This is a genomic window from Caballeronia fortuita (assembly GCF_001544835.2).
GTDB lineage: Bacteria > Pseudomonadota > Gammaproteobacteria > Burkholderiales > Burkholderiaceae > Caballeronia > Caballeronia fortuita.
Genome location: NZ_FCNX02000016.1, coordinates 1 through 57,133, shown reverse-complemented (window position 1 = coordinate 57,133; position 57,133 = coordinate 1). Strand labels below are relative to the sequence as shown.

The 57,133-nt window shown below is 64.1% G+C and carries 52 protein-coding genes (1 of these 52 cut by a window edge); 36 read left to right on the top strand and 16 right to left on the bottom strand.

Annotated features, from left to right (window positions below):
• A protein-coding gene (gene purL, locus AWB77_RS26680; RefSeq protein WP_061137473.1) for a phosphoribosylformylglycinamidine synthase crosses the window boundary here: on the top strand, positions 1–1,934 show its end. 2,104 nt of this gene lie to the left of the window's left edge; only the last 1,934 of its 4,038 coding nucleotides appear in the window; its start codon lies off the left edge, out of view; it ends in the stop codon at positions 1,932–1,934.
• Positions 1,935–2,158: 224 nt separating this feature from the next.
• A complete protein-coding gene (locus tag AWB77_RS26675) occupies positions 2,159–4,633 on the top strand; it encodes a family 20 glycosylhydrolase (RefSeq protein ID WP_244158662.1) in 2,475 nt (824 codons plus the stop codon).
• An 86-nt stretch (positions 4,634–4,719) separates the two neighbouring features.
• Here the strand turns inward: AWB77_RS26675 and AWB77_RS26670 are convergent, their stop codons facing one another.
• The 7 genes from AWB77_RS26670 to AWB77_RS26640 form a co-directional block, all read right to left on the bottom strand.
• Positions 4,720–5,457 carry a DUF5131 family protein gene (locus tag AWB77_RS26670; protein WP_061137471.1) on the bottom strand — a complete coding sequence of 246 codons (738 nt, stop codon included), beginning with the start codon at positions 5,455–5,457 and terminating at the stop codon, positions 4,720–4,722.
• A 52-nt stretch (positions 5,458–5,509) separates the two neighbouring features.
• Positions 5,510–6,337 (bottom strand): three-Cys-motif partner protein TcmP, encoded by an 828-nt coding sequence (tcmP, locus tag AWB77_RS26665; protein WP_244158661.1) that lies wholly within the window; start codon positions 6,335–6,337, stop codon positions 5,510–5,512.
• A 185-nt stretch (positions 6,338–6,522) separates the two neighbouring features.
• On the bottom strand, positions 6,523–7,305 hold the full coding sequence (locus tag AWB77_RS26660) for a peptidylprolyl isomerase (protein ID WP_061137470.1): 783 nt from the start codon (positions 7,303–7,305) through the stop codon (positions 6,523–6,525).
• Positions 7,306–7,387: 82 nt separating this feature from the next.
• Entirely contained in the window at positions 7,388–7,702 is a 315-nt protein-coding gene (locus AWB77_RS26655; protein WP_061137469.1) for a BolA family protein, read from the bottom strand.
• Complete coding sequence (locus tag AWB77_RS26650; protein ID WP_061137468.1) at positions 7,699–8,235, bottom strand: septation protein A; 537 nt, start codon at positions 8,233–8,235, stop codon at positions 7,699–7,701. The genes AWB77_RS26655 and AWB77_RS26650 overlap by 4 nt, the downstream gene beginning before the upstream one ends.
• A 103-nt stretch (positions 8,236–8,338) precedes the next feature.
• Positions 8,339–8,755 carry a peptide-methionine (R)-S-oxide reductase MsrB gene (msrB, locus tag AWB77_RS26645; RefSeq protein ID WP_061137467.1) on the bottom strand — a complete coding sequence of 139 codons (417 nt, stop codon included), beginning with the start codon at positions 8,753–8,755 and terminating at the stop codon, positions 8,339–8,341.
• A gap of 49 nt (positions 8,756–8,804) precedes the next feature.
• Positions 8,805–10,397 carry a protein adenylyltransferase SelO gene (locus AWB77_RS26640; protein WP_061137466.1) on the bottom strand — a complete coding sequence of 531 codons (1,593 nt, stop codon included), beginning with the start codon at positions 10,395–10,397 and terminating at the stop codon, positions 8,805–8,807.
• Positions 10,398–10,499: 102 nt separating this feature from the next.
• Here AWB77_RS26640 and AWB77_RS26635 point away from each other — a divergent pair, with 102 nt between their 5' ends.
• From AWB77_RS26635 to AWB77_RS26600, 8 genes are all read left to right on the top strand, one after another.
• Entirely contained in the window at positions 10,500–12,158 is a 1,659-nt protein-coding gene (locus tag AWB77_RS26635; protein ID WP_061137465.1) for a 3-(methylthio)propionyl-CoA ligase, read from the top strand.
• Positions 12,159–12,312: 154 nt separating this feature from the next.
• Positions 12,313–14,397 (top strand): 3-hydroxyacyl-CoA dehydrogenase NAD-binding domain-containing protein, encoded by a 2,085-nt coding sequence (locus tag AWB77_RS26630; RefSeq protein ID WP_061137464.1) that lies wholly within the window; start codon positions 12,313–12,315, stop codon positions 14,395–14,397.
• A gap of 1 nt (position 14,398) precedes the next feature.
• On the top strand, positions 14,399–15,040 hold the full coding sequence (gene pncA, locus AWB77_RS26625; protein WP_061137463.1) for a bifunctional nicotinamidase/pyrazinamidase: 642 nt from the start codon (positions 14,399–14,401) through the stop codon (positions 15,038–15,040).
• Positions 15,041–15,145: 105 nt separating this feature from the next.
• Entirely contained in the window at positions 15,146–15,448 is a 303-nt protein-coding gene (locus AWB77_RS26620) for a Dabb family protein (protein WP_061137462.1), read from the top strand.
• Between the two features lie 5 nt (positions 15,449–15,453).
• Positions 15,454–15,912: a PaaI family thioesterase gene (locus tag AWB77_RS26615; protein ID WP_061137461.1), complete on the top strand. Its 459-nt coding sequence runs from the start codon at positions 15,454–15,456 to the stop codon at positions 15,910–15,912.
• Positions 15,913–15,939: 27 nt separating this feature from the next.
• Complete coding sequence (locus AWB77_RS26610) at positions 15,940–16,944, top strand: NADP-dependent oxidoreductase (RefSeq protein ID WP_061137460.1); 1,005 nt, start codon at positions 15,940–15,942, stop codon at positions 16,942–16,944.
• Complete coding sequence (locus AWB77_RS26605; RefSeq protein ID WP_061137459.1) at positions 16,944–17,804, top strand: SDR family oxidoreductase; 861 nt, start codon at positions 16,944–16,946, stop codon at positions 17,802–17,804. Before AWB77_RS26610 ends, AWB77_RS26605 begins: the two co-directional genes overlap by 1 nt.
• A gap of 50 nt (positions 17,805–17,854) precedes the next feature.
• Complete coding sequence (locus AWB77_RS26600) at positions 17,855–18,808, top strand: alpha/beta hydrolase (RefSeq protein ID WP_061137458.1); 954 nt, start codon at positions 17,855–17,857, stop codon at positions 18,806–18,808.
• A 5-nt stretch (positions 18,809–18,813) separates the two neighbouring features.
• On the opposite strand, the gene AWB77_RS26595 is transcribed toward AWB77_RS26600, so the two are convergent.
• Both AWB77_RS26595 and ygfZ read right to left on the bottom strand, forming a co-directional pair.
• Positions 18,814–19,635: an NRDE family protein gene (locus AWB77_RS26595; RefSeq protein WP_061137457.1), complete on the bottom strand. Its 822-nt coding sequence runs from the start codon at positions 19,633–19,635 to the stop codon at positions 18,814–18,816.
• 12 nt (positions 19,636–19,647) lie between these two features.
• Positions 19,648–20,634 (bottom strand): CAF17-like 4Fe-4S cluster assembly/insertion protein YgfZ, encoded by a 987-nt coding sequence (gene ygfZ, locus AWB77_RS26590; protein ID WP_061137456.1) that lies wholly within the window; start codon positions 20,632–20,634, stop codon positions 19,648–19,650.
• A 104-nt stretch (positions 20,635–20,738) separates the two neighbouring features.
• On the opposite strand from ygfZ, the gene mltG reads away from it, so the two are divergent.
• The 9 genes from mltG to AWB77_RS26545 all read left to right on the top strand — a co-directional run bounded on the left by mltG (position 20,739) and on the right by AWB77_RS26545 (position 29,698).
• Positions 20,739–21,749, top strand: a complete 1,011-nt coding sequence (gene mltG / locus AWB77_RS26585) for an endolytic transglycosylase MltG (RefSeq protein WP_061137455.1) — start codon at positions 20,739–20,741, stop codon at positions 21,747–21,749.
• Positions 21,750–22,370 carry a dTMP kinase gene (gene tmk / locus AWB77_RS26580; protein WP_061137454.1) on the top strand — a complete coding sequence of 207 codons (621 nt, stop codon included), beginning with the start codon at positions 21,750–21,752 and terminating at the stop codon, positions 22,368–22,370.
• An 18-nt stretch (positions 22,371–22,388) separates the two neighbouring features.
• Positions 22,389–23,429: a DNA polymerase III subunit delta' gene (locus tag AWB77_RS26575; RefSeq protein WP_061137453.1), complete on the top strand. Its 1,041-nt coding sequence runs from the start codon at positions 22,389–22,391 to the stop codon at positions 23,427–23,429.
• Between the two features lie 51 nt (positions 23,430–23,480).
• The gene (locus tag AWB77_RS26570) at positions 23,481–24,266 is read left to right on the top strand and encodes a TatD family hydrolase (protein ID WP_061137452.1); all 786 of its coding nucleotides are present in this window, start codon (positions 23,481–23,483) and stop codon (positions 24,264–24,266) included.
• Between the two features lie 54 nt (positions 24,267–24,320).
• A complete protein-coding gene (locus AWB77_RS26565) occupies positions 24,321–25,067 on the top strand; it encodes an ankyrin repeat domain-containing protein (RefSeq protein ID WP_061137451.1) in 747 nt (248 codons plus the stop codon).
• A gap of 104 nt (positions 25,068–25,171) precedes the next feature.
• Complete coding sequence (locus AWB77_RS26560) at positions 25,172–25,528, top strand: Rap1a/Tai family immunity protein (RefSeq protein ID WP_061137450.1); 357 nt, start codon at positions 25,172–25,174, stop codon at positions 25,526–25,528.
• Positions 25,529–25,694: 166 nt separating this feature from the next.
• A complete protein-coding gene (locus AWB77_RS26555) occupies positions 25,695–26,933 on the top strand; it encodes a mechanosensitive ion channel family protein (RefSeq protein ID WP_061137580.1) in 1,239 nt (412 codons plus the stop codon).
• A gap of 82 nt (positions 26,934–27,015) precedes the next feature.
• Entirely contained in the window at positions 27,016–28,401 is a 1,386-nt protein-coding gene (gene otsA / locus AWB77_RS26550) for an alpha,alpha-trehalose-phosphate synthase (UDP-forming) (RefSeq protein WP_061137449.1), read from the top strand.
• Positions 28,402–28,630: 229 nt separating this feature from the next.
• Complete coding sequence (locus tag AWB77_RS26545) at positions 28,631–29,698, top strand: glycosyltransferase family 4 protein (RefSeq protein ID WP_061137448.1); 1,068 nt, start codon at positions 28,631–28,633, stop codon at positions 29,696–29,698.
• 96 nt (positions 29,699–29,794) lie between these two features.
• Here the strand turns inward: AWB77_RS26545 and AWB77_RS26540 are convergent, their stop codons facing one another.
• The 3 genes from AWB77_RS26540 to AWB77_RS26530 all read right to left on the bottom strand — a co-directional run bounded on the left by AWB77_RS26540 (position 29,795) and on the right by AWB77_RS26530 (position 31,815).
• Positions 29,795–30,385, bottom strand: a complete 591-nt coding sequence (locus AWB77_RS26540; RefSeq protein WP_061137579.1) for a BPSL1445 family SYLF domain-containing lipoprotein — start codon at positions 30,383–30,385, stop codon at positions 29,795–29,797.
• Between the two features lie 399 nt (positions 30,386–30,784).
• Positions 30,785–31,261, bottom strand: a complete 477-nt coding sequence (locus AWB77_RS26535) for a hypothetical protein (RefSeq protein ID WP_061137447.1) — start codon at positions 31,259–31,261, stop codon at positions 30,785–30,787.
• A 257-nt stretch (positions 31,262–31,518) separates the two neighbouring features.
• The gene (locus AWB77_RS26530) at positions 31,519–31,815 is read right to left on the bottom strand and encodes a PsiF family protein (protein WP_061137446.1); all 297 of its coding nucleotides are present in this window, start codon (positions 31,813–31,815) and stop codon (positions 31,519–31,521) included.
• Between the two features lie 237 nt (positions 31,816–32,052).
• Here AWB77_RS26530 and AWB77_RS26525 point away from each other — a divergent pair, with 237 nt between their 5' ends.
• The 11 genes from AWB77_RS26525 (at position 32,053) to AWB77_RS26475 (ending at position 46,695) form a co-directional block, all read left to right on the top strand.
• Positions 32,053–32,334, top strand: coding sequence for a hypothetical protein (locus tag AWB77_RS26525; RefSeq protein ID WP_061137445.1), 282 nt, complete (start codon positions 32,053–32,055; stop codon positions 32,332–32,334).
• A 243-nt stretch (positions 32,335–32,577) separates the two neighbouring features.
• Entirely contained in the window at positions 32,578–33,540 is a 963-nt protein-coding gene (locus AWB77_RS26520; protein ID WP_061137444.1) for a sugar ABC transporter substrate-binding protein, read from the top strand.
• 145 nt (positions 33,541–33,685) lie between these two features.
• Positions 33,686–35,293: a sugar ABC transporter ATP-binding protein gene (locus AWB77_RS26515; protein ID WP_061137443.1), complete on the top strand. Its 1,608-nt coding sequence runs from the start codon at positions 33,686–33,688 to the stop codon at positions 35,291–35,293.
• A complete protein-coding gene (locus AWB77_RS26510) occupies positions 35,294–36,283 on the top strand; it encodes an ABC transporter permease (RefSeq protein ID WP_061137442.1) in 990 nt (329 codons plus the stop codon).
• 192 nt (positions 36,284–36,475) lie between these two features.
• Positions 36,476–37,498 (top strand): LacI family DNA-binding transcriptional regulator, encoded by a 1,023-nt coding sequence (locus AWB77_RS26505; protein ID WP_061137441.1) that lies wholly within the window; start codon positions 36,476–36,478, stop codon positions 37,496–37,498.
• A gap of 38 nt (positions 37,499–37,536) precedes the next feature.
• Positions 37,537–38,469: a ribokinase gene (rbsK, locus tag AWB77_RS26500; RefSeq protein ID WP_061137440.1), complete on the top strand. Its 933-nt coding sequence runs from the start codon at positions 37,537–37,539 to the stop codon at positions 38,467–38,469.
• A gap of 179 nt (positions 38,470–38,648) precedes the next feature.
• Positions 38,649–40,379, top strand: coding sequence for a methyl-accepting chemotaxis protein (locus tag AWB77_RS26495; RefSeq protein WP_061137439.1), 1,731 nt, complete (start codon positions 38,649–38,651; stop codon positions 40,377–40,379).
• A gap of 120 nt (positions 40,380–40,499) precedes the next feature.
• Complete coding sequence (locus AWB77_RS26490) at positions 40,500–41,261, top strand: hydratase (RefSeq protein WP_061137438.1); 762 nt, start codon at positions 40,500–40,502, stop codon at positions 41,259–41,261.
• Between the two features lie 384 nt (positions 41,262–41,645).
• Positions 41,646–43,568, top strand: coding sequence for a PrkA family serine protein kinase (locus AWB77_RS26485; protein ID WP_016345324.1), 1,923 nt, complete (start codon positions 41,646–41,648; stop codon positions 43,566–43,568).
• A 200-nt stretch (positions 43,569–43,768) separates the two neighbouring features.
• Positions 43,769–45,034, top strand: a complete 1,266-nt coding sequence (locus AWB77_RS26480; RefSeq protein ID WP_061137437.1) for a YeaH/YhbH family protein — start codon at positions 43,769–43,771, stop codon at positions 45,032–45,034.
• Positions 45,031–46,695: a SpoVR family protein gene (locus AWB77_RS26475; RefSeq protein ID WP_061137436.1), complete on the top strand. Its 1,665-nt coding sequence runs from the start codon at positions 45,031–45,033 to the stop codon at positions 46,693–46,695. The genes AWB77_RS26480 and AWB77_RS26475 overlap by 4 nt, the downstream gene beginning before the upstream one ends.
• A 55-nt stretch (positions 46,696–46,750) precedes the next feature.
• Here the strand turns inward: AWB77_RS26475 and AWB77_RS26470 are convergent, their stop codons facing one another.
• On the bottom strand, positions 46,751–47,803 hold the full coding sequence (locus tag AWB77_RS26470; protein ID WP_061137435.1) for an AI-2E family transporter: 1,053 nt from the start codon (positions 47,801–47,803) through the stop codon (positions 46,751–46,753).
• Positions 47,804–48,059: 256 nt separating this feature from the next.
• Here AWB77_RS26470 and rarD point away from each other — a divergent pair, with 256 nt between their 5' ends.
• The gene (rarD, locus tag AWB77_RS26465; RefSeq protein WP_061137434.1) at positions 48,060–48,941 is read left to right on the top strand and encodes an EamA family transporter RarD; all 882 of its coding nucleotides are present in this window, start codon (positions 48,060–48,062) and stop codon (positions 48,939–48,941) included.
• Here rarD and AWB77_RS26460 read toward each other — a convergent pair.
• Both AWB77_RS26460 and AWB77_RS26455 read right to left on the bottom strand, forming a co-directional pair.
• Complete coding sequence (locus AWB77_RS26460) at positions 48,938–49,933, bottom strand: aldo/keto reductase (RefSeq protein ID WP_061137433.1); 996 nt, start codon at positions 49,931–49,933, stop codon at positions 48,938–48,940. The genes rarD and AWB77_RS26460 overlap by 4 nt on opposite strands.
• Positions 49,934–49,973: 40 nt before the next feature.
• Complete coding sequence (locus AWB77_RS26455) at positions 49,974–51,365, bottom strand: DHA2 family efflux MFS transporter permease subunit (RefSeq protein WP_061137432.1); 1,392 nt, start codon at positions 51,363–51,365, stop codon at positions 49,974–49,976.
• Positions 51,366–51,526: 161 nt separating this feature from the next.
• On the opposite strand from AWB77_RS26455, the gene AWB77_RS26450 reads away from it, so the two are divergent.
• Both AWB77_RS26450 and AWB77_RS26445 read left to right on the top strand, forming a co-directional pair.
• Entirely contained in the window at positions 51,527–52,387 is an 861-nt protein-coding gene (locus AWB77_RS26450; RefSeq protein WP_061137431.1) for a LysR family transcriptional regulator, read from the top strand.
• A gap of 95 nt (positions 52,388–52,482) precedes the next feature.
• Positions 52,483–54,150 (top strand): tannase/feruloyl esterase family alpha/beta hydrolase, encoded by a 1,668-nt coding sequence (locus AWB77_RS26445; RefSeq protein WP_061137430.1) that lies wholly within the window; start codon positions 52,483–52,485, stop codon positions 54,148–54,150.
• Between the two features lie 12 nt (positions 54,151–54,162).
• Here the strand turns inward: AWB77_RS26445 and AWB77_RS26440 are convergent, their stop codons facing one another.
• A complete protein-coding gene (locus tag AWB77_RS26440) occupies positions 54,163–54,570 on the bottom strand; it encodes a DUF2917 domain-containing protein (RefSeq protein ID WP_061137429.1) in 408 nt (135 codons plus the stop codon).
• Between the two features lie 278 nt (positions 54,571–54,848).
• Between AWB77_RS26440 and AWB77_RS26435 the strand changes: the two genes are divergently transcribed.
• From AWB77_RS26435 to AWB77_RS26425, 3 genes are all read left to right on the top strand, one after another.
• A complete protein-coding gene (locus tag AWB77_RS26435) occupies positions 54,849–55,202 on the top strand; it encodes a YciI family protein (RefSeq protein WP_061137578.1) in 354 nt (117 codons plus the stop codon).
• An 84-nt stretch (positions 55,203–55,286) separates the two neighbouring features.
• On the top strand, positions 55,287–55,685 hold the full coding sequence (locus AWB77_RS26430) for a VOC family protein (protein WP_061137428.1): 399 nt from the start codon (positions 55,287–55,289) through the stop codon (positions 55,683–55,685).
• Positions 55,682–56,986, top strand: a complete 1,305-nt coding sequence (locus AWB77_RS26425; protein WP_061137427.1) for an RNA polymerase sigma factor — start codon at positions 55,682–55,684, stop codon at positions 56,984–56,986. Before AWB77_RS26430 ends, AWB77_RS26425 begins: the two co-directional genes overlap by 4 nt.
• Positions 56,987–57,133 lie beyond the last annotated feature (147 nt).

The following is a 57,133-nucleotide window of genomic DNA, read 5'->3' as shown; positions in this document are numbered from 1 at the left end:
TGCCCGTCGCCGATTGCGCCATCACGACGATGGACTACGCGGGCTTTCGCGGCGAAGCGATGACGATGGCCGAGCGCACGCCGCTCGCCGTCATCGACGCCCCTGCTTCCGGCCGCATGGCGGTGGGCGAGGCGGTGACGAACATCGCGTCGGCGCCGATCGAATCGCTGAACAAGCTCAAGCTCTCCGCGAACTGGATGGCCGCGTGCGGCAGCGCGGGCGAAGACGCCGCGCTCTACGACACAGTGAAAGCGATCGGCATGGAACTGTGCCCGGCGCTCGGCATCAGCATTCCGGTCGGCAAGGATTCGCTGTCGATGCGCACCAAATGGCAGGATGCACGCGGCGGCGCGCGCGAAGTCGTGTCGCCGGTATCGCTCATCATCTCGGCGTTCGCGCCTGTCGAGGACGTGCGCCGGCATCTGACGCCGCAACTCGCCGCCGATACGAACACCGTGCTCGTTGCGATCGATCTCGGACGCGGCCGCAGCCGCATGGGCGGCAGCATTCTCGCGCAAGTGACGCAGCAGGTCGGCGACGCGGTGCCCGATGTCGACGATCCCGAAGACCTCAAGCGCTTGTTCACCGCGATCCAGGCCTTGAATGCCGACGGCAAGCTGCTCGCCTATCACGACCGTTCCGACGGCGGCCTCTGGGCAACGGTTTGCGAAATGGCGTTCGCCGGTCACGTGGGCGTGTCGCTGAACGTCGACATGCTGACGCTCGACGCCGAACACGAATCCGATTACGGCGACGCGAAGGACTGGGCGAAGCAGACGAGCGGCCGCCGCGATGACCGCACGATCCGCGCACTCTTCTCGGAAGAGCTCGGCGCGGTGGTGCAGGTGCGTGCGTCGGATCGCGACGCGGTGCTCGCCGCGCTGCGCGAGCACGGTTTGTCGGCGTGCTCGCACGTGATCGGCAAGCCGAACGAGAGCGGCGCGATCGAGATTTATCGCGACGCGAAGAAGATTTTCGATGCGCCGCGCGTCGAGCTGCATCGCGCATGGAGCGAGGTGAGCTGGCGCATCGCGCGTCTGCGCGACAACCCGGCTTGCGCCGACGCCGAATACGACGCGCTGCTCGACGCAGCCGATCCCGGCATCGCGCCGGCGCTGACCTTCGATCCGGCCGAAGACGTCGCCGCGCCGTTCATCGCGACAGGCAAACGTCCGCGTGTAGCGATCCTGCGCGAGCAGGGCGTGAACTCGCATCTGGAAACGGCCTACGCGTTCGATCGCGCCGGCTTCGACGCGCACGACGTCCACATGAGCGATCTGCTCGAAGGCCGCGCGACGCTCGCCGATTTCGCGGGCGCGGTCGCGTGCGGCGGCTTCTCGTATGGCGACGTGCTGGGTGCGGGCGAGGGCTGGGCGAAGACGATCCGCTTCAACGCGAAGCTCGCCGACATGTTCGCCGCGTTCTTCGCGCGGCCCGACACGTTCGCGCTCGGCATCTGCAACGGCTGCCAGATGATGTCGAGCCTCGCGTCGATCATTCCGGGCGCGGAGAACTGGCCGAAGTTCACGCGCAACAAGTCCGAGCAGTTCGAGGCGCGCTTCTCGCTCGTCGAAGTGCAGAGCTCGCCGTCGATCTTCTTTGCCGGTATGGAAGGCTCGCGCATTCCCGTGGCCGTCGCGCACGGCGAAGGTTTTGCTGACTTCTCGCAGCAAGGCGATCCGGCGAATGCGCTCGTCGCGATGCGCTATGTCGATCATCGGGGCAATGCAACGGAGCAGTATCCGTTCAACCCTAACGGCTCGCCGCAGGGCATCACGTCGGTGACGACGCCCGATGGCCGCTTCACCGTGCTGATGCCGCACATGGAGCGCGTGCATCGCAACGTGCAGATGAGCTGGACGCCCGAAGACTGGACCACCGACGCAAGCCCGTGGCTGCGCGTGTTCCAGAACGCGCGCCGCTTCCTCGGCTGATCGCGCGGCGCTGAGGCGCTGATTCGCTGGACTGCTGGACCCGACACCCCGAAGCGAACCTTCGGGGTGTTCTGCTTTTCAGGCACGGCTCAACGCTGCCTTTCGGCAAATATCTCAAAATAATCCGCGTGTAAGTTGCGGGTATAGTGCATCGACGCGCGCCGTCACGAGGCGCGTCTGATAACGGAGGAGAAATGAGGCGGTTGCATTCAAAATACTTAGGCATGCGTAGTTTATTGGCGATGACGGTCGTCGCGGCATCGTGCTTCGTCGCGGCGTGCGGCGGCGGCTCGGACGCGAGCTCCGCCAATCTGTCACCGACAGCGCGCGCGGCGGCGCTCGGCAAGAATCTCATGGTGCGCGTCGAGATCGACACCAACGATGCCGCGAAGTCCGGCACGAATTGCGCCGATCTCGGCGCGGACTGGGCGAGCTGCGCGCGCGGTCAACTGATCCTGGAAAACACCGGCAGCCGCGTGATGGCCGCGGGCGGCTGGACGCTCTACGTCCACAGCATCCGGCGCATCCTGATGATCGAACATCCCGCGTTCGCGTGGAAGCACGTCACGGGCGACCTCTACGCGCTCACGCCGCGCGCGGGCGCGTTCACCCTCGGCGCGGGCGAGCGCATCGCGGTGCCGTTCATCGGCGAGTACTGGTATCAGCGCTACAGCGATCTCTTGCCGCGCGCGTATGTCGTCGCCGACGGCAACGCGACGCCCGAAATCCTCGAACACAACGACACCGACGACGAGACGCGCTACGTCGATCGCATCCCGCCGGGCGCGGACAACGCGGCGGCGTTCGCCGCGACGCCCGCGCAGGTGCAGCGCGCGCGGGCAGAAGCCGCGCTGCCTTCGGCACAGCAGACGGCGGCGCGCGCCTTGCCGGCGGTGCTGCGATCGGCGCCCGGTGACGGCGCGGCGCAGGTCGGCGGGATCGATCTGTCGGTGTCCGGTTTGACGTCGTCGCAAGTGGCGGCGCTTGCGTCGCGCGCGGCGGCGCTCGGCCTGACCGGCGCGGCCGTGCGCGTGAGCGGGCAGATCGCGGGCGGCGCGCTGCCGGGCGATATCGCGCGCTCCGGCGGCTACCGGCTGACGATCGCGCGAGGCGGCGTGAACATCGACGCCTTCGACGCCGCCGGACTCTTCTACGGCGTCGAGACGCTGCTGTCGCTCACGCCCGCGGGCGGCGGCAGCGTGCCGGCGATGACGATCGAGGACGCGCCGCGCTTTACGCATCGCGGAATGCACGTCGATGTCGCGCGCAACTTCAGGCAGCCCGCCACGCTGCGGCGTCTCATCGACCAGATGGGCGCGTACAAGCTCAACCGGCTGCATCTGCATCTGTCGGACGACGAAGGCTGGCGCATCGAGATTCCCGGCCTGCCGGAGCTGACCGAGATCGGCGCGAAGCGTTGCCACGACCTCACCGAAACGCGCTGCCTGCTGCCGCAGCTCGGCTCGGGTCCGGACAATCGCTCGGGCGGCGGCTATCTGAGCCGCGCGGACTACGTCGCGCTCGTGCGTTACGCGGCGGATCGCTTCGTCGAGATCATTCCTGAGATCGATATGCCCGGCCACGCGCGCGCGGCGGTCGTGTCGATGGAAGCGCGTTACCGGCGGCTCGCGTCGCAAGGCGACAAGACTGCCGCGAACGCGTACCGGCTGCTCGATCCGGCCGATACCTCGAACGTGACGACCATCCAGTTCTACGATCGCCGCAGCTTCGTCAATCCGTGCTCGGACGGCTCGCAACGTTTCGCGGCTAAAGTCATCGGCGAAATTGCGTCGATGCACCGCGACGCCGGCGCGCCGCTCTCCGTGTGGCACTTCGGCGGCGACGAAGCGAAGAACATCCTGCTCGGCGCGGGCTTTCAGTCGCTCGACGGCACCGACGCCGGCAAAGGCCACGTGAACCTCGCAGCGCAGGATAAGCCGTGGGGACGCTCGCCGCAGTGCGCTGCGCTGATCGCATCGGGCAAGGCGGCGTCCGTCGACGAGCTTCCATCGATGTTCGCGCGCGAGGTCAGCCAGATCGTGCGCGCGAACGGCATCGGCACGATGGCCGCGTGGCAGGACGGCATCAGGCACGCGAACGGCCCGCAGGATTTCGCGACGTCGAGCACGATGGTGACGATGTGGGACACGATCTTCTGGGGCGCATCCGATACCGTGCGGACGCTGGCGGGCAAGGGCTACAAGACGGTGCTCGCGCTGCCCGACTACCTGTACTTCGACTTTCCCTATGCGTTCGATCAGCACGAGCGCGGCTATTACTGGGGATCGCATGCGACCGACAGCTTCAAGACGTTCTCGCTCGCGCCGGACAATCTGCCGCAGAACGCCGAGATCATGGCCGATCGCGACGGCAACGCATTCGAAGTGACGAGCGCGGGACCGGCGGCGCATATCGAAGGCATTCAGGGGCAGGCCTGGGCCGAAGTAATGCGGACCGATCAGCAGTTCGAGTACATGGTGTATCCGCGTCTTTTCGCGCTCGCGGAACGCGCGTGGCATCGGGCGTCGTGGGAACGGCCGTACGTGGAAGGCGAGCGCTACAGGCTCGGCGACACCGACAAGGTCGACAAGGCCGCGCTCGCGCAGGACTGGGCGGGCTTCATGAGCGTGGTGCAGAACCGCGAATTGCCGAAGCTGATGCGCACGGGCGCGGTGGCGCGGACGAAGCTCGGCGGCTGACGCCGCGTGAAAACGACAAAGCCGCCCGGAGGCGGCTTTGTTTCCCTTTGGCGTCTTGGCGGGCGCGTTATGTGCCTCTCTGTGGGTCAAGTCGCCAGAACGACCGGAATGCCTTTGCGACGCGGCATTGCGTCGTAGGTACGACCGTTGAGAAGCCTGCCGGTCATATCCTTGCGTACGCCACCCCATTGTTTGAAGAAGAATGCGGTGTGATGAACGCGGCATTGGCGACGGATCGATTGCACCCACAATTCGTGCATGGGCCGGGCGCCGCGACCTGATTCGCCGCCAACAATGACCCAGTCAATTCCGCGCAAGGGTAAGTCGTCGAGCGGTCCTATCAGCGGTTCGCACGAGAGAAATTTGACTTGCGCGGCTGTAGCCGCAAGATGCGCGACACGGTGCATCACGCGCGCATCTTCCACACTCACACCCATCCATATGTTCGGAGCCCACGGCAGGTGTGCCGAGAGTTCGAGCAAACGCTCGGATCGCTTAGTCAACACTTGATATGTGTGTTGCGGCGTTGCCACCATTGTCTCAAACACGCGCTGAATAAACGCTAGCGGCACGGCCTCCTGAAAAAGATCGCTCATCGAGTTCACGAACACAGTGCGAGGCTTCTTCCATTTTCGAGGCAGGTCGATCAGATCCTCGTGCAACGTAGGCGCGAACTCATTCTCATAGCGCGCGCTGCCCATTGCCTTCAATCGCTTAGCCATTCGCTCCGCGTAACAGTGCTTGCAGCCTTGGCTGATCTTGACGCATCCGGTTACCGGATTCCAAGTCATCTCGGTCCATTCGATGCCGGTCTTCGTTGCCATCGCAGCGATCTTCTGTAGTTGGATTGGCTCGGAGTGTAGAAGCTTCGAAGACTCAGAACAAGGTCTTCTGCCTTTTATCCTCCCTCCCGACATCGTTCCATATCTTCTCGGCGAGAGTATGACGACTGAGCATGATAAGGCGGTACAACGGACCGCCTTTGCTGTTTTTGATCAACGGCATTATGTCGGCCGCGGTCATTCGGGTCGTTCGTTCGACGAGTTCCTTCCAGTAGTCAAGGAAAGCGTTCACGAAAGCGTTTTTCGGTAGATCCCTGAGCTTGATCGCTTGTTGCCACCCAGGGGCAATGCGATCGAGTCGCGCTCCCGATGTCGCCGCTTCCAGGTCGATATTCCTTTGGATATCCATCACACTAAAGTGGACCAGGATATCCATGAATCGATGGCTAGCGAGAGTCTGGATAATCTCGAAGTCGAGGTGTTCGGCGTTGAACGGATCGAGAAACGCTAGATGGAGTCCTCGAGGCAACGCGGGCGCAATCTCATGAATCATGCGGTTAGCTGGGCCAACAAACGACCGAACGGCGGCGCCTTGACTTACCAGGCGTCGCTGACACGAATCAACGGACGGCCCGTTCAAGTCTCCGATGTACATCGACGTGAACGGTCGGCTGCCGCCCATGCATGACGCCTTCCAAGCCGTCGGTGCTCCACCGTCACGAAATTCGCTCGATTCGCGCTCGACCACACGCCCGGGACCGCAAAAGACATCGATGTAGCAAGCGTGTTCCCACTTTCCGCGCGCGAGGCGAGACGCAACGATATAGTCGGACAGTCGTTCATGCTTTTGCTTTGACCAATCACCAACAATCATCGCGGCCATACCGTCCGCGGGGTCTATCCGAAATTTGCCATCATTCATGTCGCTCGCATCCTCGCTGTTGCCTGAACAAAGCGATTCTGAAGACATTGCAGAACCAACAGTAGTTGATTAGTCCGAATGCGCAATGAGCTATCCGAACGGCAGAGGTCACCAACAAAAAACGCCTCTGGCTTAAGCTCAGAGGCGTTCGTTTTGCGTCCACGATTCTGTGGCGGCGAGCCCGCTTACTTCACCACCGCCTTGTTCCGCAAACCTTCTTCGAAAGCCTGCAGCTTTTCCTGCTGAATCTGTTGCGCGATCTGCGCCTTCACCTGATCGAGCGGCGGCGGGGCGACTTCGCGCGAATCGTCCAGACGGATGACGTGCCAGCCGAACTGCGTCTTCACCGGCTCGGGCGTCACTTCGCCCTTCTTCAGCTTTTCCGCGGCCGCGCCGAATTCCGGCACATACGCCGAGGGCGACGACCAGTCCAGATCGCCGCCATTCTTGCCCGATCCAGGGTCCTTCGAATATTGCTTGGCGAGATCTTCGAAGCTCGCGCCGGCCTTGATCTTCGCGATCAGATCCTTCGCCTGCGCTTCGTCCTCGACGAGGATGTGATGCAGATGCAGTTCCTTGCCGCCGCCGTTCTGCTTCACGAGCTGCTCGTAGCGCGCCTTGATCTCGGCGTCGGTCGGCGTGTTCTTCTTCACGAAGTCTTCGATCAGCGCGCGCAGCACGACGGTCTGCTGCGCCACGGCGATCTGCGCCTTCACGTCGGGGCGCGTCGGGATGCCTTCACGCGCGGCTTCCTGCATCAGGATTTCGCGGTTGATGAGTTCCTCGCGCACCGCCTGCTGAAGCTGCGGCGAATCCTGCTGACCCTGCGCGACGAGTTGCTTCACGAGCGCATTGGCGCGCGACGTGGGAATCGGCGTGCCGTTGACGACAGCGATGTTTTGCGCAAACGCGGGCGCAGCCGCGAATGCAGCCAGCAACACCCAGACGCGGGTTTTTTTCAAAGTCATCGGAGGTTCCTAACTGAGCAAACAGACGCCTTCAAAGGCGAGATTTTAAGAGGCAAGGCTGATGGTTGAACCGCGCGCGTGCTTATTCGAATTGTTCTGCGAACTCCTGCGGCGTGTAAGCCCGGATCGCGAGCGCGTGCACGCCGCGCCGCATCTCCTCGGCCAGCGCATCATACACCAGTCGATGCCGCGCCACGCGTGCGCGCCCGGCAAAGCAGTCCGCGACGATCGTCACCGTGTAGTGACTGCCGGCGGCCGCGCCGGCATGGCCCGCGTGCGCGGCGCTGTCGTCGTCGATATGCACCGACTGCGGCTGCAAGGCCGCGTTCAGACGCGCTTCGAGATGCGCGATCTTGTCGGCGGCGGACGCGCTAGTGAAATCGAACGATGCGCTCATTGTCCGTCCTCCTTCATGTATTTCGCGAGCCAGAAGCTCTGCAGGACGATGAACACGACGAGACAGCCGGTCGCGCCGAAGAGCTTGAAGTTCACCCACTGATCCGTCGTGAAGTTATACGCGACGAAGAGATTCACGATGCCGAGCAGCGCGAAAAACACCGCCCACGCGACGTTCAACTGTCCCCACACGCGATGGGGCAACACGATCTGCTTGCCCATCATCGCTTCGATGAGGTTCTTTCTGAAGCCGATCTGCGCGACGATCAGCGCGAACGCGAAGAGCCAGTAGAGCGCCGTCGGCTTCCATTTGATGAAGGTGTCGTTGTGCAGCACGAGCGTCGCGCCGCCGAATACGACGACGACGCCGAGACTCACCCACAACATCGGATCGACCTTGCGATGCCGGAACGCGACCCACGCGATCTGCACGAGCGTCGCCGCGATCGCGACCGCCGTCGCGGTGTAGATGCCCCAGACCTTGAATGCGACGAAAAAGAGGATGATCGGAAACAGATCGAACAGAAATTTCATTGGCGTGCGGACGTGATGGGCATCGGATGGATGCGAGGCGCGCGAGAAAAAGCGCCCGCGAGAAGCAGCGGGCGCCGGTACGGCGATATGCGAAGGCTCGCGCTTACTTGGGTTCGAATTGTAGCGCAGCCGAGTTGATGCAATACCGCAGGCCGGTCGGCGCGGGGCCGTCCTCGAAAACGTGGCCGAGATGCGCGCCGCAGTTCTTGCACACCACTTCGATGCGCAGCATGCCGTGCGAGCGATCGGTTTTTTCCTGAATCACTTCGCCGTTGATCGGCTTGAAATAGCTCGGCCAGCCGCAGCCGGCGTCGAATTTCGTGTCCGATTCGAAGAGCGGCGTGCCGCAGCACACGCAGTCGTAGACGCCGCGCTCCGTGTGATCCCAGTACTTGCCGGTGAACGGGCGCTCGGTCGCGGCATGGCGCGTGACCTGATACTGCATATCGTCGAGTTCGCGGCGATAGTCAGCGTCGTCTTTCTGCAGCGGATAGCGCGTCGGGGTGTCGTCGTGGCTCATCTGTCGTTCCTTTGATCTGGCCGGGAAGGCCTTCTATATGAGGGCGATGCTACGAAGAACAACTTACTTCGAGATCGCTCGCCCAGTCGGGCGGCAAGCCGGCATAGGCCTCGTTCTCGGGCTGTTCGTCGTACGGATGGCGCAGCACGTCGAGCAGACGCGCCACTTCAGAAAAATCCTTCTCGCTCGCGCGGCGGATGGCGTTTTCCGCCAGATGGTTGCGCAGCACGTACTTCGGATTCACGCGATTCATTGCCGCGGCGCGCGCGGCGTCGTCGCGCGACTCGTGCGCGAGGCGCTCGCGATACTGCGCGGCCCACGCATCGAACGCGGCGCGATCGAGAAAGAGATCGCGCACGGGCGCGTCCTGGCTCGCGTCGGACTTCGAGAGCTTCGACAGGTTCCGGAACGTGAGCGTGAAGTCCGCGCGATTCGCATGCATGATTTCGAAGAGGCCGTTGGCGAGCTTGTCGTCGCCGTCGCGCTCGATTTCCAGCCCGAGCTTCGCGCGCATCTTCGCAACCAGCGCCGGCCCGAAGCGCTCCTTATAGCGCTCCATCACCTTTTGCGCTTCTTCGACCACGCGCTCGGCGCGGCCTTCTTCCGGCAGATTCGCGCCGAAGAGCGGCACGAGCGCCTGCGCGAGACAGAAGAGGTTCCAGTAACCGACTTGCGGCTGCCGGCCATAGGCATAGCGTCCCTGCGTATCCGAATGATTGCAGATGTGATGCGCGTTGAAGGCGTCCATGAAACCGAACGGGCCGTAGTCGATCGTGAGGCCGAGGATCGACATGTTGTCGGTGTTCATCACGCCGTGGCAGAAGCCGACGCCTTGCCATTGCGCCATGAGATCGGCGGTGGTTTGCACCGCTCGATCGAGCAGCGCGAGATAGGGATCGTCCGCATCGCGGCAATGCGGATAGAAACGGTCGATGACGTGATCCGCCAGCGCCTTCAACTCGTCGATGCGATCGTTCGAATAGAAATGTTCGAAGTGACCGAAACGCACGAAGCTCGGCGATACGCGCGTGACGATCGCCGCCGTTTCGACGGTCTCGCGCCGCACCGGCAGATCGGAGCCGATGACGGCAAGCGCGCGCGTCGTCGGGATGCCCAGATGATGCATCGCTTCCGAGCACAGGAATTCGCGGATCGACGAGCGCAGCACCGCGCGGCCATCGCCCATGCGCGAATAGGGCGTGCGGCCCGCGCCCTTCAGTTGCACTTCGAGCCGCGCGCCGTCGTGCTCGACTTCGCCGAGCGTCAGCGCGCGCCCGTCACCGAGCTGGCCCGCCCACACGCCGAACTGATGGCCCGAGTAGACGGCGGCATAGGGCAGGGCATCGGCGGGCCAGTCGCGCGTCGGGTTGCCCGCGAAAAAGGCCGCGAAGGCGTCCTTCTCGGGCCCGGTCGCGGCTTGCGCATCGAATCCGAGCGATTCGGCCACCTCGCCCGATATGCCGACGAGATACGGATCGGGCACCGGCGCGGCGGGCAGCCGCGTGAGAAAAGCGGTGCCGAGCGCGGCGAAAGAACCGGGTTCGCCAACTTTGATCGCGCCGGCGATTTCGCTCACGGAACGCGCCTCGCCGGGCGTCTCGTCGCGCGCCGCGCGCACGGCATTGCTTGGGGAAAACGACATGTTGAGCGCCTCTGAGTTAAACGATATTGTAATTCCGCGTCCGCGGGCCTGCAGGAGCGCGGCACCGCCATCCGGCCAGCAATTACCATTCGAGGACCGCCTATGACGTCGCTGCTCTACGGGCAGATGATGGAGATACCGCTGCTCGCGTCGTCCCTGCTGTCCCATGCCGCACGCCACTTCGGCGACACCGAGATCGTGTCGCGCCGCATCGAAGGCGACATTCACCGCTACACCTACCGCGATTGCGAGAAGCGCGCGAAGCAGTTCGCGCAGGCGCTCGGCGCGCTCGGCGTGCAACAGGGCGAGCGCATCGGCACGCTCGCATGGAACGGCTACCGGCATCTCGAATGCTATTACGGCATCTCGGGCATGGGCGCCGTGTGCCACACGATCAACCCGCGTCTCTTTCCCGATCAGATCGCGTTCATCATCGATCACGCGGACGATGCCTATGTCTGCTTCGACATGACCTTCGGGCCGCTCGTCGAACTGATCGCGCCGCAGTGCCCGAACGTGAAAGGCTGGATCGCGCTCGGCGATGCCGCGTGCATCGCCGGGAATCTGTCGAACATGAGCGTGCCGGTGATGAGCTACGAGAGCCTCATCGGCGAACACGACGGCAACTACGACTGGCCGATGCTCGATGAGCGTCAGGCTTCCTTTCTCTGCTACACGTCGGGCACGACAGGCAATCCGAAGGGCGCGCTGTACTCGCATCGATCGACGGTGCTGCACGCGTACGGCGCGGCGTTGCCCGATGCGATGGGCGCGTCGTCGAGCGATGCGATCCTGCCCGTCGTGCCGATGTTCCATGTCAACGCGTGGGGCATTCCGCACGCGGGGCCGCTCGTCGGCGCGAAGCTCGTCTTTCCCGGCAAGGATCTCGACGGCAAGTCGCTCTATGAATTGATGGAATCCGAAGGCGTCACGTATTCCGCCGGCGTGCCGACTGTCTGGATGAGCCTGCTCACGTACATGAAACAGCAGAACGTGCGTTTTTCGACCTTGAAGCGCACGGTGATCGGCGGCTCCGCGTGCCCGCCCGCGATGCTGCGCATCTTCGAGGAAGAGTACGGCGTGCAGGTGATCCACGCGTGGGGCATGACGGAGATGTCGCCGCTCGGCACTCTTTCGCGCCTGAGCTTCAGGCAGAAGCAGCGGCCGCTCGAAGATCAGCGCCGCTCGCTGGAGAAGCAAGGCCACGCGCTCTTCGGCGTCGACATGAAAGTGGTCGGCGACGACGGCCGCGAGCTGCCGTGGGACGGCACGTCGTTCGGCGATCTCTATGTGCGCGGGCCGTGGGTCATCGACCGGTATTTCCGCCGGGACGATTCGCCGCTCGTCGACGGCTGGTTCCCGACGGGCGATGTCGCGACCATCGATCAGGACGGCTTCATGCAGATCACCGATCGCAGCAAGGACGTCATCAAGTCCGGCGGCGAATGGATCAGCTCGATCGATCTGGAGAACATCGCGGTGTCGCATCCGCAGGTGGCGGAAGCGGCGTGCATCGCGTGCGCGCATCCGAAATGGACGGAGCGGCCGCTGATCGTCGCGGTGCTGAAGCCGAATGCGACCATCACGCGCGAAGAACTGCTCGCGCATTTCGAAGGCAAGGTCGCGAAGTGGTGGATACCGGACGACGTAGTGTTCGCCGACGAATTGCCCCACACCGCGACGGGCAAGCTGCAAAAGGTGCGTCTGCGCGAGCAGTATCGCGATTACGTGCTGCCGAACGCGGCGGAGCATCCCGTCTAACTTTTCGCGGCGTCGATGAAAGCCCCGGTCCGCATTCGCGCGCCGGGGCTTCGTGCTTTTACGGCATTCCGTCGTTTGAACGATCGTGCTTTTTTGTGTATTCTGCGTCGATCGACCACAATCAAGCCGATATCCGTCGACAGGAGACACGTTCATGGCAGTGGACTACACGATCCGCGGCGGCGTCGCCGTCATCACGCTCGATAATCCGCCGGTGAACGGGCTCGGGCATTCGACGCGCCTTGGCATCGTCGAGGGCATCGAGCGCGCGAACGGCGACGACGGCGTGCGCGCGATCGTCATCATCGGCGCGGGCAAGGCATTTTCGGGCGGCGCGGACATCACCGAATTCAACACGCCGAAAGCGTCGCAGGAACCGACGCTCATGACCGTCATCAAGGCGCTGGAAGCAAGCGCGAAGCCAGTGGTCGCGGCCATTCACGCGGTCGCGATGGGCGGCGGTCTCGAACTCGCGCTCGGCGCGCATTACCGCGTCGCCGTGCCCGGCGCGCAGATCGCCTTGCCCGAAGTCAAGCTCGGACTCTTGCCCGGCGCGGGCGGCACGCAGCGTCTGCCGCGCGTGGTCGGTCTGGAAACGGCGCTGAACATGATCGTGTCAGGTACGCCGGTGTTATCGGAGAAGCTCGCGCAGACCGCGCTTTTCGATGAACTCGTCGATGGCGATCTGCTGCAAGGCGCGTTGTCGTTCGCGCATCGTGCTGCCGATCGTGGCGGTCCGCATCCGCAAGTGCGCGACCGCGAGATCGAGCATCCGGACGCCGCGGGTGTCATCGAGCGCGCGAGAGAAAGCATCGCCGTGTCTGCCCGGCATTTTCCGGCGCCGCGCAAATGCATCGACGCGATCGAAAAGGGCGTAAAGGACGGCTTCGAGCGCGGCCTGGCGTTCGAGCGCGAATGCTTTCTCGCGCTCGTGCAGACGCCCGAAAGCCGCGCGCTGCGGCATGCGTTTTTCGGCGAGCGCGCGGCGTCGAAGATCGCCGATGTGCCGTCGAATACGCCTGTCAGGAAGATCGAGCGCATCGGGGTGATCGGTGCGGGCACGATGGGCGGCGGCATCGCGATGAACTTCCTCAATGCGGGTTTGCCGGTCACGCTGCTCGAAACGAAGCAGGACGCGCTCGATCGCGGTATCACGACGATCCGGCGCAACTACGAAGCGCAGGTTAAGAAGGGCAGGCTCACGCAGGAGAATGTCGAAGAGCGCATGGCGCGCATCGCGCCGACGCTTTCCTATGCCGATCTCGCGCAGGCCGATCTCGTCATCGAAGCCGTGTTCGAAGAACTCGGCGTGAAAGAGAACGTGTTCCGTCAACTCGATGAAATCGCCAAACCCGGCGCGATCCTCGCATCGAATACATCGACGTTGAATCTCGATACGATCGCGTCGTTCACCAAGCGCCCGGGCGATGTCATTGGCATGCACTTCTTCAGCCCCGCGAACGTGATGAAGCTGCTCGAAGTCGTGCGCGGCGAGAAGACCGCGAAGGACGTGCTCGCAACCGTCATGCAGCTCGCGAAGAAGATCAGGAAGACAGCCGTGGTGTCGGGCGTGTGCGACGGCTTCATCGGCAACCGGATGATCGAGCAGTACATCCGGCAGGCGCTTTTCATGCTGGAGGAAGGCGCGCTGCCCGCGCAGATCGATCGCGCGGTCGAGGACTTCGGCTTCGCGATGGGCCCGTTTCGCATGAGCGATCTCGCGGGCAACGATATCGGCTGGGCCATCAGAAAGCGGCGCTATCGCGAGCAGCCGGAGCTGCACTATTCGCGCATCGCGGATCGCCTGTGCGAGATGGGGCGCTTCGGTCAGAAGACCGGCGCGGGCTGGTACGACTATGAGCCGGGCAAGCGCGACGCGCTGCCGTCGAAGGAAGTCGATGACATGATCGTCGCGTATTCGAAGGAGCGCGGTATCGAACGGCGCGCGATAGGCGACGAAGAGATCGTCGAGCGGCTCGTTCTCGCGCTCGTCAACGAAGGCGCGAAGATTCTCGAAGAAGGCATCGCCGCCAAGGCATCGGACATCGACATGGTGTATCTGACGGGCTACAGCTTCCCGCTCTGGCGCGGCGGCCCGATGCTGTATGCGGATACCATCGGTCTCGACAACGTGGAACGCGCGATGCGCAAATACGCGCAGCAGGCCAATGGCGACGCGTGGCGGCCCGCCGCGCGCGTCACGGTGCTCGCGCAATCGAATGGACGCTTCAATGACTGAGATGAAATCCGTGGAAGACGTGTTGCTCGCCGTCGATGTCCAGTACGACTTCATGCCGGGCGGCGCGCTGGCCGTCGCGCGCGGCGACGAAGTCGTGCCGGTCATCAACCGGCTCGCGCGCGCGTTCTCGCATGTCGTGCTGACGCAGGACTGGCATCCGCGCTCGCATGTGTCGTTCGCGGCGAATCACGCGGGCCGCAAGCCGTTCGAGACGATGACGCTGCCTTACGGCGAACAGGTGTTGTGGCCGGTGCATTGCGTGCAGGACACGCAAGGCGCGGCGCTGCATCGCGATCTGCATGTGCCGCACGCGCGCCTCGTGATCCGCAAGGGGCATCACGAACATGTCGATAGTTACTCGGCGTTTCTGGAAGCGGATCGCGTGACGCCGACCGGTCTCGAAGGCTATCTGCGCAACGTCGGCGCGAAGCGCGTGTGGCTTGCGGGGCTCGCGACCGACTATTGCGTCGCGTGGTCCGCGCTCGATGCGCGCGCCGCCGGTTTCGAGGTGACCGTGATCGAAGACGCGTGCCGCGCGATCGATCTCGACGGCTCGCTCGCCCGCGCCTGGCAGAACATGCGCGACGCGGGCATCGAACGCGTGAACGCGGACGATATCGTGCGCGCGCGGGAGACAACTTGACGCGTGCCGGCGGCGCGCATCGAAATCATGTGAGCATTCGCGCGTTCTTCTGACACGGCGTATTTTTGCTACGCTTTCGGATTCGATCGCAATGAAGGAGCCGCCGTGCTACGTCACATCGTCATGTGGAAACTGAAGGACAACGCCGAGGGCGCAAGCCGCGCGGAGAACGCGCAGAAGCTTAAGGCGAAACTCGAAACGTGCCGCAGCATCGTGAAGGGGCAAGGGCATTTCGAAGTCGGCACCGCGCAGCCGGGTTTCGATTGCACGTACGACGTCGTGCTCGTTTCCGACTTCGACGACAAGGCCGCGCTCGAAGCGTATCAGGTGCATCCGAAGCATCAGGCGCTGAAGGACTTCGTCGCGGCGATCCGCGAAGAACGCCAGTGCGTCGACTACGAAGTGTGAGCGCGATGTCGAACGTTTCCATCGAAAGCCCGTTCATCGATGCGCTCGGCGTCGAGCTCGTCAAGGCGCAGGACGGCGCAAGCGAAGTACGCCTGCCGTTGCGCGACGAACACATGAACACCTGGGCCATCGCGCACGGCGGCGTGACCATGACGCTGCTCGACGCATCGCTCGCGCTCGCCGCGCGCAGTGTCGCGGGCGACGGCATCGGCGTCGTCACCGTCGAGATGAAGGTCAACTTCATGCAGCCGGGGCGCGGCGAGTTGCGCGGCTATGGCCGCGTGCTGCATCGCTCGACGACGATGGCCTATTGCGAAGGCGAGGTCCGCGACAGCGAAGGCCACTTCGTCGCGAAGGCGCTCGGCACGTTCAAGTACATGAAGCGGCTTGCGGTCGGGCGCGACATCGTTCGGCAGAAGATGCGTTCCGATCCGAAGGCGACGCCTGGTCCGAGCGACGCCTGAAGTGCATTCGAACGAAGGAGAAACTACATGGCAGACGCACAGATCAACCGGCAGGTCCTGCTCGTGTCGCGCCCGCAAGGCGAGGCGTCGGTGTCGAACTTCAGGCTCGTCGAAACGCCGCTCGCGCCGCTCGAGGACGGCGAAGTGCGCGTGCGCAATCACTATCTTTCGCTCGATCCGTACATGCGCGGCCGCATGGACGACGCGAAGTCGTACGCCGCGCCGCAACCGCTCGACCAGGTGATGATCGGCGGCACCGTGGGCGTCGTCACCGAATCGCGCAATCCGGCGTTCGCCGTGGGCGACAGCGTGGTCGGCGTGCTCGGCTGGCAGGAATTCGGCACGTCCGATGGCAAAGGACTCACCAAGGTCGATGCATTGCGCGTGCCGCTGTCCGCGTATCTCGGCGCGCTCGGCATGCCGGGCGTCACGGCGTGGTACGGGCTCTACCGCATCATCGAGCCGAAGGCGGGCGAGACGGTCGTCGTGTCGGCGGCGAGCGGCGCGGTGGGCAGCGTCGTCGGGCAACTGGCGAAGGCGGCGGGATGCCGCGCGGTGGGCATCGCGGGCGGCGCGGAGAAATGCCGTTACGTGGTCGAGACGCTCGGCTTCGATGCGTGCGTCGATTACAAGGCCGGCAAGCTGTACGACGATCTGAAGGCCGCAACGCCCGATGGCATCGACGGCTATTTCGAGAATGTCGGCGGCGAAGTGCTCAATGCCGTGCTCGCGCGCATGAACGCGTTCGGGCGCATCGCGGTGTGCGGCATGATCTCGGGCTACGACGGCAAACCTCTGCCGATGGACGCGCCGCGCCTCATCCTGACGCAGCGGCTCAAGCTGCAAGGGTTCATCGTCTATGAACATCTGGATATCTGGCCGCAGGCGCTGAAGGAACTCGGCGAGCGCCTCGTGACGAAAAAGCTGCATGTCCGCGAGAGCATCGCGCAAGGGCTAGAGAATGCGCCCGAAGCCTTTCTCGGTCTCTTGCGCGGGAAGAACTTCGGCAAGCAACTGGTGAAGCTCGTGTGATGGATCGCTTCGAAGGCAAGGTCGCCGTCATCACCGGCGCGGGCAGCGGCTTCGGCCGCGAATTCGCCATCCAGGGCGCGGCGCTCGGCATGAAACTCGTGCTCGCCGATCTCGACACCGCCGGCCTCGTCGCCACCGTCGATGCGGTGCGTGCGGCGGGCGGCGAGGCGATCGGCGTGACGACGGATGTATCGGAGGCCGCGCAGATGGACGCGCTCGCAAAGGCGTCGCTCGACACTTACGGCGGCGTGCATCTGCTCTTCAACAACGCGGGCGTCGGTGCGGGCGGCTTCGTGTGGGAGAACAGCGCGAACGACTGGCAGTGGGTCTTCGGCGTGAACGTGATGGGCGTCGCGAACGGGCTGCGCGCGTTCGTGCCGGTCATGCTCGCGCAAAACGAGCCGGCGCATATCGTCAACACGGCGTCCGTGGCGGGCTTGCTCGCCGCGCCCGCGATGGGCGTCTACAGCGCGTCGAAGCATGCGGTCGTCGCGCTGACGGAGACGCTGTATCACGACTTGCGGCTCGCGGGCGCGTCGCTCGTCGGCGTGTCGCTGCTGTGTCCGGCGTTCGTGCCGACGGGCATCGCCGACGCGGAACGCTCGCGGCCTGAGACGCTCGCGAATGCCGCGCCGCACACCGCGTCGCAAAAACTGGCAGCTCGGCAACTGACGCGCGCGGTGGAGGGCGGCAGGCTGAGCGCGCGCGACATCGCCAGACTGACCTTCGATGCGGTGCGCGAAGGGCGCTTCTACGTCATCACGCATCCGGCGATCATGCCGTCGGTGCAACTGCGCCTCGACGATATCGCGCAACTGCGCAATCCGACCGATCCGATGTCGCTGAAACGGCCGCGTTAGTGGCGCGTGGTTCGTGGCATCATCCTCTTCCTTCGACGCTCTTTTCGCCGATGCCGCTCAATCCGAAGATCGCGCAGATTCTGGAGATGGTCGCGCGCGCCAATCGACCGCCATATCACACGTTGACGCCGCAGCAGGCGCGCGCCGCCTACGCGATGAGCGCGCCGATTCTCGATATCGCGCCGTTGCCGATGCACGCCGTCGAAGACTTGCGCATTCCCACGCGCGATGGCGAAGCGATCGGCGTGCGCGTCTATCATCCGGTCGAGCCCAGCTGGGCACAACCTTCTCCGGCGCTGCTTTATTTTCATGGCGGCGGCTTCACGGTCGGCAGCGTATCGACGCACGATGCGCTGTGCCGCAAGCTCGCGCACGACGCGGGATGCGCGGTCGTATCGGTCGATTACCGGCTTGCGCCTGAGCACAAGTTTCCGGTCGCGGTGAACGATGCCTTCGACGCGCTGCAATGGCTCGCGCGCGAGGCGGGCACGTTCGGCATCGATGCGGCGCGGCTCGCGATCGGCGGCGATAGCGCGGGCGGCACGCTCGCCATCGTCTGCGCGGTGCTTGCGCGCGATGCGGACATCGATCTGAAGCTGCAACTGCTGATTTATCCGGGCACGAGCGCATGGCAGAAGAGCGCATCCCATGCGCGTCTCGCGGAGGGCTACCTGCTATCCGGCGAGACGATCCAATGGTTTTTCGCCCAATACTTGCGTGATGACCGGGATCGCGACGACTGGCGCTTCGCCCCGTTGGATGCGGCGCGCGGCGTGCCCGACTTCAAGGGCGTCGCGCCGGCGTGGATTGCGGCGGCGGACCACGATCCGCTTTACGACGAAGACGTTGCGTTCGCCGCGAAGCTTGAAGAAGCGGGCGTGCCGGTTACGCTCATGCGGTATCAAGGCATGATTCACGAGTTCTTCAAGATGAGCGGCTTCGTGCCGGAAGTCGCGGCGGCGCATGAGGACGCGGTGAGGGCGTTGCGGGAGGCGTTCGAGTAAAGCCCTCAGCCTTCGATCTCAAACCCGAACCCCCGCTCGAACGCACCGGGCCTGACGATGCGATGCGAACCGTCGTCGTCGCTACGCTCCTTGATCTCCAGCGATAACCCGCGCGCCGACGGTTTCACGCGCAAAGCCGTCGTGCTGCGCGTGCCGTATCCCGCCGTTTCGATGAACGCCGCCGACAACACGCGCTCGCGCTCGATCGAAATGCCCGTCGACGGCAAATGCTCGTCGTTCGCGATGCGCGGGTCGCGCAAGGTATCGATCAGCACATCGAGCGACGGACGTTCATCGGCGTGAATCAGATCGCATAAAGCCTCGCGCTGCGCGACGAGCTTCGGCCACGGCGTATTCAGCAGGCTGTTCGACAAGCCGTGCACGCCCGCATCGAGCAGGGCGGGCGCGGCATCGGCACGATTGCCGTACCAGCCTAGCTCGCGCCGCGTGAAATCGCCGCACAGCAAGTTGAACCCGTTATACCGATGACCTTCTTGCGCCACGCCCCGCAGATAGTCGAGCGGCGCCGCGCGCTCGCCTGCGAGAAACGCGCTCACGAGCGTGCCGCGTGTCGGCGCGTTCGGCTGCATCTCGCTCGGCGCGCGATAGTTGGTCAGCGCCGCAAAGCGCCCGTCGCGCGACACGCCGAGCCACGTCCCGCCACCCGTCAGATCGCGGCCGGCGAGCACGCCCGGCGCATCGCGCCACCAGTGCATCGGTTCGGCGTCGCGGCGAAAGAATTCGTCGCGATTGGCGGAGAGCGTCAGCAGCGCGCGGCCATTCTCGCGCGACGCCGCAGGCTGCCAGTCGAACACGATCAGACACATGTGCGTTCGACCTCAGGCGTCGGCGGGAAAGGCGTAGGGCAGCGGCAGGAAGGCGAGCGTGGGGCCATCGGCCGCGCCGACGTGCACCGAACCATTTTCGAGCGCGGCGAGCTTGATCTCGACAAGGCAGTCGACGCCGCCGTTCTCAGCAGGCGCCACATTGACGACGAGACCGCACGGCTGGCCGGGATCGTCGGAATGAAAAAGCTCGGCGCCGGGCGTCGCGGCGCCGACATGCGCGAGCGCCGTGCGCCGCTTGATCGTGCCGCGATACTGACTGCGCGCGACGATCTCCTGACCCGGATAGCAACCTTTCTTGAAGTTCACCGCGCCCAGCACGTCGAAGTTCACCATCTGCGGCACGAACTGCTCGACCGTTGCGTGCGTGATGCGCGGCTCGCCCGCGTGGATGTCGAGCCAGTCCCACATCTGCTCGGGCACACGCTTCAACTGGGCATCGAGTTTTGCGAGTTGCGCTTCGATATCGGCCTTCGGACCGACCCACAGAAAACGCGGACGTTGCGCCGCATCCGGCATGCGGATCAGCGAGCCGTGCAAGCCTTCGACCTTCACGTGTACGCCGTCGGGCAATGCATCGAAAATGCCGGAAAGCGCGGCGCGCACGTCGCCCGCGAAACCGACGGCGGCCACCTCCGGCGTCGCGTCGGTGAGCTTCGCCTTCGCGCGCAGCACGAACATCGAAAGGCGCTTTTGCACGGCGGCCTGCACGTCCTGGGCGATCAAGAGGCGCACCGCGTCGGCCGTGCGCCACATCAGAAACGAACCGAGGAGCCGGCCCTTCGCCGAGCAGTAGCCGGCAAGACGGGCGGTGGAGGCGTCGAGATGCTGGACGTCGTTCGTGATCTGGTTGTGCAGGAACGAGGCGGCGTCCTCGCCCTTGACGTCGATCACGCCGAACTGGGTGAGCGGCATGAACGCGCCGGAAGTCTTGACGGAATCGAAGTCGGAAGCGGCGAGAGCGATGGTCTGGGAATTCATGAGTCGGCGGGCTGTCAATCCTGTCGTTTGGGCGAAGGCCCGGGAATGCGGCTCTGTAGCAGGCGGCAAGTTATTATATTGGTCTTATCTCAAGCGTGTTTCGCATGTCCTTTCTGAAGAAATGCGTCGCGGCTGCGGTGCTCGCCGCGATGCTCGCGGCAGCCGTCGCGGGCGGCGTCTACTGGTGGGCCAACCGGCCCCTCACCTTGCCGGCGCCCGAGATCGACGTCACGATCAAGCCGCACAGCAGCCTGCGCAGCGTGAGCGCCCAGTTGAATCGCGGCGGCGTGCCCGTCGAACCCGAGCTTTTCGTGCTGATGACGCGCGTGCTCGGCCTGTCCGCGCAGTTGAAATCCGGCAATTACGCTTTCAAGAGCGGCGTCACGCCTTACGAAGTGCTCGAAAAAATCGCGCGCGGCGACGTGAACGAATATGTCGCGACGGTGATCGAGGGCTGGACGCTGCAGAAGATGCGCAGCGAACTCGACGGCAATCCCGCGCTCACGCACGACACGGCCGGCATGACCGATACCGACCTCCTGCGCGCGATCGGCGCAGCGGAACTCGACAAGGCGTCCGCCGAGGGCCTCTTCTTCCCGGACACCTATCTCTTCGACAAAGGCACGAGCGATCTCGCCGTCTACAAGCGCGCGTACCGGCTGATGCAGGCGCGCCTCACGGAAGCGTGGAACATGCGCGCGCAGAACCTGCCTTACAAGACGCCTTACGACGCGCTCATCATGGCGTCGATCGTCGAGAAGGAGACAGGGCGCGCATCCGACCGGCCGCTCGTCGCGGCGGTGTTCGCGAACCGGCTGCGCATCGGCATGCCGCTGCAGACCGATCCGAGCGTGATCTACGGGCTCGGGCCGGCCTACGGCGGCAAGCTCAGGAAAAAGGACCTGCAGACGGACACTCCGTACAATACCTATACGCGCATGGGTCTGCCGCCGACGCCGATCGCGCTGCCCGGCGTGGCCGCATTGAACGCCACGCTCAACCCCGCCGCGAGCAATGCGCTCTATTTCGTGTCGCGCGGCGACGGCAGCAGCATCTTTTCCGACAATCTGGGCGACCACAACAGGGCCGTCGACAAATACATCCGGGGTCAATGAATGGCGCGCGGCAAGTTCATCACGTTCGAAGGTATCGATGGCGCGGGCAAGACCACGCATCTGAACTGGTTCCGCGAGCGGCTCGAAGCGCAGGTCGAACCGGCCGGGCATCGGGTCGTCATGACGCGCGAGCCGGGCGGCACGCCGCTCGGTGAAACGCTGCGCGGCATCCTGCTGAATCAGCCGATGGATCTCGAAACCGAAGCGCTGCTCATGTTCGCCGCGCGCCGCGAGCATCTGGCGCAAGTGATCGAACCGGCGTTGTCGCGCGGCGACTGGGTGCTGTCGGACCGTTTCACCGACGCGACGTTCGCCTATCAGGGCGGCGGGCGCGGGCTGCCGCGCGACAAGCTCGAAGCGCTCGAACGCTGGGTGCAGGGCGGCTTCCAGCCGGATCTGACCGTGCTTTTCGACGTGCCGACCGGCACCGCGAGCGAGCGCCGTTCCGCCGCGCGCGCGCCGGACAAGTTCGAGAGCGAATCGGAGGCTTTCTTCGAGCGCACGCGCAGCGAATATCTGCGCCGCGCGGAGGAATCGCCGCAGCGGTTTTTCATCGTCGATTCGACGCGTTCTATCGACGAAATTCGCAAAAAGCTCGAAGAAGTCGTCGCGAGCATCTGATTCCACGAACAAACATCGATGATCTATCCCTGGCAAACCGATGACTGGCAGCGGCTCCAGCAACTGCGCGCGCACTGGCCGCATGCGCTTTTGCTGCACGGCGAGGCTGGCATCGGCAAATTGCAGTTCGCGCAGCATCTCGCGCAGGGCTTGCTGTGCGAGACGCCCGCCGCGAACGGCGAGCCGTGCGGGACGTGCCCGGCGTGCCTGTGGTTCTCGCAAGGCAATCATCCCGACTATCGCGCGGTGCTGCCCGAGGCGCTCGCGGGGCTCGCCGCCGCGAGCGCCGACGCGTCCGACGCCGCCGCCGACAAATCCGATGGCGACGACGGCAAGAAAGGCCGCGCGCCGAGCAAGGAAATCAAGATCGAACAGGTGCGCGCGCTGCTGGACTTCTGCGGCGTCGGCTCGCATCGGGGCGGTTTGCGTGTCGTCGTGCTGTATCCGGCCGAGGCGCTCAACGTCGCGGCGGCGAATGCGCTGCTGAAAACGCTCGAAGAACCGCCGTCGGGCGTCGTGTTTTTGCTGGTGTCGGCGCGCATCGACCGGCTGCTGCCGACGATCATCAGCCGCTGCCGTCAATGGCCGATGAGCGTGCCGCCGCAGAACGGAGCGAGCGCGTGGCTCGCGTCGCAGGGCGTCGACGATCCTGCGGGATTGCTCGCGCAGGCGGGCGGCGCGCCGCTTGCTGCCCTCGCGCTGGCGACTGACGAAAACCGCGCGCTGCGCGAGTTCACGCTCGCGCAACTCGCCGCCGGCCCGAACTGCGACGCCTTCGCGTGCGGCGAAAACCTGCAGAAGCTGCCGGTGCCGCTCGTGCTCGGCTGGCTGCAGCGCTGGCTTTACGACTTGCTCGCGCAGCGTTCGGCCGGGCGGCCGCGCTATTTTCCCGGCGCGGCCAAGGCGCTCGCGCGGTGCGCGCAAAGCGCCGATCCTGCCGCGCTCGCGCGCTACATGAAGACCGTGACGCGGCAGCGCGCGGTGGAAAATCATCCGTTGAACGCGCGTCTCGTGTTCGAGGAACTGTTCATGGGTTATCGCGGGATTTACACGGCCTGAGCGCCCGAGTGCATCGGACCGCGACGCAAGGAACGCATCAAGGAGCAGCAGATGTTCGTCGATTCACACTGCCACATCAACTTCGAAGGGCTCGCTGACCGTCTGCCCGACGTGCTCGACAAGATGCGCGCGCATTCGGTCACGCACGCGCTGTGCGTGTCGGTCGATCTGGAGACGCTGCCTTCGGTGCTCGCCATCGCCGAGCAGCACGAGAACGTGTATGCATCGGTCGGCGTGCATCCCGATCACGAGGACATGCGCGAGCCGAGCGTCGCTGAACTCGTCGAACTGGCGGCGCACCCTAAGGTCTGCGCGATCGGTGAAACCGGGCTCGACTACTATCGGCTGGAAGGGCGAAGCATCGCCGACATGGAATGGCAGCGCGAACGCTTTCGCACTCACATCCGCGCGGCGCACGCGACGGGCAAGCCGCTCATCGTTCATACGCGTTCGTCGTCGGACGATACGCTGCGCATCATGGAAGAAGAGCGCGCGCACGTGCCGGGCGGCGTGATGCATTGCTTCACCGAGCCGTGGGACGTCGCCGAACGGGCGCTCGCGCAGAACTTTCATATCTCGCTGTCGGGCATCGTCACGTTCAAGAAGGCAACCGATGTGCAGGACGTCGCGCGGCGCGTGCCGCTCGAACGTCTGCTCATCGAAACCGATTCGCCGTATCTCGCGCCGGTGCCGTATCGCGGCAAGCCGAATGAACCTGCGTACGTGAGTTATGTCGGACGTTTCATCGCGCAGTTGCGCGAGCAGCCGGAAGAGGCCGTCGCGCAGGCGACCACCGACAACTTCTTCCGGCTCTTCAAGATCGCGCGGCCAGTCTGAGGGCGGCCGGCCCGCGCGCAAAAAAACTGTTTCAAGGCAATCCGAAGGTCACTTATGAACACTTCCCCGATGGTTTCCACTCCGAACACGACGCGCGCTGCGCGCAAGGGCACGGCCGTGCGCGGTCTCGTCGCCGGCGCGCTGCTGGCGGCCTGCGCGATCGCCCAGCCGGCCTGGGCCGCGTCCGTGGACTCGCTCATCAAGGCGGTCAAGTTCGACGATGTTTCGGCGGTCAAGAAGCAGCTCGCACAGGGCGCGGACCCGAACACGGTCGACAACACCGGCACGCCGATCATCGTGATCGCCGCGCGCGAGAAGTCGGACAAAGTCGGCCAGTTGCTCGCCGACAACCCGAAGACCGATATCGAAAAGCTCGATCCCGCCGGCGAAAACGCGATGATGCTCGCCGCGCTCAACGGCGACGCGACCTTCGTGAATCTGCTGATCGCCAAGGATGCCGAAGTGAACAAGAAAGGCTGGACGCCGTTGCATTACGCGGCAACGAACGGCCACGACGATATCGTGAAGATCCTGGTCGACCATTCCGCCTACATCGACGCGGGTTCGCCCAACGGCACGACGCCGCTCATGATGGCCGCGCGCGGCGGTCATCTTTCGACGGTCAAGCTGCTGCTCGACGAAGGCGCCGATCTGCGCGTGAAGAACCAGCTCGGCCTGACGGCGGTGGATTTCGCGCAGAAGTACAACGAGAAAGATGTCGCCGAAGGCCTGAAGGCGCGTCTGGACTCGATGCAACAAGGCGGCGGCGCTGCGCAAAGCGGCTCAAACGGTGCAAAATAACGGTGCGGCATCAAGTCACGGAGCGTGCGCGGTCAGGCGCGGCCGCGCATTGCTCCGAACCGGTTGCTCCAATCCAGGCCGCCGCTCAACATAAAAGGAAGACCATGCTGCGGGAATTCGTCCTCGCCTGTGCTCTCGCGACGCCCGCGTGTGCGTTCGCGTTTACCGGCAACGATCTGAACAAGCTCTGCACCAAAACGGATCCCAACTCGCGGACCGCCTGCGCGGCGTATATCGAAGGCGCGGCGGACGGCATCTACAACACGATCGAGGCGATCGGCGGAACCTCCGGGCCGCAGGTCGGCCAATACTTCTGCCTGCCGGCGGACGTGAAGCCGCAGCAACTCACGGACGCGGTGCGCAAGTACATCGCGAACAATCCCGACAAGGCCGATTTCAACGCGACCACGATGGTCTCGCTCGGTCTCGGCAAGGCGTTTCCCTGCAAGGCGGAACGCTGAGCGAACAATGACGCCGCAACATGGGCGTCACGCTGGCTGATACAACGAGCGGCGGCCGCGCCCGGACGGCCGTCGCGGCAACATCGCGTAGCACCCCGCATCCGTGCGATGCGACCGCCGTATCCACCTCGCCGCTTATTTCTTCGAGGCTGATCCCGCGACGCTCATGCTTTCACTCGATCATTTTCTGACTCTTGCAGAACGGCCGCTCGGCACATGGCCCGGCGCGTTCGTCGTCGCGGCGATCGCGGTGGCGGTCGCCGTAGGCGTGCATCGCATCGGCGCGCGCATTCTCGTGCGTATCGCGCGGCCGTATCCGCTGATGAGCGTCGTCCTGCGCTACATCGACACGCCCGCGCTCGTCCTGCTCATCATCCTCGCGATCGGCTTCATGATTTTCGAGGCGCCCGATACGCTGCCTTTCATCGGCGTGCTGCGCGATGTCGAAACCGTCGCGCTGATCGGCGCGCTCACGTTTCTCGCGGCGCGTTCGGCAGGCGCGGTCGGCGAAGCGATCGTGCAGGCGCATCCGCTCGACACCGACGACAATCTCAACGCCCGCCGCATCCATACGCAGGCGCGCGTGCTCGCGCGTTCGGTGATGGTGGTGATCGTGATCATCGGCTTCGGCGCGGCGCTGATGGCGTTTCCGAGCGTGCGGCAGATCGGCGCGAGTCTCCTGGCCTCGGCGGGCGTCGCGGGGCTCGTCGCCGGGATCGCCGCGCGGCCGGTGCTCGGCAATCTGATCGCCGGCTTGCAGATCGCGCTGTCGCAGCCGATCCGCCTCGACGACGTCGTCGTGATTCAGGGCGAGTGGGGCCGTGTCGAAGAAATCACGGGCACGTACGTGTCGATCCGCATCTGGGATCAGCGGCGGCTCATCGTGCCGTTGCAATGGTTCATCGAGAATCCGTTCACGAACTGGACGCGCAATAGTTCGCAGATCATCGGCACGGTGTTTCTGTATGTCGATTACCGCATGCCGCTCGCGCCGTTGCGCGAGGAACTCGAGCGCATTCTCGCGCACGCGCCGGAATGGGATGGCCGCGTGCAGGTGCTGCAAGTCACCGACGCCACCGATCGCGCGATGCAACTGCGCGTGCTCGTCAGTTCATTCGATTCGGCGCTCAACTGGGACCTGCGCTGCCGTGTGCGCGAAGGGCTCGTGAACTTCGTGCAGGCGGCGTATCCGCACTATCTGCCGCGCGCGCGCGCGGATTTGTCGACCGACAAGGACATGCACGTCGATTTCGCGCCGCCGCTCGAACGCGCGGGCGCGGTGCAGGCGGCGAGCACGGCCAACACAGCCGCCGATCCGATCGCGAGCCGCGGCGAAGCGACCGGCCCGGACCCGAGGGCGCACGCGGCGGCTTCCACCGCGCCGATGCCGGCCAAGAACACATGATGGAAACCCGCGACGCGTTTCCCGGTCGAAAATTTCGGGTTTATCGTAAAAAAGCAGCGTTCGAAGAGGAAAAGGAAAACATATGAGCCGTCTCATCGTCGTATCCAACCGGGTCGCCACGCCGACCGAAACCAAGGGCTCCGCGGGCGGGCTCGCCGTCGGCGTCTTCGGTGCGCTGAAGGACAGCGGCGGCGTCTGGTTCGGCTGGAGCGGCGACGTCGTGAGCGAGACCGTCGCGAATCAGGGGCCGAAGCTCGAACAGGACGGCGCGGTCACGTTCGCGACCGTCGGCTTGCCGAAGAAGGACTACGACCAGTACTACCGCGGCTTCTCCAACGCGATGCTGTGGCCGGTCTTCCACTATCGCAACGATCTCGCCGTCTATGACCGCGACGAATATGCGGGCTACCGGCGCGTGAACGCGTGGCTCGCGCACAAACTCATCAAGCTGCTCGAAGCCGACGACATCATCTGGGTCCACGACTACCACCTGATTCCCTTCGCGGAAGCGCTGCGCTCGGCGGGCATCGGGAATCGAACGGGCTTCTTCCTGCATATTCCGTTTCCGTCGCCGCAAATCCTGCTGAACATACCGCCGCACGAAGAACTGGTGAGGTCGCTCTGCTGCTATGACGTCGTGGGATTTCAGACGGAGAGCGACCGCGTCGCGTTTCACGATTACATCGTCCGGCACGCGCATGGCACGGCGACGCCCGACGGCCACGTCGAAGCGTTCGGCAGGAAGCTCAGGACGAACGTGTATCGCATCGGCGTGTTCCCCGATGAAATCGCCGAGCAGGCCGAGCGCGGCGAGGCGCGTCAGGACGTGATGGACCTGAAGCAGAGCCTCGAAGGCCGCAAGCTCATCATGAGCGTGGACCGGCTCGATTATTCGAAGGGACTCGTCGAGCGTTTTCGCGCGTTCGAGCATTTTCTGGAGAAGTCGCCGGAGTGGCGCGGCAACGTTACGCTCGTGCAGATCGCGCCGCCGACGCGCTCGGACGTCGAAACATATCAGCAGATCCGCCAGAACCTGGAGTACGAGGCAGGGCGCATCAACGGGCGCTACTCCGGGCTCGATTACACGCCGATCCGCTATCTCAACCAGCGTTACGACCGCTGGAAGCTGATGTCGCTGTTCCGCGAATCGCAGATCGGACTCGTCACGCCGCTGCGCGACGGCATGAATCTCGTCGCGAAGGAATACATCGCCGCGCAGAATCCCGACGATCCCGGCGTGCTCGTGCTCTCGCAATTCGCCGGCGCGGCCGACGAAATGACGGGCGCGGTGATGGTCAATCCGCACGATATCGTCGGCATGAGCGAGGCGATCGGCCGCGCGCTGGCGATGCCCCTCGCCGAGCGCAAGCAGCGCTACGACACCAACATGGCCGCGCTGCGCAAGCACAATCTGGGCGTGTGGCGCGACGAATTTCTCGCGGACCTTCGCGGCGAGCGCAAGGCGTAACCGCTCGTCGATACGGTTGTTTCGGCGCTGTAACAGAGCGCTGAAAGTGCAAGGAGCGTCTAGAAACGGCACATCGGCACTCGATAATGCGCTTCATCGCAGCAGATGGCGGAGCAGTGCATAAGGGCAAACCTCGTTGTACGACCTTACGGCCCGCTGTCATACTCGATGCGCGCCGCGGCTGACACGCGATCGGCCGCACGTCGAAATTCGCATGGAGACGAGAACGATGAGAATTGCCCAGATTGCTCCGCTGACCGAATCGGTGCCGCCGAAGCTCTACGGCGGGACCGAGCGCGTCGTGTCGTACCTCACCGAGGCGCTCGTCGAACTCGGTCACGAGGTGACGCTTTTTGCAACCGGCGATTCGCAAACCAGCGCCAACCTGGAACCCGTGTGGCCGCGCGCGTTGCGGCTCGATCCGGCGATCCGCGACCGCATCGCGCCTCATATGCTGCTGATGGAACTGGTGCGCCGTCGCGCGGAAGAGTTCGACGTCCTGCACTTTCACATGGACTATTACTCGTTCTCGCTTTTCAAGCGCCAGGACACGCCCTTCGTCACGACGATGCACGGCCGCCTCGATCTGCCCGAGCAGCAGCCCGTGTTCGATACCTTCAACACCGCGCCGGTCATCTCCATCTCCGATGCGCAGCGTCATCCGCTGCCGCAGGCCAAATGGGTGAGCACGGTGTATCACGGCCTGCCCGAAAAGCTCTATGTGCCGCAGCCGGTGGAGCAGAAGTATCTGGCGTTTTTGGGGCGTATTTCACCGGAGAAGCGTGTCGATACGGCGATTCGCATCGCGGGCCGCTGCGGCTTGCCGATCAAGATCGCCGCCAAGGTGGACTTCGCCGATCACGAATATTTCGAGCGCGAGATCGCGCCCTTGCTGAAGTTGCCGTATGTCGAATTCGTCGGCGAGATCAACGATGGTCAGAAGGCCGAATTTCTGTCCGGCGCGCATGCGCTGCTGTTTCCGATCGACTGGCCGGAACCGTTCGGCCTCGTGATGATCGAGGCGATGGCGTGCGGGACGCCTGTGGTCGCGTTCAATCGCGGGGCGGTGCCGGAGGTGGTGGACGAGGGCGTGTCGGGCTTCATCGTCGAGGATGAGATCGGCGCAGTGGCGGCGGTGAACCGGCTGCATACGCTCTCGCGCGAACGCGTGCGCAGGCGCTTCGAGGAGCGCTTCACGTCGCATCGGATGGCGCGGGAATATCTCGATGCGTATCAGGCGGTCGTCCGCGCGCAGAAGCGTGCGCGTTTCAAGGTGATCGATCGCGCGACGAGCTGAACGCGCGAAAACACGAAAAAAACCGCCGTGTGGCGCGACCCGAAGGTCGCACCACACGGCGGTTCTGCATTCGCCGCGAGAAAAAGCGCGTGGCGCTCAGTACTTGATGCGCGACACCTTCGTGCCCTGCAACGAGACGTCGGCCATCAGGCCCGCGTTCGTGAGGACGATGGCCTCGACCGGCTTGGTGGCCGTGGTCGTGTCGATCACGCCGTTCGCGCCCATCTTCACCAGCGCCACCGATGCGTCCGCGCCTGCCGACCAGCCGTCGGAGTTGCGGAATTTGTCGAGCGCGTCCTGCGTCATGAACAGGAAGATCAGCGCCTTCGACTGTGCGCCGGCCTGCAGGCCGAACGAGCCAGAGGTCGTGCTGTAGTAGCCGACGCTGCTGCCGCCCACGCGCAGCGCGCCCTTGCCGTATTGCGCGCCGACGATGAAGCCGGCCTGCAGCACCGAGGGGAACACCAGTACGCCGCGCGCCTTCGCGACCAGTTCGCGCGAGCCGCCGACGGTGGCGTAGAGACGCTGAATCGTGCTGTCGACATCTGCGTCGATGGCGCGGCGGTCATCGGCGGCGCCTGCGGCCGCTTCGCTTCCGCTGTTCCGATTCGCCGTGCAGCCGGCAAGCGCGAGGCCTCCCAGCGCCAGAACTGCGGTCGACTTGAGCATGAAGTTTCGTCTTTGCATCATTGTTCTCCATCGTGGATTTGGGAAACCCCATAGAGCGGGAGGGTGAGGCACGCCAAGTTATAGCACAGCAACATGAAACGCGAACCCCGGCCCATGCGCCCGAAGCCTTGTCACGCTTGGGTTTTCAGGCTCCGCAACATTCGGTCAAACAACCCGGTTCAGCTTACTCCGAATCCGTCCCCATCATCGTCAAGTGGGGCGCAAAAATTACGAAAATCTTTCGACTCCACCGCCCCCACCTCTTACAAGGTTAGACGAAGCTTTGACCAAACCGAAATGGAAACGGAGTTTTCGCCCGAAGTGCGGCTTAACGGCAGCAGATTTTTCGTCGGACTGCCTTTAGGTCGTACGAGAAAACCGCCAGAGGAAGTAGCAACGACCGTACCCGGACGCCGCTCATGAATGGGTCGTCGTTTTTACTTCGGCCGCGGACGCGGGCGCGGGCGTGATGCGTTGAGGCCGGCGCAATGCGCGCCGGATTCCGCCGATCAGCATACCGAGCACAAGCAGAAATGCCGCGGGCACGATCCAGTAACCGACGAATGCATGCCAGAGGTAATCGGCAAGCGTTGACTTGCGATGCGCGTATTCGTCGAGCGCTTCCTGATGCTTCGCCGCGTTGGCCGCGAGTACATCGTCGGGACAGCCGGCGGCGCGCGCTTCGTCGGGCGCGCCGTGGCAGCGTGCGGCGGCGCCGGCGGCACGCTGCGCATCGGTCAGCTCCCAGGTAGAGAGCGACTTCTGGAGATCGACGTTGTTGTACGCCATCTCCTCGCGCACTTCGTTCACCGCGACGATCAGCACCGGCACGAACCAGAACGTGATCGTGACGAGCCACCGCCTGAACCAGCGGTTCTTGTGTCTCCATGCCATCCGATGCCTCCATGCGTGGCACTTCGCCTCGCTCGAAACGGCGGCGGCCGATGGCTTTCTGTCTTGTATTCGAGGGGCCGCCTTCGCGTCATCTTATGAGAAAAAGACGACGGTGCGAATCACCAGCTTGGGTGCGGTGCAATATCGGCCGGTAGGCAGCGTAAATAGGTAAGGGTCGCCGCGCGCGAACGGCGCGGCGGATGCATGCAGCAAGGCGTACTCATGGACCCGAAGCGGAATCATGCACGCCTGTTGAATCAGCCCTTGTTGCTGAGGCAGCTCTTCATGAACGACTTGCGATCGTCGCCTTTCTTGTCGCCCGCCTGACTGTTGCACGCGGTCATCTTCTGCTGCTGCGTCATCGGCGCGGAGGCGGCGGCGGGCGCGGCCGACAGACAGCTCTTCATGAAAGCCTTGCGGTCGTCGCCTTTCTTGTCGCCTGCCTGCTTGTTGCAGTCGGCCATCTTGTTTTGCTGGCTGTTCGCGGCGAAGGCTGCATTCGCGCCGAGCGTCAGGCTCAGCACGGCGATGAGGGCGGTGGCTCGAATGGTCATGTGACGCTCCCTGATTTGAGTGACGGTTATTGTTCGACGGCGCGTGTCCGTAGCGGCATGCCGCCCGCGCATTATGGCAAACCCAATATGAACGATGTGCGGGATAAGGTGAAATCGCTAGACGCGCCGACGCGCGGGAATACGGCTTGCAGCCAGCTTTCATCCACGATATCCACACGATCACGGCCGCAGACGTATGATCGAGCGGCGCACGTCCAACGACCAGGGAGACGGTTCATGTCCACGCCGCTGTCCGACCATTACAAGGGCTTCGAAATCAAGGTGCAGGCATTGCGGCGCGCGAAGGAACGCGATGATCCCGACGACGGCCCGCGCCACTTCGACATCGTCGTGACGATCGCACGGAGCGCGCACGGCGAGAGCGGCCGCCCGGTGATGTTCGGCGTGCCGGATCAGCAGCCTTTCGAAAGCCCGATCGACGCGACGCGCGCGGGCATCGACTACGCGCGCGACATCATCGACAACAAGGTGGAAGGGCAGTCCGTCGAGGACCTCTGAGGCGCACGAAGCACGACGGCGCCCGCCGATTCGCCGCGTCGTCCCATGTGGACTACACGTTAGCCCGATTGACCGCGAGCGCCTCTCCAACGAGAATCGACGGCGGGCAAACGTTCAAGCCGCGTAAAAAAGGGCGCTCGCAGGCATTGGCGCGTGAGCCGCCCCGGCGCGGACGAAAGCGCGTTGCTCGTGTTCGCTGCATCTCGCAAGACCAGACAAACCAGAAAAACATCGGAGATTGGCATGAACCGAACCATCCGCCGGCGCGTCCTTTCGGCTGCCGTCGCGCTCGCCGCCTGCACCGCACTGCCGTTCGCCTCGTCGTCCGCATTCGCGCAAACGGCGGGCAAGCCCAAGGTCGCGCTCGTCATGAAGTCGCTCGCCAACGAGTTCTTCCTGACGATGGAGAACGGCGCGAAGGACTATCAGGCGCACAACAAGAACCAGTTCGACCTGATCACCAACGGCATCAAGGACGAGACCGATACCGCCGCGCAAATCCGCATCGTCGAGCAGATGATCGTTTCGAAAGTCGACGCGCTTATCATCGCGCCGGCGGATTCGAAGGCGCTCGTGCCGGTCATCAAGAAGGCGGCGGACGCGGGCATCATCGTCGTGAACATCGACAACCGGCTCGATCCGGACGTGCTGAAGTCGAAGGATCTGAACGTGCCCTTCGTCGGACCGGACAACAAGAAGGGCGCAAGAAAGGTCGGCGACTATCTCGCGCCGAAGCTCAAGAAGGGCGATGAAGTCGCGATCATCGAAGGCGTGACGACGACCACGAACTCGCAGGCGCGCAGCGCGGGCTTCAAGGAAGCGATGGACGCGGCCGGCATGAAGGTCGTCGCGCTCCAGTCGGGCGAATGGGAAATCGACAAGGGCAACGCCGTCGCCTCGCAGATCCTGAACGCCAACCCGAACGTGAAGGCGCTGCTGTGCGACAACGACAACATGGCGATCGGCGCCGTGTCGGCGATTCGCGCGGCGGGCAAGGCGGGCAAGGTGCAGGTCGTCGGCTTCGACAACATCGGCGCGATCAAGCCGATGCTGAAGGACGGCCGCGTGCTCGCCACTGCCGATCAATATGCAGCCAAGCAGGCCGTGTTCGGCATCGACGTGGCGCTGAAGGCGATCGCCGGCCACAAGAAGCAGTCGGAGCTTTCGCAGGTCGTCGAAACGCCCGTCGATCTCGTGACGAAGTAAGCCCGCGCGAAGCCTCAAGTTCGCGCCGGGCGTGCCGATAACGTACTGACGAGCGCGCAAGGCAGACGGCTTGGCCTTGCGTGCACGGCTTCGCGAAGCCGTGCCGGACCTCGACGAGGATGCTGATCCAGGCCTTGAAGCGCCCATGACCGGAACGAACGATTCGAACGATTCGAATGACGCGAACGTGCTGACGGTGACGGGCGTCGGCAAAACCTATGTCGAGCCGGTGCTGTCGGACGTGTCGCTCGCGCTCGCGCCCGGCCAGGTGCTCGCACTCACCGGCGAGAACGGCGCGGGCAAGAGCACGCTGTCGAAGATCATGGGCGGACTCACCGACCCGACCGCGGGCACGATGACGCTCGCGGGCCACCCGTATGCGCCGAAAAGCCGGTCCGAGGCCGAAGCGCTCGGCGTGCGGATGGTGATGCAGGAGCTGAACCTGCTGCCCACTTTGTCCGTGGCGGAGAATCTCTTTCTGAACCGCTTGCCGCGCAAGGGCTTCGGCTGGATCGACCGCAGGCGGCTCGCGGAAGACGCGCGTCACGCGATGGCGCAGGTCGGCCTCGACGCGATCGATCCGGACACGCTCGTCGGCGGTCTCGGCATCGGGCATCAGCAGATGGTGGAAATCGCGCGCAATCTGATCGGCGATTGCCGCGTGCTGATTCTCGACGAGCCGACCGCGATGCTCACCGCGCGCGAAGTCGACTTGCTGTTCGAACAGGTCGAGCGGTTGAAGGCGCGCGGCGTCGCGCTCGTGTACATCTCGCACCGGCTGGAAGAATTGCGGCGCATCGCGGAGCGCGCGGCCGTGCTGCGCGACGGACGCCTCGTGCATATCGGCCCGATGGACGCGCTCACGAGCGAGCGCCTCGTCACGCTGATGGTCGGGCGCGAGATCGGCGAGCGTATCGATCTGGGCGAGCGGCGCATCGGCGATGTCGCGCTGAAAGTGGAGGGCATGACGCGGCTGCCCGTCGTCCGCGACGTGTCGTTCAAAGTGCGCGCGGGCGAGATTTTCGGCGTGAGCGGGCTCATCGGCGCGGGCCGCACGGAATTGATGCGCCTGATATACGGCGCGGATCGCGCGGATGCGGGCAGCGTGTCGATCGCGCGCAAAGGCGAGGCGTTGCGGCGCGTGTCGGTGCAGTCGCCGTCGGATGCTGTGAACGAAGGCATCGCGCTCATCACGGAGGATCGCAAGGGCGAGGGCCTGTTGCTCAGCCTGCCGATCGCCGCGAACGTTTCACTCGGCAACCTGGGCGCAGTGGCGCGTCGCGGCGTCGTCGACACGCGCCTGGAAGCGGCGCTCGCGCAGCGCCAGATCGACGCGATGCGCATCCGCACTTCCGGGCCGGCGCAGGCGGTATCGGAACTGTCGGGCGGCAACCAGCAGAAGGTCGTGATCGGCCGCTGGCTCGCGCGCGACTGCTCGGTGCTGCTGTTCGACGAACCGACGCGCGGCATCGACGTCGGCGCGAAGTTCGACATCTACGGGCTGATGGGCGCGCTCGCCCGCGAGGGACGCGCGCTCGTCGTCGTGTCGAGCGACCTGCGCGAGCTGATGCTGATTTGCGACCGCATCGGCGTGATGTCGGCGGGACGCATGACGGGCGTGTTCGAGCGCGCGAACTGGACGCAGGACGCGCTGCTCGCGGCGGCGTTCGCGGGCTACGCGAAGCGCGATGCGATCCTGCACGAACCGATCGTCCCGGACGCGAAAGCGCCCGAAGACAACGTGGAGCATTGAATGAGCGAAGCGAACCTGCCCGCCGACGCACCGAAGAGCACGAAAGGCGTCGGCACGCGGCTCGGCATTTCGAATTACCTGGGACTTGCGGGCGCGCTCGCCGCGATGATCGCGCTCTTTTCGGTGCTGAGCTCGCACTTTCTGACGTACGACACGTTCAGCACCATCGCGAACCAGATTCCGGATCTCGTCGTGATGTCGGTCGGGATGACGTTCGTGCTCATTATCGCGAGCATCGATCTGTCGGTCGGATCGGTGCTGGCGCTGGGCGCGTCGGTGGTGAGCGTGGCCGCGCTCAAGTGGCACTGGCCGGCGTTTCCGGCCGCGCTGATCGGCCTCGCGGCGGCCGCGCTCACGGGCACGGTGACCGGGCTCGTCACGGTGGCGTGGCGGATTCCGTCGTTCATCGTGTCGCTCGGCGTGCTCGAAGGCGCGCGCGGACTCGCGTATCAGATGACGAATTCGCGCACGGCGTATATCGGCGATGCATTCGATTTTCTGTCGAATCCGATCGCCTTCGGCATCTCGCCCGCGTTCCTGATCGCGGTCGCGGTGATGATAATTGCCCATCTGGTCTTGACCCGGACGGTTTTTGGCCGATATCTCGTAGGAATCGGCACGAACGAGGAAGCCGTGCGGCTCGCGGGCGTGAATCCGCGGCCCTACAAGGTGATCGTTTTCGCGTTGATGGGCGCGCTGTCGGGACTCGCCGCGCTGTTTCAGATCTCGCGGCTCGAAGCCGCCGATCCGAACGCCGGCGCGGGGCTGGAACTGCAGGTGATCGCAGCGGTGGTGATCGGCGGAACGAGCTTGATGGGCGGGCGCGGCTCGGTCATCAGCACGTTTTTCGGGGTGTTGATCATCTCCGTGCTGGCGGCGGGACTGGCGCAGATCGGCGCGAACGAGCCGACCAAGCGCATCATTACCGGCGCGGTGATCGTGGTGGCGGTGGTGCTGGACACATACCGCAGCAGAAAAAAGCGTGTGTAATCGTTTGTCTGACCGAAGGACGTCGCCGGCATGCGCTCCGCACGGGGTGGAAGCGCGGCCGGCGGCGGCAGTGAAGCAGGAGCGGCAAGCAGGGCGCGGGGAAAGCAGCATGGCGCGCGGCGGAAGTAGCGCGCGCCGGACGCCTTACGACCAATAAAAGCAGTAAGACCTAAGCAAAGCGAAGGACGATGTATGGCGACGATCAAAGACGTGGCAGCCATTGCCGGGGTGTCGTTCACGACGGTATCCCATGTAGTGAACAATTCGCGGCCGGTGTCGGCCGACGTGCGGGCGAAAGTCGAGCGGGCGATCCGCGAGCTCGACTACGTGCCGTCGGCGGTCGCGCGCTCGCTGAAGGCGCGCTCGACGGCGACCATCGGCCTGCTCGTGCCGAACGCGACGAATCCGTATTTCGCCGAGCTTGCGCGCGGCGTCGAGGACGGCTGCGCGAAGAACGGCTATTGCGTGTTCTTCTGCAACTCGGACGACGATCCCGCCAAGCAGCGCAGCTATCTGCGCGTGCTGCAGGAAAAGCGCATCGACGGGCTGGTGATCGCGTCGGCGGGTGAGGATTCGGTGCTCGCGCAATGTCTCGCGGGCGCGCGCGAGCCGCTCGTGATCGTCGACCGGAATATCGAAGGATTGCAGTCGGACCTCGTGCAGATCGACCACGAAAAAGGCGCGTATCTCGCCACGCGGCATCTGCTGCAGCTCGGGCATTCGAAGATCGGCTGCATCACGGGGCCGGTCGCGACCGCCGTATCCGCGATGCGCCTGCACGGTTTCATCCGCGCGATGGCCGAGCGCGGCATGGAGATCGAGCCGAACGCGATCCAGCAGAGCGACTTCTCCGCGACGGGCGGCTATGCGGCGGCCTCGCAACTGCTCGACAACATGAAGCCGACCGCGATCTTCGCGTGCAACGACATGATGGGCATCGGCGCGTTGCGGGCGGCGGCGGAGCGCCACATCAACGTGCCGGCGGACTGTTCGATCATCGGTTTCGACGATGTCGAGCTGTCGCGCTACACGTATCCCGCGCTCTCGACGGTGGGACAATCGGTGCGCGCGCTCGGCGAGATGGCCGCGCAGACGCTGATCGACCGCATCACCGGCAAGCTGACCGGCACGACGCGCCGCCGTGTGGTGCCGCCGCGCCTCGTGCGGCGCGAATCGACCGCCGTCGTGCCGGAATCGCGCGGCGCGAAGGCTTGAGAACGACGGTATTTCAACCAGGCAACCAGGAAAGGAAGATGGGCGACAGCGCCAAGAAGGGCCGCGTGACCGTGATCGGCAGCCTCAACATGGATCTCGTCGCGCGCGCGCCGCGTCTGCCGCGGCCGGGCGAAACGCTCGCCGGCCACGCGTTCGCGCAGGTGCCGGGCGGCAAGGGCGGCAATCAGGCGGTCGCTTCGGCGCGTCTCGGCGCGCAGGTCGCGATGATCGGCTGCGTCGGCGGCGACTCGAACGGCGCCACGCTCAGAAGCAGTCTCGAAGCGGAAGGCATCGACTGCACGGCGCTCGCGACCAGTGCCAACGCGCCGACGGGCGTCGCGCTCATCGTCGTCGACGATGCGAGCCAGAACGCGATCGTCATCGTCGCGGGCAGCAACGCCGAAGTGACGCCCGCGCGCATCGCGGAGGAAGAAGCGCTGATCGCGCGAGCCGACGTGATCGTCTGCCAGCTCGAGACGCCGCCCGATACCGTGCGCGCCGCGCTCGCCGCGGGCAGGCGCTTGCAGCACACGACGATCCTCAATCCCGCGCCCGCCGCGCGCAAGCTGCCGCCGGACTGGTTTCCGCTGATCGATTATCTGATTCCGAACGAGCTGGAAGCCGCGACGCTTTCCGGCGTCGCCATCGAGACGCCCGACGATGCCCGTCGCGCCGCGCAGGCGTTGAAGGCGAAGGGCGCGCGCAATGTGATCGTGACGCTCGGCGCGCAAGGCGTGCTCGCGCTCATCGACGGCGCGCCGGGCGAGGGCGTGCATCTGCCGTCGCCGAACGTCCAAGCGGTCGATACGACCGCCGCCGGCGACACGTTCATCGGCGGCTTTGCGGCGGAACTCGCACGCGGGGCGGGGGCGATGGATGCAATCGCGTTCGGCCAGCGCGCGGCGGCGATCGCGGTGACGCGCGAAGGAGCGCAGCCATCGATTCCGCACCGCAGCGAAATATCCGCATAACTTTTCAATGTTCGTTGAAAAACGGCGCGTCCTACGCGCCGTTTTCTTTTCATACGAAACAATTCCCTCAAGTGCCGACGCTTTCGCGCCGTTTACATGCATAGCGGCCGCACGATGTTCCGCGCGCACGCAGTCACGCAACGACGACCCCGCTCGCGAGCGGCATCAGGGAAAACTCAATGAAAAAAGCTTTGACGATCAAGGCGCGCCTCGGCATATCGATGGCGTTTCTGGGTGGGCTGCTCATCGCGATCGGCGCGCTGGGACTCACCGGCATGAGCCATTCGAACGGCGCGTTTCAGGACACCTTTTCGGTGCAGATGCCCGCGGCGATCGCCGTCGGCAACGCGGAAATGTACGCGGCGCGCGAACGGCTCGTATTCGATCGCGCGGCGCTGCTCGCCGGCACGCCGGAAGTGGCCTCCACGGTCGAACGCGCGCGCCTGATGCGCGATCGGGCCGACGGCTACTGGAAGGAATACACGTCGCTGCCGCAGGCGCCCGGCGAAAAGCGTCTCGCCGATGCCGCACAGGACAAGCGCCTCGCGCTGCAAGGCATCGTCGACAAGGGCGTGGCCGCCGTCATGGCGAACGATCACGACGGCATCATCACGAACGCCAAGGCGATGCAGGGCGCCTACAACGAGCTCGCCAACGCGAACGATGCACTGCGCAAGTACCTGACCGAAGCGTCGCGAAAGAGCTACGAGGAAACGCAGAGCCGCTTCGAGCTGTATCGCGCGCTGAGTCTCGGCGCGATCGCGCTCGGCATGGCGGCGGCGGTGTTCGCATGGGTGTCGTTGAGGCGCGCCATCGCCCGGCCGCTCGAAGCCGCGCTCGGACATTTCGAGGCCATCGCCGCGGGCGATCTGCGCCGCGAAGTCGTCGTCACGTCGCGCGATGAAATGGGCCAGTTGCTCGAAGGCCTCGCCAGAATGCGCGCGAGCCTGCTTGCGACCGTGCGGACCGTTCGCTCGGGCAGCGAATCGATCGCGTCCGCGACGCAGCAGATCGCGGCCGGCAATACCGATCTGTCGTCGCGCACGGAAGAACAAGCGTCGGCGCTACAGGAGACGGCGTCGAGCATGGAGGAGCTGACCGGCACCGTCCGCCAGAACGCCGACAACGCGCGGCAGGCGAGCGCGCTCGCGGCAAATGCGTCGGACATCGCGGGCAAGGGCAGCGCGGTCGTCACGCAAGTCGTCGATACGATGCGCGAGATCAACGGCAGTTCGTCGAAGATCGCGGACATCATCACGATCATCGAAGGCATCGCGTTCCAGACGAATATTCTCGCGCTCAACGCGGCTGTCGAAGCGGCGCGCGCGGGCGAGGAAGGGCGCGGCTTCGCGGTCGTCGCGGGCGAAGTGCGCAGCCTGGCGCAGCGTTCGTCGGCGGCGGCGAAGGAGATCAAGGAACTGATCGATACCTCCGTCGCGCGCGTGCGGACGGGCACCACGCTCGTCGACGAGGCGGGCCGCACGATGAACGAGATCATCGGCGCGGTGCAGCGCGTGACCGACATCATGGGCGAGATCGCGGCGGCATCGGAGGAACAGTCGAGCGGCATCGATCAAGTGTCGCGCGCCGTCACGCAGATGGACGAAGTGACACAGCAGAACGCGGCGCTCGTCGAGGAAGCGGCGGCCGCCGCGCAATCGCTCGAAGATCAGGCCGCGCGGCTGCGCCAGGCGGTCGCGGTGTTCCAGGTGGCGGACGGCGCGCCGCTTGCTGCTGTTCCGGCTGCATCCACGGTGGCGGCGAAAATTGCATCGCGTGCAACGGTGAGCGCACGCGTCGCACCGAAGCCCGTCGCGGCCACGCCGGCGAAGCGCACGGTTGCGGTGCCGCCCGCGACGCCGAAAGCACCCGCGACGGCCGATGCGGGCGGCGACTGGGAGACGTTCTGAACGTAGCGTGCGAGGGGTGAATGCGCGCGTTTGCACATGAATGCATGCGTGCGCGACCAACGTCGATCCGGTAACCCGTACACTGAGGGGTGCATTACCGCTCACAAGAGGGATATCGACATGACCGGATCGACACTCGCCGCGAAGCTCGCGGACGCCCGCCGCCGGCATCAGCTCATCGAGACGCTGGAGCACGCCGACATTCCGGCCGACGCGCCCACCGCTTACGCCATCCAGCACGAGATGCTGAGAGAGTCCGATGCGCGCATCGGCGCATGGAAGATCGGCGCGCGCGCCCCCGATGCGCTCGCCACGGGCGCGCCCATCGATGCCGCGCTCGTCCATGTTTCGCCCGCGCGGCTCGCTCATCAATCGTTTTTCCGGGTGCTGGTGGAACTCGAAGTCGCGTTCCGCTTTGCTTACGCGTTGCCCGCGCGACCCGACCCTTACACACGCGACGAAGTGCTCGATGCGATCGGCGGCATTGCCGTTGCGCTCGAAGTCGTCGACAGCCGTTTCGCCCAGTGGCCCAATCTCGATCCGCTCGCGCAGCTCGCCGATTCGCAGAACAACGGCGCGCTCGTGGTATCGGGTATGGAACCGTACGACGTCGTCGCGCCGGGCTTCGACTTTCTGACCCCGCGCCTCGAATTCACGCTCGATGGCGAATCGATTGCGCCCGCCGCGCTCGGCAATCCGGCGGGCGATCCGCGCGAATTGCTGCCCTGGCTCGTCAACCATTGTTCGCGCATGGGTTTGACGGTCGAGCCGTTCTGGACCATCACGACCGGGTCTTATACAGGTGCGTATCGCATCGACGGACCGGGGATGCTGCATGGCGCGATCGATCGCATCGGCGAACTGGAGCTGGTGCTCGCATGACGAACATGACACGGATGAACGATGCGCCGGGAATGATTATTGATGCCGCCTTATGCGCCTCTCGATACCGATGCATTCGCGTTTGATGACGAGCGCATGCATGTGGGGCACATGACGCATTGGCGGACGGAAGCGGTGGATAAGTCGCGATGAGCGCGGGGAAGCGAACAGGCAGGAACAATGTCGCGCAAGACGATAGCCACATCGAGATGGACATTGTAGGTGAACGAAAATAGCGCACCAAGCTAGGAATTCTTCGAAGCAAATGAGCAACGCAAGTGCGTGAAAAAAAATTCGAAAGGGTTTAGGATGATTTCAAGCGATGTCGTTTCGATTACGCGCGTTGCGCACGGCATAGCTTTCTGACTTCGGCGAGGAGGTAGCATGGATATCTACAGCAGTTTCGCGACCCGCTTCGAAAAAACTCGAGAGGAGGAATTCTCGCTCGAAGAGTATCTCGCGCTCTGCAAAGAAGATCCTGCCACATATGCAACAGCGGGCGAACGCATGTTGACGGCCATCGGGGAACCCGAATTCGTCGATACACGGCTCGATCCGCGGCTGTCGCGTACGTTTGCGAACAAGGTCATCAAGGTGTATCCGGCGTTCCGCGAGTTTTACGGAATGGAGGAAGTGATCGAGAACGTCGTGTCGTACTTCAGGCACGCGGCGCAGGGTCTGGAAGAGAAGAAGCAGATCCTGTATCTGCTGGGTCCGGTGGGCGGCGGCAAGTCGTCTATCGCTGAACGGTTGAAGCAACTGATGGAGCGCGTGCCGTTCTATTCGTTGAAGGGCTCGCCCGTCAACGAATCGCCGCTCGGTCTCTTCGATTACGACGAAGACGGCCCGGTGCTCGAAGAGCAATACGGCATTCCGCGCCGCTATCTCAAGAGCATCCTGTCTCCGTGGGCAGTGAAGCGCCTGCACGAGTACAACGGCGACATCCGCAAGTTCCGCGTGGTGCGCCGCTATCCTTCGATTCTTCGTCAGATCGGCATTGCGAAGACCGAGCCGGGTGACGAGAACAATCAGGACATCTCGTCGCTCGTCGGCAAGGTCGATATCCGCAAGCTCGAGACCTATTCGCAGGACGACGCCGACGCATACAGCTATTCCGGCGGTCTGTGCCTCGCGAATCAAGGTCTGCTCGAATTCGTCGAAATGTTCAAGGCGCCGATCAAGGTGCTGCATCCGCTGCTCACTGCAACCCAGGAAGGCAACTTCAAGGGCACGGAAGGCTTCGGTGCGATCCCTTTCGACGGCGTGATCCTCGCGCACTCGAACGAGTCGGAGTGGAAGGCGTTCCGCAACAACAAGAACAACGAAGCGCTGCTCGATCGTATCTTCGTGGTGAAGGTGCCGTACTGCCTGCGCTATGGTGAAGAGATCAAGATCTACGAGAAGCTCTTGCGCAATTCGTCCCTCGCCGAGGCGGTCTGCGCACCGGGCACGCTCAAGATGATGGCGCAGATGGCCGTGCTCACGCGTCTGCACGAACCGGAGAACTCCAGCCTCTTCTCGAAGATGCAGGTCTACGACGGTGAGAACCTGAAAGATACGGACCCGAAAGCGAAGTCGTATCAGGAGTATCGCGATTACGCGGGTGTAGACGAAGGCATGACCGGCGTGTCCACGCGCTTCGCGTTCAAGATTCTCTCGCGTGTATTCAACTTCGATTCGAGCGAGGTCGCGGCCAACCCCGTGCATCTCATGTACGTGCTCGAACAGCAGATCGAGCGCGAACAGTTCCCGCCGGAAACGGAGCAGAAGTATCTGTCGTTCATCAAGGACGTACTGGCTTCGCGCTACGCTGAATTCATCGGGAAGGAGATACAGACCGCTTATCTGGAGTCGTATTCGGAGTATGGACAAAACATCTTCGACCGCTATGTGACGTATGCCGACTTCTGGATTCAGGATCAGGAGTTCCGCGATCACGACACCGGCGAGAGCTTCGACCGCGCGGCATTGAACGCCGAGCTGGAGAAGATCGAGAAGCCTGCGGGCATCAGCAACCCCAAGGATTTCCGCAACGAGATCGTGAACTTCGTGTTGCGCGCGCGTGCGGCCAACGGCGGCAAGAATCCTGCGTGGATCAGCTACGAGAAGCTGCGCGTGGTGATCGAGAAGAAGATGTTCTCCAACACCGAAGAACTTCTGCCGGTGATTTCGTTCAACGCGAAAGGATCGGCGGAAGAGCAACGCAAGCACGAGGACTTCGTCAATCGCATGGTCGCGAAGGGTTACACGCCGAAGCAGGTGCGGCTCCTGTGCGACTGGTATCTGCGCGTGCGCAAGTCGTCGTGATGTAGGAAAGGCAAGACGGGAGTCGGCGCTCGCGCGCTCGACTCCGGTCCCGCGCAAAGCGATAGTCAGGATGTCCCGGCGGTCCGGGCGCGTGAATTGCAACCGGCCGCACGATGGACAGTTTGCGAGACGAAAGACGCTGCGATCAGCCGAAGCAACGCGCAGCCTCGAACGCTCGCCAATAACGCGGGAGACTGGATGTGCTGCACCAAATCATCGACCGCAGGTTAGCCGGCAAGAACAAGAGCATCGCCAACCGCGAGCGCTTCCTGCGACGCGTCAAGAGTTATATTCGCCGCGCCGTTTCCGACGCGGTGCGCGATCGCAGCATCAAAGACATTCAAAGCACTCAGAGCATCACCATTCCCAAGAAGGACATCTCCGAGCCCTCGTTCCGTCACGGACCGGGGGGCAAGCGCGAGTACGTCCATCCGGGCAACGCCGATTACATACGCGGCGACAAGATTCCGCGTCCGCCGGGCGGCGCGGGCGGTGGCGGCAAGAGCGCGAGCAACGAGGGCGAAGGACAGGACGATTTCGTGTTCGAGCTGTCGCGCGAAGAGTTCATGCAGTACTTCTTCGACGATCTCGAACTGCCGCGCCTCGTCAAGACGCAACTGCTCGCCGTTCCAACATGGAAGAACGTGCGCGCGGGCTGGGCGGCGGAAGGCACGCCGAACAACATCGACGTGGTGAGGTCGCTGCGTTCCGCGCTCGGACGGCGCATCGCCCTCGGCTGGCCGCTCGCATCGCAGTTGCGCGAGATGGAGCGCCAGCTCGAACAACTAAAGGAAGAAAACGCCGATCAGGAAGAGATCGCGCGGCTCGAAGCGGACATCGTCGTCATGCAGGGCCGGATCACGCGCATCCCGTTCATCGATCCGTTCGATCTGCGCTACATCAATCGCGTGAAGCAGCCGACGCCGTCGAGCAAAGCGGTGATGTTCTGCCTGATGGACGTCTCCGGCTCGATGGACGAGCAGCGCAAGGACTTGTCCAAGCGCTTCTTCATCCTCCTGTATCTGTTTTTGCAGCGCAATTACGAGAAGATCGAAGTCGTGTTCATCCGGCACCATACGCGCGCCGAGGAAGTGGACGAGGACACGTTCTTCCATTCGACGGAGAGCGGCGGCACGGTGGTGTCGAGCGCGCTCGAACTCATGAAGAAAATCATGGACGAGCGCTACTCGCCGACTGAATGGAACATTTACGGCGCGCAGGCATCGGACGGCGACAACTGGACCGACGATTCCCCGAAGTGCCGCAAGCTGCTGTCGGAAGACATCCTGCCGAAGGTCCGGTATTTTGCCTATATTCAAGTTGCGCCGGAGGAGCAAAATCTCTGGCTGGAGTATGCTCAGCTAGCGTTGGGCGCGCCGGAACTGGCCATGAAGAAGGTCGATTCGGCCGCGGATATTTATCCGGTATTCCGTGAGCTGTTCGAAAAGCAGCAGGCGGCCGCATGACGACGCGGCATTTGCACAACGAGACGCGTGGGTATCAGCTGGAAGGCACGGACGACCGTGTCGAATCCCGGCTCGGACCAGAAGCCAGGCAACGCAAAGCGTCCGCGAAGGCAGACGCGGCGCACGAGGAAGGCAGAATGAATGTATCGGAGAAGCGGCGGCCGCTGCCGTGCCCGTCGGACTGGACCGTCGATCTGATCGAGGAATACGACGCGGAGATTTCGCGCGTCGCGAACCGTTACGGGCTCGACACGTATCCGATCCAGCTCGAGATCATCAGCTCCGAGCAGATGATGGACGCATACGCGTCCGTCGGCATGCCGGTGAATTATCGGCACTGGTCGTTCGGCAAGCACTTTCTTGCCACCGAGAAGGGCTATCGGCGCGGGCAGATGGGCCTCGCGTACGAGATCGTCATCAATTCGAATCCCTGCATCGCGTATCTCATGGAAGAGAACACGATGACGATGCAGGCGCTCGTGATCGCGCACGCCGCGTATGGGCACAACTCGTTTTTCAAGGGCAATTATCTTTTCAAGCTGTGGACAGACGCGCACGCGATCATCGATTACCTCGTCTACGCGAAGAATTACATCGCCGAATGCGAGGAGCGTTATGGGCTCGATCGGGTGGAGGAACTGCTCGATTCCTGCCATGCGCTGATGAATTACGGCGTCGATCGATACAAGCGGCCGCAAAAACTCTCGCTCGCGAAGGAAGCGGCGATGCGGCGCGAGCGCGAGGCGTATCTGCAATCGCAGGTCAACGAACTGTGGCGCACGTTGCCCAAGGGCAAGGAGCCGTCGCCGGAGGAAATCGAGAGCCGTTATCCGCCGGAGCCGCAGGAGAATCTGCTGTATTTCGCGGAGAAGAATGCGCCGCTGCTCGAGCCTTGGGAGCGGGAAGTGATCCGCATCGTGCGCAAGATCGGGCAGTATTTTTATCCGCAGCGGCAGACGCAGGTCATGAACGAAGGCTGGGCGACGTTCTGGCATTACACGCTGCTCAACACGCTTTACAACGAGGGGCGGCTCGAAGACAGCTTCATGATGGAGTTTTTACACTCGCATTCGAACGTCGTGTATCAGCCGCCGGTGACGAAGCCGTATTACAGCGGCATCAACCCGTACGCGCTCGGCTTTTCGATGATGAGCGACATTCGCCGCATCTGCGAAAACCCGACGGACGAGGACCGCGAATGGTTCCCGGAACTCGCGGGCAGCGACTGGCTGGAGTCCTTGCACTACGCGATGCGCAACTTCAAGGACGAGAGCTTTATCGCGCAGTATTTGTCGCCGCATCTGATTCGCGAGATGCGCTTGTTCTCGATTCTCGACGACGACATGCGCGATGCGCTGGAAGTATCGGCGATTCATGACGGAAGCGGATATCGCTATGTGCGGCAGGCGTTGTCGCGTCAGTACGATATTCATCATCGGGAGCCGAACATTCAGGTTTATTCGGTCAATACGCGCGGGGATCGTAGTCTGACGCTGCGTCACTTCATGACCGATAACCGCCATCTCGCGAATGACAGCGACGAAGTGCTCAAGCACATGGCGCGCTTGTGGCAATTCGACGTGTATCTGGAAAGCGTCGATGAGAACGGGACGGTGAGGAAGCGGTTCGAATGCAGGTATAAGGCGCCGAATGTGCGTTGATATGTGTTGAAAAAAAACCGGCTCCGTTTTGAGCCGGTTTTTTTTTTGCATCTCACTACGCCCCTGCCTGATCCTGCGAAAACAGATCCCAGCTTGCCATGAACAGCGCCGCGACGAGCGGCCCGATCACGAACCCGTTGATCCCAAACAGCGCCATGCCGCCGAGCGTCGAGATCAGCACGACCCAATCGGGCATCTTCGTATCCTTGCCGACGAGAATCGGGCGCAGCACGTTATCAACGAGCCCGATCACCACGACGCAGAACACCACGAGAATCAGCCCCTTGACGATCTGCCCCGTCATGAAGAAGTACATCGCGGCGGGTGCCCATACGATCGCCGCGCCGACCGCCGGCAACAGCGACAGGAACGCCATCAGCACGCCCCACAAAAGCGACCCGCCGATACCCAGAATCCAGAAGATCAGCCCGCCCAGAAAACCCTGGACCGCCGCGACCGCGATATTGCCCTTGACCGTCGCGCGCACGACCGTCGTGAATTTTGCGATCAGATGCTGCTTTGGCTCCGGATCGAGCGGAATCGCGCGTCGGATGCGTCGTCCGATCTCGCCGCCATCGCGCAGCAGAAAGAACACTAGATAGAGCATCACGCCGAAGCTCACGACGAACTGGAACGTGTTCTGCCCGATCAACAGCGCCTGTGCCGCGGCGAACTGGCTGATCTGCGATGCGCCTTCCATCAGCTTGCGCTGCACGCCGCCGATATCGTCAAGCCCGTAGCGTCCCAGCAGTTGCTGCACCGATGCCGGCAGCGCATGCAGCACATGCTGGAAATACACGCCGAAGTTCAGATCGCCGCTCTTGATGCGCGCGTAGACGAGGGCGATTTCCTGCACGAGCGTCACCGCGACGATCGCAAGCGGAATGATGACAATGAGAATCGCGGCGGCCAACGTCGTCAGCGCGGCGAGATTGCGGCGCTTGCCGAAGCGTGCGGCGAGGTAGCGCTGCATCGGCTGGAACAGGATCGCGAGAATCGCACCCCAGAAGATCGCGCCGAAGAACGGCAGCAACACCCACGCGAGCGCCAGTGTCACGGCGCACAACAGGATATGAAAGAAATGTTGATGGACGGTTTGATTATTCATTAGCGACCTGGGAACAGGCAAAAGGGACGAGCCGCGTGGCGTTCGCGCTCAGCTTTCGAGCAAGAATTCGTCCAAGGGTTCGCCGCGACGCCGGAACGAGCGGAATTTGTTGCATTCGGCGCTGGAGAACAAGCGCACGCGTCGACTAAAATCCGGCTTCCAATCCTTGCGGATCGCTTTCCGTCGAACCGGGAAAGCAGCGTGGTCGAACGAGTCGATCGTTCGTGCGTGACCGATCTGCTCAACGTATCGAACAATGAATCCAGGCGTCGTCTACGCATTCGCGGCCTTTGCCATCTGGGGCCTTTTCCCGATTTATTTCAAAGCCTTGCATTCGATCGGCGCGGTCGAGATGCTCGCGCATCGCATGGCGTGGTCGATGCTCTTCCTGCTGATCGTCATGACCGTGCGGCGGCAGTGGAAGTGGCTCGGTCCCGTCCTGCGCGACAAACGCCTGCTCGCGCGCTTCGCGGCGAGCGCCGTGCTGCTGTCGGCAAACTGGGGCATCTATATCTGGGCGGTGAACGACGGGCGCATCGTCGAGGCGAGTCTCGGCTACTTCATCAATCCGCTCGTCAACGTGCTGTTCGGCATGGCGTTCCTACACGAGCGCCTGCGGCCCGTGCAATGGCTCGCCGTGACGATCGCGGCGGCGGGCGTCGCCTGGCTGACGTGGGTGAACGGCGCGCCGCCGTGGATCAGTCTCGCGCTGGCGCTGACGTTCGGCGGTTATGGGCTTCTGCGCAAGACCGCGTCGCTCGGCGCGCTCGAAGGGCTGACGCTCGAAACCATGCTGCTGTGTCCGGTCGCGCTGCTGTATCTCTTCTTCCTGAATTCGCACGGCGGCAGCGGCTTCGAGCATGCGTCGACCGGCGTGAAGCTGCTGCTCGCGGCGGCCGGGCCCGTGACCGCGGTGCCGTTGCTGCTGTTCGCGGCGGGCGCGCGGCGCATTCCGCTGTCGATGCTCGGGCTCATCCAGTACATCACGCCGACATTGCAACTGCTGATCGGCGTCGTGATCTATCAGGAATTCTTCGGGCACGACCAGCTGATCGGCTATGGCGCGATCTGGACCGCGCTCGCCATCTACTCGATCGAAGGCGTGGTGCGCGCGCGCGGCCCGCGTGCGAAGGCTTAACGCAACGCGTCGCCGAAACGGTACTCGACGGTCGCCTCGTCGAGCTTCGTCTTGATCTCGGGATCGATCGGCTGATCGACCGCCGCGAGCGTCTCGTTCAACTGGTCGGGCCGGCTCGCGCCGATGATCGCAGAGGTCACCGCCGGATTTGCCAGCACCCACGCGAGCGCCGTGCTCGCGAGCGAACGTCCGGTCGGCGCGACGATCTTGTTGATCGCTTCGATGGTGTGAAACTCGCGCTCGTGCCAGTAGCGCTGCGTGTACATCGCACCCGCCTTGCCGACCGCGCCGGTAAAGCGTCCTTCGCTCGGCCCCGCATCGTAGCTGTGCTTGCCCGTCAGAAGCCCGCCCGCGAGCGGGTTGTAAGGAATCACAGCGAGACCTTCCTCGGTCGCGAGCGGCAGCAGTTCGCGCTCGATCTGGCGAAAGAGCAGGTTATAGCGCGGCTGCACGGAAACGAAGCGCGCCGCGCGCAGCACGTCCGAGCGCCCGAGCGCGCGCGCGAGCCGGTACGCCAGAAAATTCGACACGCCGATATAGCGGGCCTTGCCATGCCGCACGATGGTATCGAGCGCTTCGAGCATCTCGTCGAGCGGCGTGTCGTGGTCGTCGTTGTGAAGCTGATACAGGTCGACGTAATCCGTGCCGAGCCGCTTGAGCGACGCATCGATCGCGTCGAGCAGATGCTTCCTCGATGCGCCCTTGTGCCACGCGAGCGGCCCCATTTCATGCACCGCCTTGGTCGCGAGAATGTAGTCGTCGCGCCGTCCTTTCAGCCAGCGGCCGACGATCTCCTCGGTGCGCCCCGCCAGATCATGTCCGCTGCCGAGCGGATAGACGTTCGCCGTATCGATGAAATTGACGCCCGCGTCCGCTGCGCGGTCCATGATGCTGCGCGACACGTCTTCCTCGGTCTGCAGGCCGAAAGTCATCGTGCCGAGCGTGAGACGCGAAACGGTGAGACCGGTGTTGCCGAATTTGCGGTATTGCACGGTTGCGCTCCAGAAATCGGTTGGACGGACAGAATACTTGCTATGCCGCGCGCTTGCCGGCCGTGGCGGGCGCGGCGCTCTTCGGCGCATCGTCGAGACGACGGAACACGACGCCCGACAGCAGCGTCACCACGCCCATGCAGACGAAGCTGAGCCTGAAGCCCGTCGCGGTCGAAAACGATCCCTGGAACACCTGCACGAGCGAGCCGCCGATCGACACGCCCAGGCCGATCGCGAGCATCTGCACCATCGAGAAGAGGCTGTTGCCGCTGCCCGCGTCCTTGCTCGACAGGCCTTTCAACGTGACGCTGTTCATCGCGGCGAACTGCATCGAATTGGATGCGCCGAACACGGTAAGAATGGCGATTTCGACGGCGAGCGGCAGCGTCGGCGAGAAGAGCGCGAACGCGACGATCGACGCGCCCACGAGCGCCGTGTTCACGAGCAGGAACATGTCGTAGCCGTAGCGCTTCACGAGCTGCGCGATCCAGCGCTTGCTCACCGTGCCGGCGATGGCGATCGGCAGCATCATCAGGCCCGAGTGCAGCGGGCTGTAGCCGAGTTCGAGCTGCATCAGAAGCGGCAGCAGAAACGGCACCGCGCTCGATCCGATGCGGCACAGCAAGTTGCCGATCAACCCGACGCTGAAGTTCGGCTCGCGAAAGAGCGCGAGCTTGAAGATGGGATTGCGCTTGCGCCGTGCGTGCGGCACATAGGCGAACGCCGACACGGCCGCGAGCGCGAACAGCACCGCCGACACCGCGCCGCGATGCGTCTCGACCGGGCAATCGAGCGCGAGCGAAAACGACACCATGCACATCGACAGCAAGCCGCAGCCGACGAAATCGAAGGGCGGGGCGTCGTGAACCGTGTCGTTCGGCAGGAAGCGCTGCACCGCATACAGGCCGACCGCGCCGATCGGGACGTTGATGAGGAAGATCCAGTGCCATGAGAACGACTCGACGAACCAGCCGCCGAGCGTCGGGCCGAGAATCGGGCCGACCTGGCCGGCGACGGAGATCATCGCCAGCGCGGACACGTAGGCTTCGCCCGAGACGGCGCGCAAGATGGCGAGACGGCCGATCGGCAGCAGCATCGAGCCGCCGACGCCTTGCAGCACGCGCGCGAGCACCAGTTGATTCACGGAATGCGCACTCGCGCAGGCAAGCGAACCGATGACGAAAAGCGATATCGACACCTGGTAGACGCGCCGCGTGCCGAAGCGGTCGGCGAGCCAGCCGGAGGCGGGCGTGAGCAGCGCCATCGTGAGCGTGTACGCGACGACGATCGATTGCATCGCGAGCGGCGCGGCGCTCAGGCTGCGCGCGATGGAAGGCAGCGCCGTGTTGACGATCGTCGTGTCGAGCGCCTGCATGAAGAAACCCACGGCGACGATCCAGAGCAGTGCCGTGTGCGAAGAACTTTTGGTCATGTGGGATGCGAGTTGCGGACAGCCGCGCGGCGAGGAAACGCCGAAAGCCGTTTGAAAACAGGCCCAATCACGCGATATGTGAAATCTTAATGACTCGGCGCGTCATCGGGAAGCCCGCTAACCGCATTGACTGTCATCGATTTAATCGATGACAATGCCGCATGCTCAATCCGATCTGGCTCAATACGTTCGCGACGGTGGCCGCGTCGCACAGCTTCACCGACGCCGGACGGCAACTCGGGTTGCGTCAGTCGAGCGTCTCGGAGCACATCCGGCGTCTGGAGGAGCGTGTCGGGCGACGGCTTTTCGTGCGCGACACGCATTCGCTCGCGCTCACCGCCGACGGCGAAGCGATGCTCGTTCACGCCCGCGTCATTCTCGAGGCAATGGCGCACGCGCAGTCGCAGTTCAGCTCGCCGCGGCTGCGCGGGCGCGTGCGGCTGGGTTCATCGGACGATATCGCGCTCGGGCCGCTGCCGAGCGTGCTCGCGGCATTCCGCGACACGCATCCGGATGTCGAGCTGGAAATCACTATCGGCATGACGGGGCGGCTTTATCAGATGGTCGATGCAGGCGAACTCGATCTTGCGGTCGGCAAGCGGCGACTGGGCGACGCGCGCGGCATGCGGCTTTTTTCGGGGCGCCTCGAATGGCTGGCGAAGCCGGGCACCGTCGTCGATACGGCCGAACCGCTGCCGCTCATCCTCGTCTCAGAGCCGAGCGTCACGCGCGGCGTCGTGCTCGATTCGCTCGCGATGTCGGGCGCAAGCTGGCAGATGGTCTGCACGAGCAGCAGTCACGCCGGCTGCATCGCGGCAGCGCGCGGCGGGCTCGGGCTGACCGTGCGCTCGCACTTCCTCGCGGCGCGGGGGCTCGCGCCGCCGGTGAATCGCGCGGACTTGCCGGAACTGCCCGAAGTGGAATTCATCGCGTTCGGCGCGAAACATCTGAGCCGTCCGGCCGAAACCTTGCTACAGCTGCTGGAACGCAGCGATCTGCGCGGCGAATGGGACGGCGAATGACCGGTTGTTCCGCTGCAACGGCCGGCAGACCCGAATGGCCATCTCGAAACTGTTCTTATATATTGTGCGGCGTTTGAAGTAACCGCTTCGAAGACGTGTCCCGCTTGCTCCGCCTTCTTCCTTTCGATCTGTTCCGCGTGCCGGCGTTCGTCGTCGCGACGGCGCTCGCGTTGCTCGGGCCGTTCTCGAGCGCGCATGCGGCCGCCTACGTGACCAAGCACTGCGACGACCTCGAAGGCAAGAGCGTGCCCGCGTCGATCATTGGCTTGCCGACGCGCGGCGCCACCATCGTCTCCGCGTGGGTCGTGAAGGCTGCCGCGCCCGGTAACCGGAACGGCGAATACTGCCGCATCACCGGTTTCATCAAGGCGCTGCAGGACACGACGCCCGACATCCGCTTCGAAGTGAATCTGCCGAGCCGCTGGAACGGCCGCGCCTTGCAGATGGGCGGCGGCGGCTACAACGGCACCATCGTGTCCGGCACCGAGCCGATGTCCTTCGCGCCCGATTCGACGCCGCTCGCGCGCGGCTACGCGACCTTCGGCTCCGATTCGGGCCACGTCGGCAACGCGGGGCGCGCGGATTTCGCGGGGAACGACGAAGCGATCGTCAACTTCGGCTTCGGGCATCTGAAGAAGACCCGCGACGTCGCGCTCGCGCTCATCCAGATGGGCTACGGACGCACGCCCGAGAAAACCTACTTCGCGGGCGGCTCGACGGGCGGCCGCGAAGGCTTCACCGTCATCGAGCGCTTTCCGAATGACTACGACGGCGTCATCGCCAATGCGCCCGCGATCAACTTTTCCGGCGTGCGCCTAATGGGCGTGAAAGTAGGGCAGGCGTCGTACGCGAAACCGGGCGGCTTCGTCGGGCTCGCGCAGCAGCGGCGCGTGTTCGAGACCGTCGTGCACGAATGCGACCGGCTCGACGGCGCGGCGGATGGCATCGTCAGCAATGTCGAAGCGTGCAGGAAGCTCGAGCCGCAGATCATCGCGTCGCTGCGCTGCGCGAACGGGCAGCGGCCTTCGTTGCGCGACAGTTGTCTTTCGGACGCGCAGATCGACACGCTGCAGACGCTGCGCGACGGCGTCACGCTGCCGTATCCGCTCGCCTACGACGTGGATACGTATCCCGGCTACAACGTCTTTCAGGGCGTGGACTTCTCCGGCACACTCGGCCTCGGCGACTCGCCGACGCTGCTCAATCCGCCGACTTTCGCCGCGAACGGCTATCTTTTCGCGCAGGGCGACGCGTATATCCGCCACTTCGTCACGCGCGATCTCGCGTTCAGCGCGCTCACCTTCGATCTCGACAATCCCGGCCGCTTCAGGCAACGCCTGACGACGCTCGCATACACCGTCGGCGCGATGAACCCGGATTTTTCGGCGTTCATCGCGCGCGGCGGCAAGCTGATCGCAATGCACGGACTGGCCGACGAAGTCATCAGCCCGAACCAGACGATCGCGTTCTATCGCGGGCTCATCGACCGCTACGGAAAAGATGTCGTCGATTCGTTCATGCGGCTCTACATGGTGCCGGGATTCCAGCATGGCAACGGCGTGTTCATCCCGGCGTGGGACGAACTCGGCGCGCTCGACGACTGGGTGAGCAACGGCGCCGCGCCCGAAACGCTCGTCGGCAGCGATATCGCGCCCGCCACCAACGGGCGCACGCGGCCGATGTGCCGTTATCCGAACTATCCACGCTATCTCGGCAAAGGCAGCATCAACGTCGCGGCGAACTTCCGCTGCGTCGAGCCTTGAGCGTGCGCATCGTCAGAGCGCGTTCGCGTGTTGGTCCGACAGACGCGGCCAGCAGTGTGCGAGCCAGCGCGCAACGAAGCCTCGCTTGGCGGCGCGATACGACGTGAGCGACACCTCGATCGCCCGATCGCTTTCCGACGTGAGCCACACGCGCTCGCCGCGCGCGAGGCGCACGACGTCGCCGGGCTTCAGCCAGTAATCGTACGGATCGCGATGACGCGTGAGCCAGACGGACGGCGCGCCCGCATCGGCGATGCGCAGTTCGGCATCGCGCGAGAGACACCACGACACCATCCGGTGCGGATGCACTTCGATGAAAACCACGACGCGCGCCTCCGATGCGCCCGATGCGCCCAGACGCCCCGACGCGACACCGTGGCCGGCGCCATGCCGCGCGAACTCCTGCGATAGCTCTTCCATCTCTGCTCTCCATTGTGTGAGCCGAAGACGGAAACCTTGCACGCAAAAACAAGAAGGCCCCGTCTTGCGGCGGGGCCTTCGGAATCTGTCTGCTTGCCTGTTTCGCTAGCGCACGCGTTGTCCCGATGACCCGCCACGGATGGCGTTCATACGGTTTTTAATCGCGGCGATGGAGAAAAGGATGGCTGCGTGCATGTGACGCAGTATCGTTTGACGCGTTCGTTTCTGTCAATATCGGGATAGACTTGAACGCATCGAAAAACACGCGGAGGTTCGTCGTGGCTTATCTGCTACTCGTCGTGGAACCGGTCGAACAGCGCGCCGGGCGCACGGAGGAAGAGGGGCGCGAGGCGTATCGCCAGATGGGGGAGTTCGCCGAAGGACTGAAGGCGCGCGGCGTGCTGCGCGCGGTCGAATCGCTGACATCGATGAAGGATGCGGCGCGCGTCGACGCGACGAACGGCGATGCGCGCGTCATCGATGGACCGTTCGCCGAAGCGAAGGAAATGATCGGCGGCTTCTTCCTGATCGATTGCGAAACGCGCGCCGAAGCGATCGCGATCGCGGCCGAGTGCCCGGCGGCCGAGTGGTGCACCGTCGAGGTACGTAAAGTCGGTCCTTGCTATACGTAGAACACACCTGACACGCGCTGCCTGTCGATTTTCCCGTGCGCCGTTCGTCGTGGTACTGAAAACAGCGATCAACCGGAGACCGTGATGCACAAGCAGATTTTCGTGAACCTTCCGGTTCGCGACCTCAGGCGTTCGATGACCTTCTTCAAGGCGCTGGACCTGAGCTTCGATCCGGCGTTCACGAACGACGATGCCGCGTGTCTCGTCATCGGCGAAAACATCTTCGCGATGCTGCTGGTCGAGCGGTTCTTCCAGACCTTCACCGAGAAGCCGATCGCCGATGCCCACGCGAGCACCGAAGCGCTCGTGTGCCTGTCGTGCGAGAGCAGGGCGGAAGTCGACGATCTGGTCGCCAAAGCCGTCGCCGCCGGCGGGCGCGCGTCGCGCGAGCCGCAGGATCACGGCTTTATGTACGGCCACGGTTTCGAGGATCTCGACGGCCATATCTGGGAGCTCGTGCACATGAATCCGGAAGCGGCGTGAGCGGGCGCGCGAGCCCGCAAACCACGGCCGACGATGCCGCGCGGCGCGCCATCGACGCGGTATGGCGCATCGAGTCCGCGAAGGTGATCGCGAGCGTGGCGCGCGTCGTGCGCGATGTCGCGCTCGCCGAGGAACTGGCGCAGGACGCGTTCGTCGCCGCGCTGGAACACTGGAGCCAACCGGGCGTGGGCGTGCCCGAGAAGCCGGGAGCGTGGCTCATGACGACAGCGAAGAACAAGGCGCTCGACCGTCTGCGGCAGCACGCGCTGCATGCACGCAAGCACGAGGAATACGGCCGCGATCTCGACGCGCGCGAGGCGCACATCACGCCCGATTTCGTCGATGCACTCGATGCCGCGCGCGAAGACGACATCGGCGACGATCTGCTGCGGCTCATCTTCACGGCGTGCCATCCGGTGCTGTCCGTCGACGCACGCGCGGCGCTCACGCTGCGTCTGATCGGCGGACTCACGACCGACGAAATCGCGCGCGCGTTTCTCGTGCCGGAGCCGACGATCGCGCAGCGCATCGTGCGGGCGAAGCGCACGCTGTCGGCGGCACGCGTGCCGTTCGAGGTGCCGAAAGCCGATGCGCGCGCGGCGCGGCTCGGATCGGTGCTCGAAGTCATCTATCTCGTGTTCAACGAAGGCTATTCCGCAACCGCCGGCGACGACTGGATGCGTCCCGCGCTGTGCGAGGACGCGCTCAGGCTCGGGCGCATTCTTGCGGAACTGACGCCGGACGAGAGCGAGGTTCACGGACTCGTCGCGCTGATGGAGATTCAGGCGTCGCGGACGAAGGCGCGCGTCGACCGGGATGGACGGCCGGTGCTGTTGCCGGATCAGGACCGCAGCCGTTGGGATCCGCTGCTGATCCGGCGCGGGCTCGCGGCGCTCGAACGCTCCGAGGCGCTGGGCGGCGCGCGCAGCGTGTATGCGCTGCAGGCGGCGCTCGCGGCGTGTCATGCGCGCGCGCCGAGCGCCGCCGGCACCGACTGGCCGATGATCGTCGCGCTCTACGACGCGCTGATGCAGACCGCGCCGACGCCGGTCGTCGAACTGAATCGCGCGGTCGCGGTGAGCATGGCGTACGGGCCGGAAGCGGCGCTGCCAATCGTCGATGCGCTCGCCGGCGCGCCCGCGCTCAAGCGCTATCACTGGCTGCCGAGCGTGCGCGCCGATTTGCTCGCGAAGCTCGGACGCACGGATGAAGCGCGCGCGGAGTTCGAGCGCGCAGCGGCGCTGACGATGAACGCGCGGGAGCGGGCGTTTCTGCTGGAGCGGGCTGGAGCGATGGGTTGAGACGTCGTGGGGTTTGATCTGCTTAGGTGGATATTCGATTTAACATAAGACAAATTATCGAATGATCTGGTGTAGGTCCCAAGTTCAGATGTCGTGTTTGCGCCAAGTAGAGATGTCGCGTTTTGACGTAGGTTCGTTGCCAGACAG

What these genes read in the sequence shown, in the direction of transcription:
- AWB77_RS26675 (WP_244158662.1), top strand. Translation starts at nt 2,159, where the DNA reads ATGCGTAGTTTATTGGCGATGACGGTCGTCGCGGCATCGTGCTTCGTC.
- AWB77_RS26670 (WP_061137471.1), bottom strand. Translation starts at nt 5,457, where the DNA reads ATGGCAACGAAGACCGGCATCGAATGGACCGAGATGACTTGGAATCCG.
- tcmP (WP_244158661.1), bottom strand. Translation starts at nt 6,337, where the DNA reads ATGAATGATGGCAAATTTCGGATAGACCCCGCGGACGGTATGGCCGCG.
- AWB77_RS26660 (WP_061137470.1), bottom strand. Translation starts at nt 7,305, where the DNA reads ATGACTTTGAAAAAAACCCGCGTCTGGGTGTTGCTGGCTGCATTCGCG.
- AWB77_RS26655 (WP_061137469.1), bottom strand. Translation starts at nt 7,702, where the DNA reads ATGAGCGCATCGTTCGATTTCACTAGCGCGTCCGCCGCCGACAAGATC.
- AWB77_RS26650 (WP_061137468.1), bottom strand. Translation starts at nt 8,235, where the DNA reads ATGAAATTTCTGTTCGATCTGTTTCCGATCATCCTCTTTTTCGTCGCA.
- msrB (WP_061137467.1), bottom strand. Translation starts at nt 8,755, where the DNA reads ATGAGCCACGACGACACCCCGACGCGCTATCCGCTGCAGAAAGACGAC.
- AWB77_RS26640 (WP_061137466.1), bottom strand. Translation starts at nt 10,397, where the DNA reads ATGTCGTTTTCCCCAAGCAATGCCGTGCGCGCGGCGCGCGACGAGACG.
- AWB77_RS26635 (WP_061137465.1), top strand. Translation starts at nt 10,500, where the DNA reads ATGACGTCGCTGCTCTACGGGCAGATGATGGAGATACCGCTGCTCGCG.
- AWB77_RS26630 (WP_061137464.1), top strand. Translation starts at nt 12,313, where the DNA reads ATGGCAGTGGACTACACGATCCGCGGCGGCGTCGCCGTCATCACGCTC.
- pncA (WP_061137463.1), top strand. Translation starts at nt 14,399, where the DNA reads ATGAAATCCGTGGAAGACGTGTTGCTCGCCGTCGATGTCCAGTACGAC.
- AWB77_RS26615 (WP_061137461.1), top strand. Translation starts at nt 15,454, where the DNA reads ATGTCGAACGTTTCCATCGAAAGCCCGTTCATCGATGCGCTCGGCGTC.
- AWB77_RS26610 (WP_061137460.1), top strand. Translation starts at nt 15,940, where the DNA reads ATGGCAGACGCACAGATCAACCGGCAGGTCCTGCTCGTGTCGCGCCCG.
- AWB77_RS26605 (WP_061137459.1), top strand. Translation starts at nt 16,944, where the DNA reads ATGGATCGCTTCGAAGGCAAGGTCGCCGTCATCACCGGCGCGGGCAGC.
- AWB77_RS26600 (WP_061137458.1), top strand. Translation starts at nt 17,855, where the DNA reads ATGCCGCTCAATCCGAAGATCGCGCAGATTCTGGAGATGGTCGCGCGC.
- AWB77_RS26595 (WP_061137457.1), bottom strand. Translation starts at nt 19,635, where the DNA reads ATGTGTCTGATCGTGTTCGACTGGCAGCCTGCGGCGTCGCGCGAGAAT.
- ygfZ (WP_061137456.1), bottom strand. Translation starts at nt 20,634, where the DNA reads ATGAATTCCCAGACCATCGCTCTCGCCGCTTCCGACTTCGATTCCGTC.
- mltG (WP_061137455.1), top strand. Translation starts at nt 20,739, where the DNA reads ATGTCCTTTCTGAAGAAATGCGTCGCGGCTGCGGTGCTCGCCGCGATG.
- tmk (WP_061137454.1), top strand. Translation starts at nt 21,750, where the DNA reads ATGGCGCGCGGCAAGTTCATCACGTTCGAAGGTATCGATGGCGCGGGC.
- AWB77_RS26575 (WP_061137453.1), top strand. Translation starts at nt 22,389, where the DNA reads ATGATCTATCCCTGGCAAACCGATGACTGGCAGCGGCTCCAGCAACTG.
- AWB77_RS26570 (WP_061137452.1), top strand. Translation starts at nt 23,481, where the DNA reads ATGTTCGTCGATTCACACTGCCACATCAACTTCGAAGGGCTCGCTGAC.
- AWB77_RS26565 (WP_061137451.1), top strand. Translation starts at nt 24,321, where the DNA reads ATGAACACTTCCCCGATGGTTTCCACTCCGAACACGACGCGCGCTGCG.
- AWB77_RS26560 (WP_061137450.1), top strand. Translation starts at nt 25,172, where the DNA reads ATGCTGCGGGAATTCGTCCTCGCCTGTGCTCTCGCGACGCCCGCGTGT.
- AWB77_RS26555 (WP_061137580.1), top strand. Translation starts at nt 25,695, where the DNA reads ATGCTTTCACTCGATCATTTTCTGACTCTTGCAGAACGGCCGCTCGGC.
- otsA (WP_061137449.1), top strand. Translation starts at nt 27,016, where the DNA reads ATGAGCCGTCTCATCGTCGTATCCAACCGGGTCGCCACGCCGACCGAA.
- AWB77_RS26545 (WP_061137448.1), top strand. Translation starts at nt 28,631, where the DNA reads ATGAGAATTGCCCAGATTGCTCCGCTGACCGAATCGGTGCCGCCGAAG.
- AWB77_RS26540 (WP_061137579.1), bottom strand. Translation starts at nt 30,385, where the DNA reads ATGCAAAGACGAAACTTCATGCTCAAGTCGACCGCAGTTCTGGCGCTG.
- AWB77_RS26535 (WP_061137447.1), bottom strand. Translation starts at nt 31,261, where the DNA reads ATGGCATGGAGACACAAGAACCGCTGGTTCAGGCGGTGGCTCGTCACG.
- AWB77_RS26530 (WP_061137446.1), bottom strand. Translation starts at nt 31,815, where the DNA reads ATGACCATTCGAGCCACCGCCCTCATCGCCGTGCTGAGCCTGACGCTC.
- AWB77_RS26525 (WP_061137445.1), top strand. Translation starts at nt 32,053, where the DNA reads ATGTCCACGCCGCTGTCCGACCATTACAAGGGCTTCGAAATCAAGGTG.
- AWB77_RS26520 (WP_061137444.1), top strand. Translation starts at nt 32,578, where the DNA reads ATGAACCGAACCATCCGCCGGCGCGTCCTTTCGGCTGCCGTCGCGCTC.
- AWB77_RS26515 (WP_061137443.1), top strand. Translation starts at nt 33,686, where the DNA reads ATGACCGGAACGAACGATTCGAACGATTCGAATGACGCGAACGTGCTG.
- AWB77_RS26510 (WP_061137442.1), top strand. Translation starts at nt 35,294, where the DNA reads ATGAGCGAAGCGAACCTGCCCGCCGACGCACCGAAGAGCACGAAAGGC.
- AWB77_RS26505 (WP_061137441.1), top strand. Translation starts at nt 36,476, where the DNA reads ATGGCGACGATCAAAGACGTGGCAGCCATTGCCGGGGTGTCGTTCACG.
- rbsK (WP_061137440.1), top strand. Translation starts at nt 37,537, where the DNA reads ATGGGCGACAGCGCCAAGAAGGGCCGCGTGACCGTGATCGGCAGCCTC.
- AWB77_RS26495 (WP_061137439.1), top strand. Translation starts at nt 38,649, where the DNA reads ATGAAAAAAGCTTTGACGATCAAGGCGCGCCTCGGCATATCGATGGCG.
- AWB77_RS26490 (WP_061137438.1), top strand. Translation starts at nt 40,500, where the DNA reads ATGACCGGATCGACACTCGCCGCGAAGCTCGCGGACGCCCGCCGCCGG.
- AWB77_RS26485 (WP_016345324.1), top strand. Translation starts at nt 41,646, where the DNA reads ATGGATATCTACAGCAGTTTCGCGACCCGCTTCGAAAAAACTCGAGAG.
- AWB77_RS26475 (WP_061137436.1), top strand. Translation starts at nt 45,031, where the DNA reads ATGACGACGCGGCATTTGCACAACGAGACGCGTGGGTATCAGCTGGAA.
- AWB77_RS26470 (WP_061137435.1), bottom strand. Translation starts at nt 47,803, where the DNA reads ATGAATAATCAAACCGTCCATCAACATTTCTTTCATATCCTGTTGTGC.
- rarD (WP_061137434.1), top strand. Translation starts at nt 48,060, where the DNA reads ATGAATCCAGGCGTCGTCTACGCATTCGCGGCCTTTGCCATCTGGGGC.
- AWB77_RS26455 (WP_061137432.1), bottom strand. Translation starts at nt 51,365, where the DNA reads ATGACCAAAAGTTCTTCGCACACGGCACTGCTCTGGATCGTCGCCGTG.
- AWB77_RS26450 (WP_061137431.1), top strand. Translation starts at nt 51,527, where the DNA reads ATGCTCAATCCGATCTGGCTCAATACGTTCGCGACGGTGGCCGCGTCG.
- AWB77_RS26440 (WP_061137429.1), bottom strand. Translation starts at nt 54,570, where the DNA reads ATGGAAGAGCTATCGCAGGAGTTCGCGCGGCATGGCGCCGGCCACGGT.
- AWB77_RS26430 (WP_061137428.1), top strand. Translation starts at nt 55,287, where the DNA reads ATGCACAAGCAGATTTTCGTGAACCTTCCGGTTCGCGACCTCAGGCGT.